This window comes from Microbacterium sp. SCPM-O-B-15248 (M128) (assembly GCF_058214835.1).
This window is the reverse complement of the sequence record NZ_JBYQLI010000009.1, coordinates 111783-168411: the sequence shown is the minus strand read 5'-3', so window position 1 is coordinate 168411 and position 56629 is coordinate 111783. Positions and strand designations below refer to the sequence as shown.

Below are 56629 nucleotides of genomic sequence, written 5' to 3'. Positions count from 1 at the left end.
CGGCGAGCGCGTCGTCCTCGTCGCGGACCGTGATCCACACCTCGGGGCGGTCGACCTCGCGCATCCGGGCGTAGGCGGCGCGGACCCGGTCGACGGCGCTCACGCGTCCACCGCCACGGCGGCGAGCAGCTGACCGGCGGCGACGGTCTCGCCCGGTCGCACGAACACCTCGGCGACGGTCCCCGTCACCGGCGACCCGATCGGGGTCTCCATCTTCATCGCCTCCAACACGATCATCTTCTGCTCCTTCTCGACGGGCGCGCCCTGCGCCGCGTCCACACGCCAGACCGCGGCGGCGAACGGCGCGGTCACACCCACTGTGCCCGGTGGCAGCTCTCGACCGGCGCTCGGCGCCGCTACGGGCGCGTCGTCCACGCGGTCGAATTCTCCGCTGATCCGCCACCGCTCGCGCTCCTCGTCGAAAGCGCGGCGCTGGCGGTTGCGGAACGCGTCGATGCCCGGGGCCTCGGCGGCGAGGAACCGCTCGTACTCCGCGAGGGCGAACTCGCCCTCGACGGTCTCGAAGTCCCCGCGCCCGGCATCCACGTCTGCGCGCAGATCGAGCAGCTCCTCAGGCGAGACGGGGTACCAGCGGATGCGGTCGAAGAATCGGAGCGCCCACGGGTTCTCGGTGAAGAGCCCGCCGCGGCGGAAACGGTTCCAGATCTGCACCGTGCGGCCGACGAACTGGTAGCCGCCGGGGCCCTCCATGCCGTAGATGCACAAGTAGGCGCCGCCGATGCCGACCGAGTTCTCGGCGGTCCACGTGCGGGCGGGGTTGTACTTGGTGGTGACGAGCCGGTGCCGCGGATCCAGCGGCGTCGCCACCGGTGCACCGAGGTAGACGTCCCCGAGGCCCATGACGAGGTACTGCGCGTCGAACACCGTGCGGTAGACGTCGTCGACGCTGTCGAGGCCGTTGATGCGGCGGATGAACTCGATGTTCCACGGCGTCCAGGGGGCGTCGTCGCGGACGCCCGCCATGTACCGCTCGATCGCCAGACGCGTCGCGGGGTCGTCCCACGACAGCGGCAGCCGCACCTCGCGCGACGGCACGACGAGCTCGGAGGTGGGCGGCAGGTCGTCGTCGAGCTCGCGCAGCAGGCCGACGAGTTGCGACGCGCGCAGCACCGACGCATCGGTGTGCACCTGGAGCGACCGGATGCCGGGAGTGACGTCGAGGATCCCTCTCGGGGCCTCCTCCGCGAGGCGCTCCTGCAGCGCGTGAACGCGCATCCGCAGGCCCAGGTCGAGCACCTGGTCGCCGAACTCGACGAGGACGTTGTCGTCGCCGTCGCGGCGGTACGTGGTCCGCGGGCGGAGGACGCGTTCCCCCTCGACCTCGGCCTCGCGCACGGCGATCACTCCGTCGTCGCCGTCGCCGGTGCCGACGAGAGCGGGGGCGGCGATCGCCGGGTCGAGCGTGGCCGCGTCGGCCTCGCGCACCGGCGCGAACCGCACGACGTCTCCCGGCCGCAGCTGGCCGAGCTTCCACAGATCCCCGGATGCCACGACCACCGGGCACACGAACCCGCCGAGGCTCGGCCCGTCGGGGCCGAGGAGCACGGGGGTGTCGCCGGTGAAGTCGAGCGCGCCGACGGCGTAGGGCGTGTCGTGGATGTTGGAGGGGTGGAGGCCCGCCTCGCCGCCGTCGGTGCGCGCCCACGTCGGCTTCGGGCCGGTGAGCCGCACGCCGGTGCGGGCGGAGTTGACCTGCACGCGGTACTCCGCGGAGTACAGCGCGTCGATGTCGGCGCGCGTGAAGAACTCGGGGGCGCCGTGCGGCCCCTCGGTCACGGCCAGGACCCACGTCGCGTCGAGGTGCGGGCGCCGTTCCGCGGGGGTCGGCGTCGGGTCGGCGATCGCGGCGGCGCCGGGGCGCAGCACGTCACCCGTCACGAGCGCGCGGCCGCCGTGCCCGCCGAAGCCGCCGAGCGTGAAGGTCGAGGCGCTCCCGAGGTACGACGGCACGTCGAGACCGCCGCGTACGGCGAGGAACACGCGCATGCCCGGCCCCTCGGCGGCGCCTACGTGCAGCACCCCGCCCGCCGGAACGGCGATCGGCTCCCACATCGGCGCCGGGGCGCCGTCGAGCTCGACCGGAGCCGCCGCCCCCGTGACGGCCACGACCGAGGCGACGCTGAAGCGCAGCGTCGGTCCGGTGAGGGTGATCTCCAGGCCCGGCGCACCCTCGGGGTTGCCGACGGCGAGGTTGGCTTCGCGGAAGGACACGGCATCCATCGGCCCGGACGGCGGAACGCCGACCTTCCAGTAACCGATCCGCCCCGGGAAGTCCTGCACGGTCGTGAGCATCCCCGCGTCGACGACGTCGATGCGCGGGTCGGGGTCGCGCGCTCCGTCGAGGGTCGCGGTGTCATGTCGGACGGCGCGGACGCGCGGGTCGTTCACGACCTCGCGGATCATGCCGGTGCCGGTGACGATGCCGTCGATACGCGTGTCGGCGAGCGCGGCGGAGAGCCGGTCGAGGGCGGCGTCACGGTCGGCGCCGTGAGCGATGACCTTCCCCAGCAGCGGGTCGTAGAACGGCGACACCTCGCTGCCCGCCTCGACCCACGAGTCGACCCGGATGCCCTCGCCCTCGGGCCACCGCACGGCGGTGACGAGTCCGGTCGACGGCGTGTTGCCGCGGTCGGGGTCCTCCGCGTAGATGCGGGCCTCGACCGCGTGTCCGCGGGGTTCGCGAGGGCCGGCGAACAGGTCGTCGGGGAGCGCGGCCGGGCCGCCCGCGGCGAGGTCGAGCATGAGGCCGACGAGGTCGACGCCGAACACGGCTTCGGTGACCGGGTGCTCGACCTGCAGGCGCGCGTTGACCTCGAGGAAGTACGCTCGCTCGGCGACGGGGTCGTAGACGAACTCGGCCGTCCCGGCGGAGCGGTACCGGATGCCGGATGCCAGGGCCGCTGCGGTGCGGTGGAGTTCCGCGCGCACCTCGGGCGGCAGACCCGGAGCCGGGGCCTCCTCGACGACCTTCTGGTTTCGGCGCTGCAGGGAGCAGTCGCGGTCGCCGAGCACCGCGACGCGCCCGGCGCCGTCGCCGAAGAGCTGGACTTCGACGTGGCGGGCGGGCCGCACGAACTTCTCCAGGAACACCCCCGGAGTCCCGAAGCTCGCCTCGGCCTGACGGACCACCGCGTCGTACGCGGCGCGCAGCTCGTCGGCATCCGCGCACACCCGCATGCCGATACCGCCTCCGCCGCCGGTGGCCTTGAGCATCACGGGGTATCCGATGACGGATGCCGCGGCCTCGGCCTCGTCGAGGGAGGCGAGCACCCCGGTGCCCGGGAGGAGCGGGACCCCCGCGGCCTCGGCGAGCGCGCGGGCGCGGTGCTTGAGCCCGAAGGCCTCGAGCTGCTCGGGCGTCGGCCCGACCCACACCAGCCCCGCCGCCTCGACGGCGCGCGCGGCGTCGGCGTTCTCGGCGAGGAAGCCGTAGCCGGGGTGGATCGCACCGGCACCCGTGGCACGGGCCGCGGCCAGGATGGCATCCACCCGCAAGTAGGACTCGGCCGCGGGCGCGGGGCCGAGGCGGACCGCCTCGTCGGCCTCGCGCACGTGGGGCGCGGCCCGGTCGGCGTCGGAGAACACCGCGACGGTGCGCAGGCCCCGCTCGCGCGCGGACCGGATGATGCGGCGCGCGATCTCGCCGCGGTTGGCGACGAGCAGGGTGGCGAAGGAGGTCACGGGCGCGTCACCACCATGCGCAGCGGCGTGCAGCTGAAGTCGTTGCAGGGGTTGTTCATCTGCGGGCAGTTCGACACGATCACGAGCACGTCGCGCTCCGCCCGCAGGGCCACGCGCTTGCCGGGGGCCGACATCCCGTCGACGATGCCGAGCGAGCCGTCCGCCTCGACGGGGACGTTCATGAACCAATTGAGGTTGGAGACGAGGTCGCGGGCGCCGAGCCCGTACCGGGCCGCCTCGGCGAGGAAGTTCTCGCGGCAGCCGTGCTGGTAGAGGGTGTGGTGCCCGTAGCGGAGGGTGTTCGACTCCTTCGAGCAGGCGCCGCCGATCGTGTCCTGCCGGTCGACCTCGTTGCCGACGACCGTCATGAGCGGGCGGCCCAGGTTGCTGCGCAGCACCGTGCCGGTGCGGACGTAGACGTTGCGCTGCCACGCGATCGTGTCGGCGGCGCTGTACCGCTCGTCGGTGTCGTCGGCCGCGTAGACGAGGAAGTCGGCGGACTGGTTGCCGCCCACGTCGACGATCGTCAGGACGTCGCCGGCGCGGACGATGCCCGACCACGGTCCGCGCGGGGCGACGCGCTCATCGAGCACGACCTCGCCGGGGACGAGCGGCTCGGACCAGTCGAGGGGGACGCCGTCGGCGTGGACGGGACGATCGGGGACGGTGGTGCTCATGGAACGGCTCCTCACGATCCGGCCAGGGCGGCGTAGGCGATGGTGTTGCGGTAGGCGCGTTCGCGCTCGGGGGTGAGGGAGAAGACGGGATCGCCCTCCGCGGTGGGGCGCGACGCCCAGGCGGTGACCTGCAGCGGGCCCACGACGTAGTCCTCGCGCGGGTCGAGCGGATGCGGGACATTGGCGACGAGCACGATCAACGGCAGTTCCGCGACGAGTTCGATAGAGGCGCCCGGCCCGGCGGATCCGGTCCACTCGAGGTCGCCGGCGGCGTTCGCGCGCACCCCCTGGAAGAACGACACCGACGGCGGCAGGTCGCGAGAGGTCAGGCCGTGCTTGCTCGCGGCGAGCCGCAGCAGGCCGTGGCCCGACGGCGAAGGCCCCTCGGGCGCGGCGTCGCCGTAGCGCTCGATCGCGAACGCGTCGCTCGTCGTGCCGCAGAAGGCGTCGTGGTGGCCGGAGGTGTCGGCGGCGATGGTCGCGAGGACGCGCCCGTCGCCCGAGAGCAGCGGGTGCCCCTCGCCGAGATACGCCTGCCACGGGATCTTCTGCGTGTCGGCGACGTTGAGGCGCTCCCCCGGGTTCGCCGAGTTGAACAGGACGACCGTGGCGCACGCGTCTCCGGTGGGATCGGCGAGCCGGAGGCGCGTTCCGCGGGCCACCCGGAGGTGCGTGTACCCGCCGGGGGCGACGGTCTCGGCCCAGCGCAGGTCGCCGTCGGCGACGCCCTCCGGCCGGAACGGGGCCGTCGAGGGCGGGAGATACGGCATCCACGGTGAGCGCGCATCCCGGGCTCGGGCGTCCTGCCGCGCCCGTCCCACGTCTCCGAGTGCATCCACACGACCGTCCATGGGATCCCTTTCTATCGGTTGACAGGTATTAGAGCACCCGTGCGTTTCGGTGGCGTTACGAAGCGCCCGAGTACGGTGGGGGCATGGCGCCGACGAGAACCGGACGACCCCGGGCATCCGGCTCCTCCCCCACCGGACTCGGCACGCGCGCCGATGTGCTCGCCGCTGCGGCCGCCCTGTTCGGCACGCGCGGGTACGGCTCGGCCAGCACGCACGCGATCGCCGAGGCCGCCGGCATCCGTCAGGCCACGCTCTACCACCACTTCGCGCGCAAGCAGGACATCCTGCTCGCGCTGCTCCTGGACACCGTGCAGCCCTCGCTCGACGTCGCCGCGCAACTGCTCGCGCGCGACGAGGAGCCCGCCGCGCGCCTGTGGGCGCTGTGCGTGTCGGACGTCACGCTCCTCGCCGAAGCGCCGCACAACACCGGGGCGCTGTACCTGCTGCCCGAGGTGTCGGACGCGGCGTTCCACCCGTTCCGCGAGCGTCGCGGCGAGCTCGAGACGACCTACCGCACGTTCGTGGCCGCATGCGGCGTGGATGCCGCCGGCGCGGCGGCGGGCGCGGCGCTCGTGCTGGCGCTGGTGGAGAGCGTGATCCTGCAGCGCAAGGGCGGACAGACGGCGCCCCTGGATGCCACGACGATCGCGGCCGCCGCATTGCGCGTGCTCGACCTCGACGCCGCGACGCGCGAGCGGGCCGCGGCGGCGGGCCCTGGCGTGCTCGCGGCGCTGGGCTGAAGCCGGCGGGTTCCGCCGGCTTGCGGCCGGCTCGTGGCGGGTGTGGCCGCGAGACTGCACCCAGCTGACAAACCCACTGCAGACTGCAACCGAGATGTCAGCAGCGTGCAGTCTCGCGGGTCGAGGGGCCCCCGCACGCAACCCTCACCCGGATGCCGGACCCCACCCCGGATGCCAGTGCCCGGCGCCGCGGGCGATTTCACGCGCCTTTTACACGGCCGAAACCACGCGCGACCCCGGCGAGCGGATTGTTTCTGTCAAGCAACAGAAACCCGATTCGCCCCTCATCGCCGGGAGCCCGCCATGATCATCTTCGGAGTCGCGCTGAGCGTCGTCCTCATCCTCGTCGTCGGCATCGTCGTCGCACGCAAGGTCGACGGCGACAGCGCGAATTACCTCGTCGCCGGACGCCGTCTCGGCGTGCCGCTCGTCGCCGTCAGCCTCACCGCCGCCGCCGTCGACGCCAACGCGACCGTGGGGAACACCGACCTCACGTCGCAGTTCGGCTTCTGGTCGGGGGCGTCGCTCGCGATCGGCCTGGCCGTCTGCCTGCTGCTGACCGGCCTGTTCCTCGCCAAGCGCATGAACGCCATGAAGCTCTTCACGCTGGGCGACTTCTTCCGCCTGCGCTACGGACGCCCCGTGGAGCTGCTGGCATCCGTGCTCATGATCGTGTCGTTCACGTTCCTGCTCGCGGGCAACCTCGTCGCGTGCGGCTTCCTGCTCGAGCGCTTCGCGAACATCCCCTACGCGTGGGGCGTGGTGCTCGCCGTCGTCCTCGTGCTCGCGTACACCGTCGCGGGCGGCCTGTTCTCGGATGCCTACACCGCGGCGATCCAGACCACGATCACCGTCGTGGCGGCGATCGTCCTGCTCGCGTGGGTCGCGTTCTCGTACGGCATCGTGATCCCCGAGGGCATGGGGCCGTTCGACCTCCAGCAGCTCACCGACCCGGCAGCCGGTGCCCCGATCAACTGGGCGACGCTCATCTCGCTGGCCATCGGCGACATCGTCGCGATCGACTTCATGCAGCGCATCTTCGGGGCGAAGAGCCCGTCCGTCGCGCAGCGCTCGTGCTTCATCGCCGCGGGGCTCACCGCCGCGATCGGTTCGGTCTTCGCGATCGTCGCCTTGAGCGTCTCGTCGACGCTCGGGCTTTCGGTCGAGAACGGTCCGGTGCTGTACCAGCTGCTCGGCGACTACGCGCCGCCGATCATCGCGATCCTCGTGCTCTCGGGCATCGTCGCCGCCTCGTTCTCGACGGCCTCCGGGGCGATGCTCGCCACCTCGGCGATCGCCGTCCGCAACGTCTTCACGGTCCGCCGCCACACCGGCAGCGGCCCCGACCCGCTGCTGCGCTGGACGCGTCTGGCCATGATCCCGTTCGTGATCGCCGGCGCCTTCCTCGCCATCCGCGTGAGCCAGACCGGCATCCTGCTCACGCTCGCCTTCGACCTGATGCTCGCGTGCCTCGCGGCACCGTTCGTCATCGGGGTGTTCTGGAAGCGTCCGGGCGCCGTCGCCGCCCTCGGCGCGATGGTCGTCGGCTTCGTCGTGCGCATGACGCTGCTTGCCCTGACCCCGACGCTCTACGGCGTGCCCAACGACATCCTGCACGTCCCGAACGACCTCGTCGGTCCGGAGTTCGACGGCTGGGCGACGCTCGTGTCGGCGGTCATCGGGTTCGGCACCTACGTCGCCCTGGCCTTCGCGCTCCCCCGCCGCGCGCCGGAGCTCGACCGCGAAGCCGCCGTGCTGGCCGACCTCGCGGCCGAGCGCGAGGCCTCGGAGCGCGAGGGCGTGGAGGTGCCGGCGTGACCCGACCTCGCGGGGCGAGGGAGACGGATGCCGTCCGATGCCGGTGCGATCGATCCCGTCACACGGCGCGGTGAATCCCGTATTGCGGATCCATTCTTGCCGCTTTAGGATCCAATCGTGACTTTCGTGATGCGCCCCGCCGAGGTGGATTCCTCCGAGCTCGAGGCCAAGCCCCTCGCCCCGCCGAACGCCGAGCCGCTGGCCGGCGAGATCATCGTCCGCGGCAAGGTCCAGTTCGTGAACGACGACCGCACGATCATCTCCGGAATCTGGGAGAGCGACCCGGGCACGTCGCGGTGGGAGTTCCTCACCCGCGGCGAGATCGTCCACATCCTCGCCGGACGCATGACCGTCCAGCGCGACGGCGAGGAGCCGGTCGAGCTCACCGCCGGCAGCGCCGCGTACTTCCCGATCGGATGGACGGGAGTGTGGAACGTCATCGACCCCGTCCGCAAGCTCTACGTCGTCTACAAGCCCGCCGCTTGAGCGATCTCGCGCCCACCCTCCTGCCCTCTCCCCTCTGAAAGACCGCGATCCATGCCACGCATCATCGATCTGAGCATCCCCGTCCACCCCGAGATGCTGCACTGGGGTCGCCGCCCGACGTACGAGATGGTGGAGGAGATCTCCGACACCAGCCCCAGCGAGGTCTCGCGGTGGCTCATCGGCGCCCACACCGGCACGCACGTCGATGCGCCGAGCCACTTCGTCAAGGGCGGCACGACCGTCGACTCGCTCCCGATCGACCACACCATCGGCGAGGCGCGCGTCCTCGACCTCCGTCACGTCGAGAAGGAGATCACCGCCGACGATCTCATCGCGGCCGGCGCGGAGGGCGCGAAGCGCGTGCTCTTCAAGACCCGCAACTCCACCGACGCCCTCACCCGCACCGAGAAGAGCGAGACGTGGGTCGGTCTCGGCCCGTCGGGCGCGCAGTGGCTCGTCGACAACGGCGTGGTGTTCGCGGCGAACGACTACATGACCATGGAGGCGCCCGACCACACCGTCGAGTGGCCGACGCACGTCATCCTGTGCAACGCCGGCGTCGTCATCCTCGAGAACGCGAACCTCGCCGCGGCCGAGCCGGGCGACTACTACCTGGTCTGCCAGCCCATCCCCTTCGAGGGGCGCGAAGCGGCACCGGCGCCGACGGTGCTCCTGACGCTCCCCGGCGCATGACGGCCTCCTTCTCGATGTCGGCGGAGCAGCGCGCGGCCGAGCTGGGCCTGCGGATCCCGGACTACACGAACCCCCCGTACGGCGGGCGCTACGGCGCGGGACTCAAGGCGTTCCACCGCACCGGCGACTTCGTCGAGCTCAGCGGGATCACCCCCGAGACGCGCGACGGCGCGCAGGTACATCCGGGCGTCGTCGGCACCGAGGTGTCGCTCGCCGACGCTCAGGATGCCGCCCGCCAGACCGCGATCAACAGCCTCGGCCTGATCCGGCTCGCCGTGGGATCGCTCGACGCCGTCGCCGGGCTCTCGCGCGCGCTGTGCTTCGTCCTGTGCGCCCCGGACTTCGACCGACTCAATGAGGTCTCCAACGGCGCCACCGATCTCTTCCTCGACGTCTTCGGCCCCGAGATCGGTGCCGTGGGCCGAGCGAGCATCGGCGCGACGAGCCTCACGCGCCGCAACAGCTTCGAGCTCTGGCTGAGCTTCGAAGCCCGCCCCCTCACCTGAATCTCCGGAGTCCTCATGCATGTCGTTCTCGTTCACGGCTCGGGCGGCAGCGCCCAGTCCTGGTCCTCGGTCGTCCCGCTGCTCGAGGCGGCCGGCATCCCGGTCACCGTGTCGGACACCCCCTCGCAGTCCCTCCACGACGATGTCGCGACCATCACGCGGATCATCGACGACATCGACGGGCCGGTGCTGCTCGTCGGACACTCGTACGGGGGCTCCATCATCACCGGCGCGGGCACGCACCCGCGCGTGCGCGGCCTCGTCTACATCGCGGCGTGGGTTCCCGACGAGGGCGAGAACATCCAGGAACTGGTCGGGCAGTACCCCGAAGCCGAGGTCGGCACCTGGTTCTCGCGCGGCGAAGACGGCAGCTGGATCCCGGACGATTCGCCCGCCGCACGGCAGGCGCTGGCCTGGGACGTTCCCCTGGACGTGTGGGAGCGGCGCCTCCACGATCGACGGACCTCGGCCGACGCCATCTTCACCGAGCGCAGCGGCCCCGCCGCCTGGCGCACGCGCCCGTCCTGGTACCTGATCGCGGAGGACGACAAGCACATCCACCTCGAGGGCCAGAAGCACATGGCCGCTCGCGCGGGCGCGCACATCCGGACGGTCGCGACCAGCCACGCCATCCCGTACGCCGCCCCCGAAGCCGTCGTCGCGATCATCGACGCGGCGCGGTCGTCCCTCGCCGAGTGACGAGGTCTCGACGCCTCAGCGAGACAGGGCGTCGAGATCCTTCACGAACCGTCCGCTCTGGACCACGGCGCGCACGCGCTGCGGATCCGCCAGCGCCGCGATGTCGCGGAGCGGGTCGACGTCGGCGATCACGAGGTCGGCGAGCTTGCCCGCCTCCACGGATCCCAGGTCGCCGTCGAGGCGGAGGAGACGGGCGCCCGCGAGAGTGCCGGCGTGCACGGCGGCCAGGGGAGACAGACCGACACGCACCAGGTGCGCGAGCTCGGTGAGGTTGCGGCCCTGCTCGTGGATCCCGGCATCCGTTCCCAGGGCGATCGGGACGCCCGCGGCGACCGCCGCGGAGATCGACGCGAGGCCGCGCTCTTGGCGGGCCTGACGCACCGGGTCCGCCGGGCCGGGCGGGACGCGCAGGAGAGTGCTGAGCGTCGGCACCAGCACGACACTGCGATCGCGCATCAGCGCGATCGTCTCGTCGCTGAGGTCGTAGCCGTGCTCGATGCTGGCCACCCCGCCCTCGACCGCCGCGCGCACGGCCGCATCGGTCTGGGCGTGGGCGGTCACGGGTTGACCGGCGCGACCGGCCATCTCGGTCACGATCGCGGCGACGTGCTCGCGCGGGAGCCCCGTGTCGCTCGGGGAATCGTGCGGGGAATGGACCCCGCCGGACGTGCAGACCTTGATCACGTCGGCACCCGTGCGCACGAGAGCGCGGACAGTGCGGACGACCTCGTCGAGGGTGTCGACGACCGCGCACCCCGACGCCAGCCCGCGCTCGGCCCACGCGGGCAGCGAGCCGTTCGCGTTCACGGGGTCCGCGTGCCCTCCGGTCGGCGAGAGCATCGAAATCGCGAGGTGCAGACGCGGACCGACGAGGGCTCCGGAGGCGATCGCCGAACGGTATCCGGGCGTCAGTCCGCTCAGGTCGCGCGCAGTCGTGACCCCCGCCTCGAGCGTCGACCGCAGGTTGCCGATCGCCGCGACGACGGCTTCCTCGGGGAACCACAGCCGCTGCGTCTCGGCATCCACGTTCGTACTCATCACGAGGTGCACGTGCGCGTCGACGAAGCCGGGCAGCACCCATCGGCCCCGCAGGTCGATCTCGCGACCCGGGACGTCACCGCCGCGGCGCGGACCGACGTAGACGAGGCGATCCCCGCGGATGCCGATCTCGACGTCGTCGAGCGGCTCCGCGCCGGTGCCGTCGATGACCGTGGCGCCCGTCAGGCGCACGTCGCCCGACGCCGCCGGAACCTCGGGCAGTCGTGCACTCATACGTCGAGCCGGAATCCGGGCGAACCGGGGTCGGCCTCCAGCAGGCGGCGGGTGTACCAGTGTTGAGGGTCGGCGTAGACCTGCTCCACCGGCCCGCTCTCGACGATGCGTCCGCGGTGCATGACGGCGACGACGTCGCTGACCCGCTGCACGACGGCGAGGTTGTGCGAGATGAACATCATCGACAGGTCCTGCTCGGCCTTGATCTCGGCGAGCAGGTCGAGGATCTGCGCCTGGACGGACACGTCCAGGGCCGAGGTGATCTCGTCCGCGATCACGAAGGCGGGATCGATGATGAGGCTGCGGGCGATCGCGACGCGCTGCCGCTGACCGCCGGAGAACTCGTGGGGATAGCGGTGCATCATGTCGCCGGAGAGCCCGACGCGCGTGAGCTCGTGGGCGATCCGATCCTCGAAACGCGCGACACGGCCCCGCCGCGGGTCGAGCGCCTCGGCCAGGGTCTGCCCGATCGTGCGCCGCGGCGAGAGCGAGGAGTACGGATCCTGCGGGATCATCTGCACGCGCCGCCGGTGGGCGTACGTCGCCCGTCGACCGTGCACGCGCGAGAGGTCGGTGCCGTCGACGTCGACGCGTCCGTGGCTCGGGGACGCGACGCCGACGAGGACCTTCGCCAGCGTGGACTTGCCCGACCCGGACTCACCGACGACGCCCACGGTGCGTCCGCGGGGCACCTCGAGCGACACTCCGTCCAGGACCGTGACCGCGCCGTATCGGACCCGGAGGTCCTCCACGACGACCATCGCTGCGTTCATCGCCCGTCCTCCTGACCGACGGATCCGACGCCGACCTCCACCACGGGAGACGCGGCCAGCAGTCGCTTCGTATAGGGGTGGGTGACGGAATCCTCCGTCATCCCGCGCACCTCGTCGATCCGCTCGACGATGCGGCCGTCCTTCATCACCAGCACCCGGTCGCACAGGGCCCGCACGACGCTGAGGTCGTGCGAGATGAACAGCATGGAGGTACCGGACTCGGCGTTCATCCGCTTGATCAGGGTGAGGACCTCTCGCTGGACGGTGACGTCGAGCGCCGTGGTCGGCTCGTCGGCGATCAGCAGCGCCGGTTCGGTGCTCATCGCGGAGGCGATCATCGCGCGCTGCTTCATGCCGCCGGACAGCTGATGGGGGTATTGCCGCAAACGGCCCTCCGGATCCGTGAGCATCACCGACCGGAACCGCTGCACGAGCAGATGCATGGCGGCGCGGCGGGTGTGCCGCAGCCGCACGCGCAGGACGTCGGTGAGCTGGATGCCGAGGATCAACGCCGGATTGAGCGCGGTGCCGGGATCCTGGTAGACGAATCCGATGCGCTCGGCCAGGAACCGGTCGGACACCCGGCCCGTCAGGTCGGTGCCGTCGAGCGTCAGCGTGCGGGCGCGGGCGTGGAGCCCTTCCCCGAGGAGACGTCCGACGACCGAGGCGGTGACGGACTTGCCGGAGCCGCTCTCTCCGACGATGCCGAGGATCTCGCCGCGGCGGATCGTGAAGGACACGTCCGAGACGAGAGCCCGCCCACTCCCGGCGTGCTGCACGTCGAGCCCGTCCACGACCACCAGGTCGCGTGGATCGCGGGCGATCGACGGCGCTCCCGGGGCCTTCAGCAGACGTGCACGGTCGGTGTTCGACCGCGGGTTGGCCGCGGCCGCGAGACCGTCACCGACCAGCAGCGCCGCGAGCGAGGTGATCGTGAGCGCGACGGCCGGACCGACGATCACGATCGGGTTGACCACGATCTTGCTGAGCCCCTCGCTGAGCAGACGCCCCCAGTCGAAAGCCGGCGACTGCGGCCCCAGCCCGATGAAGGACAGACCCGAGATCTCGACCAGCGACCCGGAGAAGGCCCCGGCGATGAGGATGAGGGTCGGTTCGGCCATGTTGGGGAGGATGTGGCGGAGGGCGAGCCTATGCGCCGGCACACCGAGCAGGCGCGCCGTCTGGACGTACTCGCTCGAGGCGATCTTGGCGGCGAGGTTCGCGGTCAGGCGCGCGAACCCGGCCATGTTGGCGATCGCGATCGCGATCACCAACTGCACGACGCCCTGCCCGAGGACGGCGGCGATGATGATCGCCACGAGCATCGTGGGGTAGCTGATCGCGAACTCGATGCCCCGCAGGCTCAGCTCGCGCAGACGACGCGGGGCGAGCCACGTCGCCACCCCGAGGGCGATGCCGACGATCGCCGACAGCGCCGTCGCGGACACGGCCATGAACACCGTCGGCTGGGTCGCGACGAGGGTGCGGGCGAGCATGTCGCGGCCGAGGGTGTCGGTTCCCAGCGGATGGTCGGGCGTGGAGGGGAGGTTCGGTGAGCCGCCCAGCTGCGTCGCCGCCGTGCCGAACAGCAACGGCGCGAAGATCGCGACCAGGGCGACGAGCCCGAGCAGCCCGACGCCGACGACCAGCGGCACGTTCCATCGGAAGGCGCGCGGCTTGGCGGGGATATCGGCCAGGAGGGCCGGGGGAAGGGTGTCAGCCACGCTGCTCTCCCAGGGTTCGCGGGTCGATGACGCCCAGCACGATGTCGATGATCAGCGTCGTCACGAGCGAGATCACCCCGATGACGAAGACGGCGGCACGGATGACGGGATAGTCCTTGTCGACCGCGATCGCCTGCACGATCACGCTGCCGAGCCCCGGCCAGGCGAACACCGCCTCGGTGATGAGCGCGGACCCGAGCAGGGCGGTGAGGATGATGCCCGACAGGGTCAGGGCCGTCGTGAGGAGGTTGGGCAGCATGTGCCGCGCGTAGATCGTCAGGGCGGGGAGGCGCCACCCGCGCGCGGAGCGCATGTAGTCCTGCTCGAGGATGACCGCGGTCTCTCGCCGCACGATTCGCGCGACCGAGCACAGTCCGCCCAGCGTCAGCGAGGCGATCGGGAGGATCGCGGCGGTGCCGAGGCTGTACGCGGGCGAGTAGGCCGGGGGAAGCACACGCAGGATGACGGCGAAGATGACGACGAAGGCCGTCGCCTGGACGTAGGTGGGGATGGAGGAGATGAGGGCGGTCACGCCGTTGAACCCGAGGTCGAGCGCGCGGCGGCGCCCGTTACGGGTGAGGACGCCGATGGTCATGCCGAGGGCGAGACCGAGGACCAGCAGCAGGATCACGGCGGGGATCGTCAGCGCCAGGGTGTTCGGTGCCGCCGCCATCACGACGTCCATCGCCGGAATGCGGTACTTGAACGAGTCGCCGAAGTCCCCCTGGGCGACGGCGACGACGTAGTTCCACAACTGGACCGGCAGCGGCTCGTTCAGGCCGAGCTGCTGACGCACCAGTTCGACCTGGGCGAGCGTGGCGTTCTCGCCGGCGATCGCGGTCGCGGGGTCACCGGGGATCAGCTGGACGATGAGGAAGGTCACCACGACCAGGAGGGCGAGGTTGATCACCAGCCCGATGCCGCGTCGGATCAGGAAGGCGCGCCAGGCGCCACCGAGACCGGCCGCGCGGGGCGACTCCTCGGTGGCGCCGTCGCCCGGACCGGAGGTCGCAGGAGTATCGGCGATCTGCGATGACATCGCGTCCTCTTCTCTCGTGATCCGGTCCGGGCGACGGGTGGGGGTCAGCCCGTGATGCGCATGGCCGTCGGGTCCCAGTACCCGGACAGCACGTGGGTGGCGAAGCCGTCGCGAGCGACGTAGCGGTGGGTGTCGGTGATGAGGGGCATCATGTCGACCCGCTCGAGGATGGTGCGCTGCGCCTCTTCGAAGCCCGCGCACTGTGCGGCCTGGTCCGTCGCGGCCATGCCCGCCTCGTAGGCGGCCACGCCCTCGGGGTTGTCGGTGTATGCGACGTTGGTGCCGCCGTTGGCGTAGGTCGGTCCGAGGTAGCGCGCGATGGAGAGGTGGATGAGTCCGGCCTCGGCGTTCTCAGCGGCGACAGCGAGGTCCCACGTCTCGGGCTGCGTACGCATCTGCTTCGACCAGTCGGCCGGGTCGGGCGCGCTCACCTGGACCGTCGCGCCCGCGGCGCGCAGCGACTCGGCGAGGTAGTCCGCGGCCGGGTTCCAGTTGGACATGATCAGCAGGCGGATCGTCTTGCCCGCGAGCACGGGTGCGGCCGCGGCCGGGTCGTACGACGACAGCAGCGAGGGCTCGTTGAGAGCGCACGAGTAGCTGGCGCTGTTGACCGTGAACTGCGGCTCGCCCAGCCCGTCGAGGCTGGCCTGGTTGAAGGCGTTGGGGTCGATCGCCTGGGTCACCGCGGTCCGCAGCGCCTTGTCACCGGCGAAGATCGAGCCGGAGTTCGGGTCCTCGTTGAACACGAGGTTGTAGGCCGAGCTCGAGAACGTGACCGCGCTGTAGCCGGGCTTGTCCTCGAAACGGGTGAAGTTCGAGTCGTAGAAGCGGGCGACGTCCACACCGCCGGACTCGAGCAGGTTGGCGCTGGTGTTGAGGTCGGCCTGGACCGTCAGGTTGAGCGTCTTCGCGGGCGTGCCCTGCACGGTCGTCCACGCCGGCCACGCGTCGTAGTCGTCGCGGAGGGTGTACTTCGCGCTCTTTCCCGCGACGGTTTCGGTGAGGGTGTACGGGCCGGAGAAGGCGTCGGCGACCGTTCCAGCCGCGAGGCCCTCGGGGTCGGCGAGACCCGCGGGGCAGATGATCCCGGTGCCGGGGCGGGTCAGACCGCTGAGCATCTGAGAGTAGGGCGCGGTGAGCGAGATCTCCACGGTTCCCGCGGCGTCGTCCGCGGCGAAGGTGGGGGTTCCGGGCCCGAAGGCCTGCGCCTTCCACGTCTTCGCGCCGCTGTCGTCGAGGCCGACGAGGTACTCGAAGGATGCCGCCACGACGCTGGGCGTGATCGCCGTGCCGTCCGCGCACGTCGCTCCCTTGCGGATGGTGAAGGTGTAATCCGACGCGGAGTTGGCCGTCCACTCCGTGGCGAGTCCACCGACGAGCGGCTCGGAGTCACCCTGTCGCAGCAGCGTGTCGAATCCGAGACGCGCGGTGTACAGGTCCGACGTCGCCGTCGCCTTTGCCGGGTCGAAGGTCGCCGGGGCGTACCAGAGCTCGGTGTTGATGGTGTCGGCGACGGCTCCACCACCCGCATCGGGGGCGGTGGAGGCGGCGCAACCGGTGACGGTCAGAGCCGCAGCGGCCGCCAAGGCGATACCGGCGAGCGTCCGTGTTCTCGTCATGATGGGTTCTCCCAGGTGTTCGGGTACAGCATTCGGGGCGCGTCGCCACGGTGGCGGGCAGTTCCATTTTGGATCCAAAATGTTTATTTACGCATCCAATATTGTTTCAGATATGTTACGGATCGTCACGAGCGCGAGAACAGCCCGTCCGCGACATCGGCCGCGGTGATGAGGGAGTCCCGCTGGAGGTAGGCGATCGCCTCCAGCGCGGCGTCGTGCGCGCGCCTGCTGGACCCGGCGACGCAGTCCGTCAGCACCCGCACGCGGTAGTCGTGCTGATGGGCGTCGACGGCGGTGTAGTGGATGCAGACGTCGGTGAGCCCTCCCACCAGCAGAACCGTGTCCGCCCGATAGGACTTCAGGACGAGCTCGAGCTCCGTGGCGAAGAACGCCGAGTACCGACGCTTGCGGATGACGAACTCCTCCGGGCGCGGCTCCAGCCACGCGGCGAGCTCGGTCCCGGGGTCGCCCTCGATGCAGTGGACTCCCTCGGCGCCGTCGAGCTCGCGCCCGATGTCCACCAGGCTCGGCTTGTGGACCTCCTGGATGAAGACCACCGGCACACCGTTCTCACGGCACGCGGCGATGAGATCCCGGACGCGCGGAGCCCGCTCCGCCCTTCCGTCCATGACGGGGATTCCCGCGGTCGGCTCGGTCCCGGCGCCGCCCTGGATGTCGACGACCACGAGCACGGGACGCTCCACGCCCTCCCACACCGCGGTCATGCCGCCCCTCCGAACCGCCCGGAACGGACGTGGGCGAAGGGCAGCAGCTCCCCCACCTCGACCGCGACGTGCTCCCCGTGCGAGGAGACCCACACCCGCGCGTCCGGGGCGTGCTCCGTCAGCAGCTCGGCGCACACGCCGCACGGCTCGATGAGGTGCTCCGTCCCCGCGGGGCGGCGCAGCACCGACACGATGGAGCGCACCGCCTCTCCGGAGGCGGCCGCGGCGCTCACCGCGGCGGACTCCGCGCAGATCGACGCCCGCCCGGCGCTGGACTCCACGTGCAGGCCCGTCACGACCGACCCGTCCGCGAGGCGGAAGGCGCTGGCGACCTCGTGGCGCCCCACGACGTACCGGCGACGCAACAGGTCGAGAGCCCGCCCGAGCAGAGCGGCATCCGGCTCATCCATCCCGTCGGGGATGCCGTCGAGGAGCGGGCGAGCGGAGGCGGCGGTCATCCGGCATCCAGTCCGAGGAGTCGGGCGAAGTTGCCGCCCTCCACGAGCGCCCGGTCGGCGGGGTCGGTCACGACCTTGGCGATCTTCAGGCGCTCGAGGTCGAAGTCGGAGCCGGGCCACTCGGTGCCCATGAGGATCTTCGCGGCGCCGAGGCGGGCGTAGGCGCGCTTGACGTCCGCCATGAGCGTCGCGGAGGTCTCGAGGTACACGTTCTCGCGACGCTCGGCGACGATGATCGCCTCGGGGACGTTCCATACGGCACCCATGTGCGCGATGATCGTCGGCACGTCCGGGTGATCCTTGACGATCTCCTCGATCGCGAACGGCGCGCAGAACGCGTCATCCAGCGCGTTGATGATCACCGTCATCCCGTGCCGGGCGCACTCCCGGAAGACCGGGTCGAGGAGCCCGTGGTCGGCCACGTGGTACCCGTGCATGCTCGGGTGAAGCTTCAGTCCGCGGATGCCGGCTTCGGCGAGCCGGGTGATCTCGTCGATCGCGTCGTCGGCCTGCGGCATGACCTGTCCGAACCCGATGAATCGGTCGGGGTGCGCATCCTGCAGCCCGATGATGAAGTCGTTCTCGATCCGCTGCGCCAGCGAGCACACCATCGCCATGTCGACGCCCGCGGCATCCATGCGGTCGATGATGCGGCGCGGGTCGAACGGAACGTGTGCGGGCGGCTCCTCGCCGGGGCGCGCTCCCGAGAGGTAGTCCGAACGTCCGCGGACGTTCTGCGTGGTGTTGTACGCGTCGATGATCTGCATCGATCGCCCTCCTCGGCTCGGGACTCGTTGATAGGATCCATTTGACACTAGATCGGATCCAAAATGAAACCCCGGGGGCCATTGTCATGATCCAGACCGTTCTCGGGCCGATCGAGCCGTCCCAGCTGGGGCGGACCTCCACCAACGAGCACGTGCTCGCCGACTCCCGGCATCTGCGTCGCCCCACCCGTGAGGGCACATGGTGGGACGGGGAGGTTCGCGCGGAGACGCTGGGCGACCTGCGGTGGAACTGGCTGGCGCTGCCCGACAACCTCTACCTGGATTCCGCCGACGTCGCCGTCGAGGAACTCGCCCTCGCCCACGGCGACGGGCTGCAGGCGGTCGTCGAGGCGACGTCGGTGGGGATGGGACCCGATCCGTCGCGCCTGCCGGAGATCTCCCGACGCGCCGGCGTCCACATCGTCGCCGCCTACGGCAGCTACATCGACAAGACGCTCCCCGCGGAGTGGAAGGCGCAGACCGACGACGCGATGCGCGCGGCGTTCGAGGAAGCGCTCTCCCGGGCGGTCCCCGGCGCCGACTTCCCGGCCGGTCTGCTCGGGCTCATGGGCACCAGTGCCGAGATCACCCTCCCCGAGGAGCGAGCGCTGCGCGCGGCCGCTTCCGCCGCCGTCGAGGCGCGTTGCGCCGTCTCGATCCGCCTGGATGCCGCCGCCCGGCGCGGGCCGGAGGTCGCGGCACTGTTGGCCGACGAAGGCATGGACCCCCGCCGCATCCTGTTCTGCAACATCGACAAGGTCCTGGATGCCGCGTACGTGCGCGACATCGTCGACACCGGCGCCGTCGTGGAGTTCGCGTTCGGAAGCGAGAACTACTTCGCGGACGGCGCGCGGGATGCCACCGACGGCGAGCGCCTCGCCTTCCTGCTCGACCTGTGCGAAGACCGCCCCGATGCCCGCATCACGATGTCGGCCTCGGTGTGGACGAAGGGCCAGCTCGCCCGCCACGGCGGCATGGGGTACGGCCACGTCGTCCGCCGCATCGTGCCCGTCCTGGAGCGGGCGGGAGTGCCTGCTGCGCGCATCGACCGGATGCTGATCACGGAGCCGGCCACCCTGCTCGATCGGGGCTGACCCCCACCGCCCGCACCGCGACCCGGCTTCCGTGGATCGACGGCGGTGGAGCGGTGGCACCCCGTCATCGTCGCGCGCGCGTGTTGCCGGGCTGTTTCGATCAGCGATCGCGGCGGCGTCGTCCCCCGAGAGAACGCCCGGAAGTCGTCAGAGCGGGAGGGCGGCGGGCGCCGCGCCGACGTGACCGAGAACGTCTTCGAGGGCCGCGCCGACGGCGAGGAGGGCCAGGTCGCCGCGCGACGCGCCGACGATCTGCATCCCCACCGGCAGGCCCGCGTCGGTGAAGCCCGCGGGCGTCGCGAGCACGGGGTGGCCCGTGACGGTGAGACGGCACGCCGCCCGCTGCCAGAGGAAGTAGCGCTCGAACGTCGTCCCGTCGACCTCGGCCACCCATTCCACCTCCGCCGGCGGCGCCGCCACCGGAGTCGCGGGGTAGATGATGCCGTCCAGTCCCTGCAACGCCGCGGCCGTGCGCCGGAACAGCACCGTCCGATGCGCCAGCGCCGCCGCGTACGCGTCGGCGGTGAGCGCGCGACCCTCGGCGACGTTGCGCAGGTAGTCGTCGCGAAAGCCCGACCTGCCCTCGTCGAAACGGGCCTTGCCGTCGGCGCCGAAATTGAACATCTCGATGGCCTGCCAGGACTCGTCGGCGCCGTCGAGGTCGGGTTCGACATCGATGATCTCGACCCCGGCCGCCTCGAGCACCTGCCGCGCCGCACGCAGGACGGCGCGCACCTCGGGATCGATCGGCAGACCGCCGACGTCCTCGCTCCAGCCCAGCCGGATCGAGCGGGGATCCCGGACAGGCAGAGTCAGGAACGCCTCCGCGTCCTCGACCCACGACAGCGGCGCCAGATCGTCACGCCCCGTGATCCCGGACAGCAGCCGCGCGGCGTCCCGCGAGTCGCGGGCCATCGGCCCCAGGACCCCGTGAGGGTCCCAGCCGTTCCCGGTGCGCGCGCTCGGCACGGTGCCGGGGGTCGGCCGAAGGCCCACGATGTTGCAGAGGGAGGCGGGGTAGCGGATGCTCCCGCCGCTGTCGGATCCGTCGGCGATCGGCAGCATGCCCGCGGCGAGCGCGGCACCCGCGCCCCCGCTCGATCCGCCGGCGTGACGGCTCAGGTCCCAGGGGTTGCGACACACCCCGCGCACGGGGTTGAAGGTCAAGGTCCCCAGGCCCGCCTCGGGGGTGTTGGTCTTCCCGATGATGAGGGCACCCGCGCGACGGAGATTGGTCGCCAGCAGGCTGTCGTGCGTCGCGGGACCGGCGTCGCGATACGCGGCGGAACCGTGCGAGGTGGGCAGACCCGCGACGTCGATGAGGTCTTTCACCCCGGTCGGGAGTCCGTGCAGGGGCCCGAGACGGTCGCCGCGTGCGACGGCTCGATCGGCCTCGAGTGCCATGTCCATCGCTTCTCGCTCGGAGACGAGCGACACGAAGGCGGCCACATCGGACTCCACCTCGGCGATGCGGTCGAGGTGCACGCGCATGACCTCGGCCGCCGAGATCTCGCCGCCGGCGATTCCCTCCGCGAGGGCGGTGGCGCTCCAGCGGTACAGAGGAGTCTCGGTCATGCGCGGGGGTCCTTTCGGTAGACGGTGCACCCGGCGACGGTGGTGCGGAGCACGGAGAGGCTGCGCAGCTCGTCGATGGGGACGGCCGTGGGGTCAGTGGGCCAGAGCACCCAGTCGGCGCACGCGCCCGGGGCGATCACGCCGCGGTCATCCTCGGCGTAGGCCGCCCGGGCCGCGCCGGTGGTGTAGGCGGCGAAAGCCTCGTCGAGGGTGAGGGCCTCGGCCGGGTCGAGCGGGCGATCGTCGCCCGCGATGTGCCGCGTGACGGCCTGCCACATGAGGTGCCGGGGGTCGAAGGCGAAGAAGGGGCCGTCGGAGCCGAATGCGACGGTGGCCCCGCTGTCCAGCCAGCTGCGAAGGGGGTTGGCGCGCTCCGCCCGCTCCCCCAGGGCCGCCCGCAGGCCCGCCCCGTTGTGCCAGATGATCGAGGGCTGCACCGAGGCGATCACCCCGACGCGCGCGGCCTGCGCCATCGCCTCCGCGGGGGTCTCGAGGTAGCCGTGGATGACCTGGAACCGCAGATCCGGAACCGCGTCGCCCGCCGCACTCGCGGCATCCACCGCCAGCGCCACCGCCGCAGATCCGACCGCGTGCGTGCCGACGCCCCAGCCGTGCGTGCCGCACCAGGCGACGAGGCGCCGGTACTGGTCTTCGGGGATGCGCTGGAGCCCGGTGTAGCCCGAACCGTCCCAGGGGCGCTCCAGCCACGCCTGACCCTTCAGCGCCTCACCGTCGAGGTAGACCTTGATGCCGCCGAGCGACAAGACGTCGTCGCCGAACCCGGTCGCCGCGCCGATCCCGGCGAGTCGGGCGATCAGGGCGTCGATCTCGTCGGCCTCCCCGGTCGTGAGCTCGAGGAACGGCATCGCGACGGTACGCATCGAGAGGAGTCCGCGCTGCCGCGCCACCTGGTACCCGCGCATCTCGTCGGGAGTGACCGCGGGATCGACGACGGTGGTGATGCCGAGCGCGTGCAGGAGCGGCTGGACGCGCTCCAGGGCCCGGATCCGGTCGTCGAACGGCGGATGCTCGGGCCCGTCGTCGTCGAAGCTGTCGCGCATGGCCGCGATGAAGCGGTCGACGTCGTCGTCCGGCTGCAGGTAGTCCAGGGCCTTCAGACCCGCACGCTGCATGTGCATGTGGGCGTCGATGAGCCCCGGGGTGACGACACCGTGCAGCCCCTCCTCGCGCACTCGCCCTGCCCAGCGCTCCCGCACGTCGCCGACCCGTCCGACGTCGCGGACGCGACCGCCGGCCACCACGAACGCGTCGGCGTCGGGGTGGTCGGAGGTCATCGTCACCACGCGGTCCGCGCGGTACAGGACGGCATCCATGCTCAGGCCTCGGGGATCGCGATCACGACGCTCTTGCTCTCGAGGAAGCCGCGCAGGCCCTCCTCGCCGAGGTCGCGGCCGAGGCCCGAGTCCCCCGTGCCGCCGAACGAGAGCGCGGGGTCGAAGAGGTTGTACGTGTTGATCCACACGGTCCCGGCATCCAGCGCCGCCGCCATCCGGTGGGCACGACCGAGATCGCGGGTCCAGACGCCCGCGGCCAGACCGTACGCGCTGTCGTTGGCGATGCGGACGGCATCCGCCTCGTCGTCGAAGGGGATGATGCCGACCACGGGGCCGAAGATCTCCTCGCGGGCGATGCGCATGTCGTTGCGGACGTCGGTGAACAGGGTGGGCTCGACGTAGAACCCGGGCTCGCGCACACCGCCGCCGGCGAGCAGCGTGGCGCCCTCGTCGACGCCGGTGCGGATGTAGCCGAGCACACGCTCGCGCTGTTCTTCCGACACGAGGGGTCCGACGGTGATGCCGCCGTCGAGACCGTCTCCGACGGGCACGCGGGCTACGGCGGCGGCCATCCGCTCGGTCATCTCCGCCAGGATCGAGCGCTGCACCAGCAGCCGGCTCCCCGCGGTGCACATCTGCCCGGAGTGGCCGAACGAGGCGCGCATCGCGGTGAGGACGGCGGCATCCAGGTCGGCATCCTCGAAGACGATGTTCGGGCTCTTGCCGCCCAGCTCCAGCGTGACGCGCGTGAAGTCGTCGGCGGCGGCGTGCGCGACCAGGCGTCCGACCTCGGTGGAGCCGGTGAAGGTGATCTTCGCGATGCCCGGGTGCGCGGTCAGTGCCGCTCCGACCGAGCCGTCGCCGGTGAGGATGCTGACCGTGCCGGCCGGCACCCCCGCCTCGGCGAGGATGCCGCCGAGCCGCAGCAGCGTCAGCGGGGTGTCCTCGGCGGGCTTGGCGACCACGGGGCACCCGGCGGCGAGCGCGGGGGCGAGCTTGAACGCCGCCGTCATGATCGGGAAGTTCCACGGCAGGATGATCGCGACAGGTCCGACCGGTTCCTGCAGCGTGTAGACGTGGTGCGCACCGCCGTCGACCGGGACGACCGTGCCGCCGAGACGCGAGGGCGCCCCGGCGTAGTGACGGAACGTGCGTGCGGCCATCGCGGTGTCGGCGCGCGAGCGTTCGATGGGCTTGCCGTTGTCACGCGTCTCGAGGATCGCGAGCTCTTCGAGCTGCTCCTCGATGAGGTCGGCGACCCGGTTCAGGATGCGCGCCCGCTCGAGCGGCGCGAGCCCGCGCCAGCGGCGGTCGGCGTGCGCCTGGACGGCGACCGCGACGGCGACGTCGACGTCCTCGGCCGTGGCGTCGGCCACGGTGGTCAGCACCTCGCCGGTGGCGGGGTCGATGACCGCGCGCGCGGCGCGCTCGCCGCGCGGCATCCACTCTCCCCCGAGAAGGAACGGTTCGTACTCGGGCAGGGCCGTGACGGTGGTGCGAAGGCTCATGCTCGTCCTCAGAAGATCTCGAAGTACTCGCGCTGCTCCCAGTCGGAGACATGACGAAGGTAGCGGGCGAACTCCGCCCTCTTGATGGTCGCGTACCAATCGACGACGACATCACCGAGGGCCGCACGGAAGACCGTGTCGGCCTCGAGCGCGTCGACGGCCTCGCCGAGGGATGCCGGCAGCGACGGCGCCTCGGTGCGGTAGGGGTCGGTGGTCGGCGCCGGCGGGATGAGACCGCGGTCGATGCCGTCGACGCCGCTGATGACCTGCGACGCGATGTAGAGATACGGGTTGGCCGCGGGCTCGCCCGACCGGTTCTCCAGGCGCGTCGCGGGGTCGCCGACGCCACCGACGGCGCGCACCATGGCGCCCTTGTTGTCGATCCCCCACGCGATGCGGTCCGGTGCCAGCGAGTTCGGCTGATACCGCTTGTACCCGTTCACGGTGGGCGTGGTGAAGGCGGCGGCCGCCGCGGCGTGCGCGAGCACTCCCCCGAGGTACGCGGAGCCCAGCAGCGACAGCGTCGTGCCGGGTGCGTCGGGCACGAACGCGCCGCGTCCGGTCTCCCGTTCGGTGAGGGACTGGTGCAGGTGCCAGCCGGTCGAGGCGCCCTCGGCCCCCTGCGGGCGCGCCATGAAGGTCGCGTGATACCCCAGGCCCGCGGCGATCCGGCGGACGGCGGTGCGGCACAACACGATGGCATCCGCGATCTCGGCGGCGGAACCTGCCTCCATCGTGATCTCGAACTGGCTGGGGCCGAACTCCAGCTCGATCGAGCGCAGCGGGAGGTCGAGCAGCGTGAGCCCGCGGTACAGCGCGTCCACGAGCGGCTGCATGCGGTCGAGCCCCTCCTCGAGCAGCAGCTGCGATCCGCGGGTGGTGGGCGCCGTCATCGACGCGGCACCCGGACGGCCGGGAGCCCCCAGGTGCTCCGCGGCGAGAGCGGCATCCTCGGTCCGGAAGACGTGGAACTCCAGCTCCGCGCCCACGGTCATGTCGTAGCCGCGCGAGGCGAGCGTCGTCAGCTCGTTGCGGAGGATCGTGCGCGTGCAGAAGGGCACGGGCGATCCGTCGGGGAAGCGCAGGTCGCACAGGATCCACGCCGTCCCGGGCGCCCACGGCAGCACCCGGAAGGTCGTCGGGTCGGGCACGAGCACGATGTCGCCGGCGCCGCTGAACCCCGCGACACCCACGCCCGTCTCGGCGCTGAACACCGAGAACACGGACTGACCCGAGGTGTCCTTGAGCAGCAGCGAGCTCGGCGCCGTGACGCCGGAGCGCATCGCCGCGGTGATCCCGCCGCGCGCGATCGTCTTGCCGCGGAGGATGCCGTGCTGATCGACGAACGAGAAGCGCACCATGTCGATGCCGAGCTCGTCGATCACGCGACGCATCTGACCGGCGGCGGCGTACTGTGCCTCGCTCCACAGGCCGTGCCGGTGCACGAATCCCTCGCGGTCGGCCGCCAGCATCGGTCGCGCCGAGATTCCGCCGCCGCTCTCGGACACAGGGCGCTCGTCGACGTTGCGCTCACGCATCGACGGTCTCCTCGGCGGTCGCCTTGGGGGCCGCCCACGGCGAGGCCGAGCGGCGCTCCTGCTCGCGCTGGATCCACCGCTCCTGCCACGCGTCGTTGGCCGAGATCGTGTCCATCGCGAGGGGGCCGGTGAGCTTCGCGGCCTCCTCTGCGCTCACGGGGTGCGAGGGCGTCTGCCCGCCCGCGGCGAAGGAGTCGATCGCGCGGAGGAGCAGGCGACGGTTGGCGGTGACGGCGCGATCCGAGACGCCGAGGCGCTCGACCGTGCGGTCCTGGATCGGGCCCATGCTCTCGACGGCCCACTGGTCGTGGACGTTGATGTCCAGGCCCATGCCCGTGTAGGTGAGGTCCTTCTGCTCCTGCGGGTCGAAGCCCCAGTTGTTGTCGCGGTTGCGGACGGGGCGGTAGTCCGGCAGTGTGACGCCCTCGAGGCGCTGCTGCAGCAGCGTGTCCTTGTCGGTGACCTCGGCGAAGTCGTACCAGATCATGTACCAGTAGTGGTGCTCGTCGTCGATCGGCACGTGCCACTGCGTGAACACCTTGGTGTTGCCGAACGGGACGACGAACGCGTTCGGGAACATGAGGTTCGTCACGCGGACGTGCTTGATGTCTTCGGTGAGCTGCCGCAGCGCGAAGACGCGGAGGCCGTGGTCGGCGCTCTCGACCTCGATATCGGGGCGGTAGCTCTCACCCACGAGCATCGAGAGCTTCTTTCCCGTGCCCTCGACCTCCTCGGCGAACTGCTGCCCGTACATCTCGCGCGGGTCCTCCTGGATGAAGCGGTGCAGGAACGACACGTGGCTCGGGTCGATGCCGCCCTCCAAGCCCTGCAGCCAGTTGCAGTCCCACAGGCCCTTGAAGGCGAAGGTGTACTCCTCGGGCGCGACGAAGCAGTCGTAGTCCGGGAACGGCGGCGGGTCGCCCGCGCCCATGTAGGTGAAGATGATGCCGTTCTTCTCCACGCACGGGTAGTTGGCGATGCGGATCTTGCCGAGGAACTGGCTGTGCTCGGGCTCGGCCGGCTGCTCGACGCACTTGCCCTCGCCGTTGTAGAGCCACCCGTGGTAGAGGCACCGGATGCCGTCCTCCTCGAGGCGGCCGTAGGACAGGTCGACGCCGCGGTGGGCGCAGTAGCGGCTGATGAGCCCCCAGCCCTCGCGCTTCTTGAACAGCACGAGGTCTTCGCTCATGATGCGGACGGCCTTCACAGGCCGTTCCCCCGGCATCTCGGACACGAGCGCGGCCGGCTGCCAGTACGAGCGCAGGAGGTTGCCGAGCGGCGTACCCGGCCCGGAGCGGGTGATCTTCTCGTTGTCTTCCTGCTTCAGCATCGCCGTCGCCCTTCGTGGTCGGTATCGGATGTGTGGGACAGGCCCTCAGGCCTGGAGGACGAGGAGGGGGCACGCCGACCGCGAGACGCACACCATCATGCAGTCGTTCGCGGCGCGCTCCTGAGTGGTGAGGACGAAGTCGCGGTGCTCGACCTCGCCCTCGAGGACGCCCGTCTCGCAGCTGCCGCAGATGCCCTCCTCGCAGTCGGAGAGCACGTCGACGCCGGCGCTGCGCATCACCTCGAGCACCGACTGCTCGGGCTCGACGGTGAGTTCGACGCCGGTGAGGGCGAGGCGCACCGAGAACGGGCCGCCGGGGGCGTAGTCCACGACGGGGGCGGTGAAGTACTCCCGGTGCAGACGACCGGATGCCTCGGGCACCAGCTGCGTGATCTCTTCGAGCATGCGCGCCGGACCGCAGGCGTACACGGCGGCGTTCGGGTGCGCGGCCAACTCGGCCGCGAGGTCGGCGCGGACGCCCTCGTCGCGCGCGACGACGTCGATCGTGCCGCCGGGGATCGTGGCGAGGTCGTCGAGGAACGCCATGCGGGTGCGCGAAGCGCCGAGGTACAGCACCCGCCAGGGCACCTCCGCCGCTGCGGCGGCGCGCACCATGGGCAGCACCGGGGTGATCCCGATCCCGCCCGCGACGAACAGGTACTCGTCCGCGGGCTCGAGGCCGAAGTGGGTGCGGGGTCCGCGCAGCGACACGACGTCGCCCGGGCGCAGCCGCTCGTGCACGGCCCGCGAGCCTCCCCGGCTCTGCTCTTCGTGCAGCACCGCGATCCGGTAGCGACCGGAGCCGGGATCGCCGCACAGGGAGTACTGGCGGACAGGGGCTCCGGGGATCTCGAGGTCGACATGGGCGCCCGGGGTCCACGCGGGCAGCGGCCCGTCAACGCCCTCGAGCTCCACCGCCATCACGTCGGGAGTCTCGAGCGTCAAGGAGCGCACGCGGGCCCGGAGCTCGGCGGCATCCTCTCGCGTCGTCATATTTGGATCCTAACAGATACATATTGGATCCAGAACCTTTCACCTGGGAGCCAGAGTCGCGTGGATTGCGTGGGATCGGCCGCCCCGTCTGCTAGGTTCGCAAGTCGCGGGAGCGCGACCACGACCGACGAAGAGGGGCACCATGGCCGCACGGGGGGACACCGACATCTCGTCGACGGGAGGGCACGCCCTCGTCGACGAGATCGCCGCCAAGATCCGAGATCGGATCATGTCGGGAGACATCCCCATCGGCGCGCAACTCCGTCAGGCCGAGCTCGCGAACGACTTCGGCGTGAGCCGCACCCCGGTGCGCGAGGCGCTGCGCCAGTTGCAGACCGGCGGACTGATCGAGGTCCTCCCCAATCGCGGTGCCGTCGTCCGTGTTCCGGCACCGTGGGAGGTGCGCGAGGCCTACGAGGTCCGCGCCGAACTCGAGGCGCTCGCCGCCGCACGCGCCGTCGAGCGCATCTCGCGAGGCGACGTGGCCCGGCTGCGCGAGGCGAACCAGGACATGTACGACCGCTCACTCGCACGTGAGCGCGGCGAGGCGGACTCCGCGCTCGCCAGCCGGCGCGAGAACGACGTGTTCCACAACACCATCGCGGAGGTGTCGGCGAACGCCCGCCTCGCGCGCGCGATCGAGGAGATCAACGAGACCTTCCCGCGCAACGTGTCGGCACAGCTGCTGGTGGGCGACGACCGCCACCGCGAGGAGAACTTCCAGGAGCACGTGCGCATCATCGAGGCGATCGAGCGCGGGGATGCCGAGGCTGCGCGCCGCGAGATGCGCGAGCACGTGCTGAAGGCCGGCGAACAGCTGGCGCGGTGGTACGAGCGGCGCTCGTCGACGGTGTTCACCGGCTAGGTCTTCCTGAGACCAGCGTGACAGCTGGTGTCACGCCAGTCTCAGTAAATCACCGGCGTGGCACCTCCCGTCACGTCGGTTTCCGTGAGGGCCTGGGCCCGCCCCCGGGCACCCAGCCGCTCCGCCAGATGTTTCTTCGTCGACACCCCGAGCTTCCCGTAGGCGCTGCGCAAGTGCGACTTGACGGTGTTGGGACTCAGGTGAAGACGCGCCGCGATCTCGAGATTCTTCAATCCGTCCACCGCGAGTTCGACGACGTCCATCTCACGTCCGCTCAGTTCATCGGGGGCGCGCGTGAGCCTGCGGGTCGGGAGAGCGCGGATGCGAGCGGCCACGGCATCCTCCCCACGCTCGGTGAGGACATCCACCACGCGCCGTCGGACGTCCGGGGACGTGTTCCGGAACGGCGAGAAGTGCGCGTGCGAGAGGGCGAGGGAGACCGCTTGCCGAATCTGCACTTCAGAGGTCGGGCCCTCGTCGATTTCGGCCGCCAGAAGCAGCGCGGGAATGAGGACGCGGGGCCGAGAGCCGTCGACGCTCACGAGCGGGCGCACGACGCTACGAGCCTGATCCGACCGCCTTCCGTCGATGAGGTGCTGGGCCCGGACGATGGCCTCGAGCTGCGAGAGGATCCACGTCCGCTCCGAGGACGCACCGGGGCCGGGCCCGCTGGCGGCCCGTGAGGGCCGCCGAAGCTGGACGACCAGGAGCTGGCGCACCGCGGCGACCATCTCGGCGTGGGCGGGCGACCCGACGCCGCGCGTCGCGAGGGACTCGACGAAGCCGTCGAAGTCGGCCAGGAGCGACTCCCGCCCGTCCCGTCTCGCCGCCGCCAACGAGATGCGGGCGACGAAATACGGCGCCCAGTATGCGGGGGCGTCCGCGATGCATACACCCGACAGGAGAACGGCGGCTGCCTCGTGGTCGAGACGATCCAGGTGGATCCAGGCCTGTGCGATGAGGCCCGGCACGGCGGCTTCCGGGGACGGGGAGACCTCGGCGAGGATCGCGAACGCATCGCTGTGACGGCCGTCGAGCGCGTGCATGAGCGCCGCGCCACCGGCCGAGGCGACGGCCGATGCGCGGTCTTCCAGCCCGCGCGGGCGCTGATGCACCTCGGCGAACTGAGCGAGGGCGTCGGAGAAGCGTCCGACCTGCACGAAGGTCGTCGCCCATTCGTATCTCATGGCCGGAAGCGACGATGCGAGATCCAGGACGACGTCGGCGGGAAGCTCGGTCAGGAACCGGCACGCGGCGTCGACGCGCCGGGCGGCGATGGCCGTTCGTCCGAGCGTGCGCGCGGCGACGGCGTGTCTCGTGAGGGAGAGAAGCCGGTCCAGCGGTGTCCCGCGCGGGACGGTGCCGACGGCGGCCGGATCGAGGTGGTCTTCGAGATACCGCCGATAGTGACGCAACTGAGGGTTCCCGCGGTAGACCTCCTCCGACATGGCATCCAGGGTCAGGAGGAGCTCCCGCGGGTGATCGCTCCGCAACTCGTCCCAATGGTCCGCCAGGACACGCAGTACCGCGTGGCCCCCGCCGGCGTTGCGCGCGGCCAGCAGGCGATCGAGGGAACCGACGTCGGCGGAGGTGGACATGGGCTAGCGGCTCGCCACGACGGCGGCACCGTGGGGAACCACGTCGAACGCCGCGACGTTCTCTCGGACGACCCGCCAGCGACGGGACGTGGAACGGCGGGCGTACAGTCGCCCGTCGGCTCCGAGGGCGTAGACGGCGGTGAGCCCATTGGGAAGCGTCGCGGTGCGCAGGAGGGCGGGGCGGGCGCGACGAGGAACCGACTCAGCCAGGATGTCGAGACCGGTGTCGCTCCCGTCGGCACCGGCGCCCCGATACCCGCGGATGCCGCGAGCCACCTCGTCCCACTCCTCCTTCCCCGGCAGCAGGCGGCGCAGGAGGCCCGTCGCGTCGAGAGCGAAGAGGACGCGAACCCCTGACGAGTCGACGAGCGAGCGCACCTCCGTCACGGAGGTTCCCGGCGGCAGCGACGGGAGGTGCTGAGGCGGCATTCCGAAGGCGTCCACCACGGTGCTCCGGACTCGCGGGCGACCGATCACGGGCCGCAGCCGGGTCGCGGGCACCAGCCCGGTCGTCTGCGCGGACGACGGCAGCACCGGTGTACGGACCACGGCTCGGCGCCGAAGCGACGTGCCGTCCGTCATGAGCCCGCCCCGGCACGGGCCCGAGCCGGTAGCCGTCGTCCCGCCTCCGGGATAACTTCGCGCATCTGCATCCCCCGCATCAGGTCTCAGTCCTCCGGCAGAAGCGCGAGCAGCGCCCCGGAACCGATGAGCCATTCCGTGTCGCCGCCCGAGGTGGTGCGGGCGGCTGCGGGCAGCGCGCCCGGGTTGCTCTGCAGATATGGGCCGGCGAAGCCGACAGTCGCGTGTTCGGCCAGGTGCGGGTAGAAACGGCTGATCTTCTCAGTCGCACCGTCGACATAGACGCGTGCGCCGAGGTCGGCGTCCGGGTGGGAGGTCAGAAGCTGCTCCACCCGGCTGAGGACGACCTCGCATCCTCCACACCCGACGCGGAGGTACAGAGAGATCTGGGGGCCGTGTGTGTCCATCGATGAGTCCTCGGGGGTCCGGATCGCGCGCGCGAGATGGCTCTCCCGGAACGCGGCTGTGAATCGTGGCCACCAGCGTGTAGGGGGTGCCGATGCCGTCACAAGACCCGCCCGCGAATCGGTGATAGATGGGTCCTGCTTTGTCGCCGCCGATTTGTCGCAGGAACCGTCGCATCTGTCACACGTCGCGCCGATCACCCCTCGCATCACCGGCCCCCTCCCCACCATGTGAAACAGGTATTCGAAACGACCCCAGGGGAAAAAATGACCGAGAACACCACCGGCACGGACTCGACCTCGAGCGGCCGCCCGAGCGGCCTCTCCCGCCGCACCATCGTGAAGGGCGCGGCGTGGTCGGTGCCCGTCGTCGCGCTCGCCGTGGCTGCTCCGGCGGCGTCGGCCTCGACGCTCGGAACACTGGAGTTCACGCAGCCGAACTACTCAGGTACCGGGTGCGGGACGATCACCAACGTCCAGGTCCGACTCACCACGGACGGCACGACCCCCGACCCCGCGAAGGCCATCACGGTGTCGCTACCCACCGGGTACACGTTCGCCGACGGGTCGACGTCCTACACCGGGACGACCGGAAGTGACGGCACGATCACGCTGCCCGCCATCACCGTGCCGAGCGCCGGCGGGTCGAGCACGTTCACCGCTGTGTCCGGCAGTCTGACTGCAGCGGCGCCCGTCTCGGCCACCGCCAGCACCGGCACGGCTCAGAACTTCAGCGGCGGCGCCCCGGGCGCTACGTACCCCGCTGTGCCTTCCAACGCCACCGCCATCAGCGCCGGCTACTTCCTGACGCCGGACGGTCAGCTCTGGTACGGAAACTCGCTCATGGCCACCGGCGTCACCTCGGCGCAGGGATACGCTGCCGCCCTCGCCGACGCCGCGGGCAACTACGTGACCTGGATTGACGGAAGCGGTGGCCACGTCAGCAATCAGGGCACTGTCGGGAGCAACACCTTGTCGTTCATCCCGGCGGGATCGACCGCGCTGGCCGCCGGCTACTTCCTTGCCCCGAACGGCGACCTCTGGTACGCCCTTCAATCGAGTGGTCCGATCGCGACCAATGTCACATCGGCGTTCGGATACAGCGGGCCCGGTGCCACCGGTGCACCCACGAACTACGTCAGCTTCGTCACTGCGACGGGCGCAACGTACACCGTGCACGAGGCCTCGGTCGGCGGCTCGTCCGGCACCCTTCCTACCGGAACGAAGGCCGTCGGCCCCGCCTACTTCGTGGCTCCGAACGGCGACCTCTACTACAACGGCGGCACCACCCCGATCGCGACGGGCGTCACCTCCGCACGCGGGTACAACGTCGGCGGAACCAACTACCTGACCTACGTGAATGGCAGCGGCGGCGCAACGATCGGGAACGGGAACGTCAACGGGAACTACAACGCGAACGTGCCAGCAGGCTCGACGGCCCTGAGCGCCGGCTACTTCCTCAGCCCCAGCGGCGGTCTCTACTACACCAACGGCGCGACCCCGATCGCGACAGGCATCACCTCGGCGCAGGGCTGGCACAGCCCGAACGGGGGGAACAACTTCGCACACGTGATGAAGCCCGCCTGCTGACACGAAGGGGGCGACAGAGGCCGCGCGTCCAGGACGCGCGGCCTCTGTCATCCTCCGGCGCCGTGGTCGGTCGAGGTCGTCGGGTCACGAACCGCTCATAGCGGCGATCTCGGGGAATCACCGGAGAGTGCCGATGTCGCTCTCTTCCGAGAAGGCATGCATCGCTCGAGTCATGGCTCCGACGGTCCGGAATCCGGACCGTCGCGCGATCTCCAACAAAGCGGCGCCGCGTAACGAAGTACTGTCAGCGAACAACTCGCGCGCTATCCGCGTTCTTTCGCGCCGGATCTCTCCCAGGGGCGTCGAATTCGCGGCGGCGAAGACACGATGCAGGTGCCCCCGAGAGATGTTAGCGATATCGGACAACTTTCCCACGGTGAAATCCAGCGACTTCGCTTCGGCTCGTATGATCGCCCGCGCCGTGCGGAGGTGTCGGAGCGTGTCGACGTCCCGTGCGTGAGCATCGAAAGCGGTCGACTCTTGGAGCGCCGCGAGAAGGAGATTGTCCACGGCCGCGCCGAGGGTGCGAGCGCCGAGATCATCGGGGTCGATGGATGAACCGAGGATCTGATTGAGCACGCTCGTGAGGGCGAGCCAGTAATCGCTCACGCCGGGGTGCGGTCCGGACGTATCTGCGATCGCGTGTTCGCGGAGGCCGATACGGGTGGACTGCGTGACGACGCTGTACAGGGCGATGTTCGTCTCGGAGCGGAGCACCGCGCGTGACCGGCTGCTGACGAGCAAGAGACTGCCCGGGGGGAAGGCGGCGAGGCAGCCGTCGAGTTCGACGTCGACGGTGCCCTCGACCAGCAGGATGACGGTGACTTCGCCCGCACGCGGGGCTTCGTTCGGACGAAGCACGTACTGCCCCGGGGAGAGCCATATCCGCGACGAACGCACAGCGCCCGCAGCGAACGTATCCGCGATGACCTGGGTCGCTCCGGCCGCGGCAATCCACCCGCGCGCGCGCAGCCACTTCACGGCATCCGTCCCCGACAGAGTGACGCCCCGTTCCGCGCCGGAGACGAACTCCGCGCCTATGAGGCCTGCTCTGGTGAGCATGGATCGGTAGAGAGAGGGACAGCTCGAAGGCGATACGCGGTTCGGGGTCGGTGCACAGGCGAGAGGGAGGGCATTCCGGCTGCCGCATCGACCATCGATCTCGTCACCACGACCCCCGCATCTCTTCTTCCATCCTTTCCACGAGGTCCGCCCCGGCTGCGCTGGCGGAAAGGATGCGAGGGAAATTGGTCTCCCCACGGCCGAGAACTCGCGCGCGAACACCGGAGGTAGTGGCACAGCTCGGGACCCGAAGCCACGACCGGAGTACGACCGCCCGGGCATATACCGGCAGGACGCAACGTTGAGAAACTCGCAGATTTGTGCACTTTCCTCTCATGGCGCGATACCGGGAAGGCATCCCGCGAAACGAGCTGGGAGCATTCCCGACAAAGCAGTGCGGGGGCCTGACTACAAATCTCGATACGGGGGACGACGTGACGACGATCGGGGCCGACGCGGCAGCGAACTGTGATGATTTCGGATGGCAGCCGCGGGGGGAGATCGACCCGAACCTCGTCGCCGAGACCGTGCAGAACTCTCAGTACGGCTACGGGCGCGCGTGGTCGCAGAAGTCGGGCTATTCGCTCCGCCCCGATACCCGGTTGCTCTATCTCGTCCACACGGTCGAGGGGGGATTCGATTTCACCGTCGACGGCACGGCCGTGCGCAGCGAAGCTGGCGAGGTCGTCGTGTTCGATTCCGCTGCGCCCGCCACTGCGCAGACGCTCACGGATACGGCGCGGTACGTGTGGTTCGTCCCGGCAGTGCGCCTCTCGGCCGCACAGGGGGTTCTCCCCCCGCACGAACCCCTCGCGCTTGCGACCGGTCCGCTCCAGGGCTTGATCTCGCTGACGAATGCTCTCCTCAACAGCGGAGCGTCGACGTCACGGGCCGCACACGATCACATCGGTCTGGCCATGGAGAACATGCTCGTGGCGGCGCTGCACGAGGACATCACGTTCACCGACGAGGACGCGATGAACCGGGATGGCCTCTTCACCGCTGCGGTGGCGGTCATCCGTACGCGATTCCGCGATCCCGGGTTCGGGGTCCCCGAGCTCGCCCGTGAACTCTCCGCCAGCGTCAGTCACGTACACCGCGTCTTCACCACGATGGGGACGACCCCTCGGCGTGAGCTGGAGCGTCACCGCCTGGAGGAGGTGGCGATGCGCCAGGCCCTGGCCCCCTCCCCACGGGAGATCATCGAGGCGTCGGGTTTCAGCTCGGTGCGACAGTATCGGCGGGCCCTGGCCCGCAGCCAGGGGATGGTGGTCGCCCGCGCGCGCCAGAACGCGACCCTCTGACGGGGCGGCCGCGCTCTCGCCTTCACACCGCGGACGTCACCGCCGTCCGCGGCATCCCTCCGGGCCCACCGTCTAGATGGAACCCCCGACGCGTGGACTCAGAACCGCAGAGCGCCGAGACGCCGCATAGGGGTCCGTCACCACGCGGCTCTCCGTGTCGAACACCATGCCGACGGGCGATCGCGACGTGACGGGCGGCCAGCCGGGGTCGCCCCTGCGGATGAACGAGACCCAGGCGTCGTGCATGGCCGACGCGAGCCAGCGCGGAGGATCGTCGCCGAGCACCTCGTCCGCCCGCGGAGCGTCGAGCAGGTTCCACACGAAGGGCAGCTCGAGACAGTGCATGGCCATTCCCAGGCCGGGGCTGCGCCAGCGGAAGTCGTAGAGCCAGGACTCTCCGTCCCGGGCTCGAACGAAGGCATCCACGGGTCGCCGGAAGGTGCGGTCCGTGACGAGTTGACCCACCAGCGCCGCGGAGGAAGACACGCGCATCTCCTCCATCACCGCGGCGGTGACGTCGCCGGGGACACCGCGCCGCCCGAGGAGCTCTTCGGGCGTGGAGGCGTCGAGCTCCGCCGCGACGCCGAACACCGTCATGTTGAACTCGTGCGCGGTGGTTCCGATCAGGATCGGCACCTCGCCCGAGGGGACGGCAGAATCCCGCGGGAGCAGGAGCCCGTCCACCACGGGCGCAAAGTACAGATCCACGCGCCCGTCGTCCTCGAGGGCACGGTCGAGCGTCTTGTCGGCGCCCTCCGCGGCGAAGGGAACGAGACGCAGTTGCGCGTCGAGCACATCGTCGATATCGATGTCGGCGAGATCGGCCAGGGTGGTGGGGCGCCCGAGCTCGGCGGCCATCTCTTCCGAGCGGCGCTGGGCGGTGTCCCTGTCGAGAGCCCCGATGGCGGGAGACTCGAGGATCGCCTGGTGGAACAGCCCCGCCGCCGCCGGCGAAGCCAGCAGGGCGGCGACCGCCCCGCCCCCCGCACTCTGCCCGGCGATGGTGACGCGATCCGGGTCGCCGCCGAACCCGGCGATCTCGGCTCGCACCCACTCGAGGGCGGCGATCCAGTCGAGGAGAGCACGGTTGTCGTCTCCGCCGGCGACGAGTCCGAAGCCCTCGAACCCCAGCCGGTAGGACACCGAGACGACCACGACACCGTTCTCGGCGAAGCTCGACCCGTCGTACCACGGGCTCGACGGGATTCCCCCCACGAAACCGCCGCCGTGGATCCAGACCATCACCGGCAGCGCGGCGTCGCGATCGGGCTCGGGGGTCCAGACGCTGATATGAAGGGTGTCGTCACCCGGCACGCTCTCCTCCGGGATCGTGGAGAACGGCATCATCGGACGACGTTGCGGCGTGGCGCCCGGCTCGACGGCCGCGCGCACCCCCGACCACGGGCGCCGGCGCTGGGGAGCGAGCCACCGGCGGGTGCCGACGGGAGCCTCCGCGTACGGGATTCCGAGGAACACCGCGGTGGAGCCGACCCATCGCCCCTCGACGAGACCGCCGGTGGTGCGCACGCGCGGCCCCCCGGCCCCCCGCGTGGCCGGAGTCCCCCGCGTCGACGGCGCGGTCATCGGGACTTACGGATCGGCAGGATGAACAGGCTGGCCAGGAGGACCCAGACGATGGCCCAGACGAAGAGCGCCTGGTAGCCGAACGCCGCCGAGATCATCGCGGCCAAGACCGGGCCGATCGCCTGAGGCAGAACCGTCGCGATGTTCATCACCCCGAGATCCTTCGCGATGCGCGAGGGGTCGGGCAGGACGTCGATGATCAAGGCCATGTCGATCGCCATGTACGTGCCGAAGGCGATTCCGTTGATGGCGGCCCAGATGTAGAACGCCTCGATCGACGGCGACAGCAGAGGGGGCACCAAAGCGACGGCCATGCCGATGGACGCCCCGATGACGAGCGGCTTGCGCCGACCGATCCGGTCCGAGATCCGTCCGAACACGATCGACGACAGCAGAGCGCCGACCATGGTGATCATGCCGACGACCCCGATCTGCACGTTGACCTCGACGAACTCGAGGCCGACGTAGGCCAGCAGGAGGTTGAAGACGAATACCTGCACGGCCCAGTAGCCGAGCATCATCAGGAAGCGCGCCACGAACGCCCACGCGAAGTCGGGGTTCCGTCGGGGATTGACCCAGAAGCTCTCCGCGAACGAGCGGAGGGTGACGCGCTCGCGCGCCAGAGGTGTCGAGGAGCTGTCGGGATTGATGAGCACGAAGAGGAGGATCACCGCGAGGAACACGGCGCCGAAGATGATGTAGACGGGATCGCCCACCGCGTTGACGAGCTGACCCGCGGCGATCGCCCCGAGTGTGCCGCCGACGATCGAGGTGACACCGAAGAGCGAAGAACTGATGCCGCGCCTGCTGTAGGGAACGCGATCGGCGACGGTGGCCTGGAACGGTCCGATCACCACGTTGATGGCGATCTGGACGAGCACCCAGAACACCGTCACGGTTACCACCGAGTTCGCGGTCTGCAGTCCGTACGAGAAGACGAGACCGGCGACTCCGCCCGCGAGAAGGAACGGCGCGCGGCGCCCCATGCGGCTGCGGGTGCGGTCCGACAGCATCCCGACCAGCGGCTGAGTGAGCAGCGTGAAGATCGCCGAGACCGCCAGGATCTGTGCGAGCGTCGCATCGCGGGCGACTGCATCCGTCGGGAAGAGACCGTACGTCTTGCCCGGGAGGAGCACCCCCGCCAGTCCCGACGGCAGAGCCATGAGGACGGTCCCCGTGATGAACAGGGATGCCATGTAGGTACTGAGCTGACGCCCGATCGGATAACGACGCGAGGCGCCGGCCTCAGTCTCCGCGCCGGGCGCCACCGTCGGCGTGAAGGCGGATGAATCAGTGTTCGACATTGGTGTCTCCCCATCGAGAATCTTGGACTAACACGAGTTAGTCTACGTTAGCACGCCGGCTTCGCCGGCACTCGGACAAGTTGAGGAGATCTCGCGATGCGTACTGCGACCTGGCGTCAGGCATCCGATGGATCGCTCTATCGCGACCTGAACGGGAACGGGGTGATGGACCCCTACGAGGATCAGCGGCTCTCGGTCGACGCTCGGACCGAAGACCTCCTCGCCCGTCTCTCGCTGGTCGAGAAGGTCGGTCTGATGTTCATCACCGTCGCCAATCCGGATCCCGCCGCGGACGACCTGGTCGACGACACGGGTCGCCCGGGGCGCCGCGACACGCGCGCTCTGCTGTCCGCGCACGTGAACCATCTCAACGTGCACCATCTCGGTTCGGCCATCGATGCCGCGCGCTGGACGAACGAGCTGCAGTACCTGGCAGAGACCACGACGCCGCACGGAATCCCCGTGACCGTGTCCACCGACCCGCGCCACGCCTTTCAGGAGAACGACGGCGTCTCCCTGCGCACACCCTTCTTCTCGACCTGGCCGGAGCCGTTGGGATTGGCCGCGCTCGGCGACCTCGACGTCATCCGCGACTTCGGCGCGATCGCGCGATCCGAATACCGCGCGATCGGCCTGACCGCGGCGCTCCACCCCAGCCTCGATCTGGCGACGGAACCGCGGTGGGCTCGGCAGTACGGCACGTTCGGCTCGGACGCTGAGTTCGTCGCCCGCGCGTGCGGGGCCTACCTCGACGGCTTCGAGGGCGAGACGCTAGGCCCCGACAGTGTGAGTTGCACGATCAAGCACTTCCCCGGTGGCGGCCCTCAGAAGGACGGGGAGGATCCGCATTTCCCGTACGGGCGCGAGCAGGTCTACCCCGGCGGGGACTTCGAGACGCACCTGGCCCCGTTCCGCGCGCTGGTCGAGCGGGGCGTCTCCGGGATCATGGCCTACTACGGAATGCCCGTCGGTCTTTCCCGGCGCGGTCGACCGGTGGAGGAGGTGGGCTTCGGTTTCCACCAGGAGATGATCACCGGGATCCTGCGCGGCGAGCTCGGCTACGACGGCGTGGTCCTCACCGACTGGGGCCTCGTGACCGACTCGGAAGTCGCCGGTAAGCGTCTACCCGCCCGCGCGTGGGGGCTCGAGACCGCGAGCAGGCGCGAAAGGGTGCGACGCATCCTCGAGGCGGGATGCGATCAGCTCGGCGGGGAGGAATGCGTCGACCTCATCGTCGAGCTCGTCGAACGGGGCGAGGTGCCCGAATCCCGGATCGACGAGTCGGCCAGACGGATCCTGCGAGTGAAGTTCGCGCTCGGCCTCTTCGACGATCCGTACGTCGACGAGGCCGGGGTGGACGAACGTGTCGGAACCTCAGCCGCGCGTGCGGCCGGACAGCGCGCCCAGGCCCGCTCGCTCACGATGCTCACTGCTCCGCATCCCCTCCCCCCGCTTCGGCCGGGCACCCGGGTGTTCGCTCCCACCCTGCAGGCTTCCGTCCTCACGGACAGAGGGCTGGTTCCTTCCGACGACCCCACCGGGAGCGACCTCGCGATCATCAGGCTGGACGCCCCCTACGAGCCGCGCGACGAGTTCTTCCTGGAGAGCAGCTTCCACGCCGGCAGCCTGGACTTCGCACCGGAAACACTCCGCGAGGTGGCGGACATCGCGAGCGCGACCGCGACCGCCGTCGTCGTCCACCTCGACCGGCCCGCGATCCTCACTCCTCTCGTCGAGTCACAGGTCACCCTCCTCGGGGCGTTCGGCGCCTCGGACGAGGCTGTCGTCCAGGTGTTGGCGGGAGAAGAGGAAGCCGTGGGGCGCCTCCCCTTCGACATCCCCCGATCGATGGATGCCGTGCGGGCGTCGCCGTCGGATCGTCCCGGAGTGGACGATCAGCTCTTCCCCCGCGGCAGCGGCCGCATCGCACGGCGATCAGGACACGCGGGTGGTTGACTGAGAGGACGAGCAGAGGAGGAGCGAGATGCAGCAGTCCCGTCCGGTGACCAGCAGCGACGTCGCCCTCGCCGCCGGCGTCTCCCGTTCCACCGTCTCCTTCGTGCTGAACGGCAACGACACCATCGCCCTGGCCGACGAGACCCGCGAGCGGGTGCGCCGCGTGGCGCGCGAACTCGGTTACGTCCCGCATTCCGGAGCCCGAGCCCTGCGGAAGGGGTACTCGTCCCTCGTCCTCATGCCCTCGCCCTCCGGTCCGGTGGGGCATCTCCTGAGCTCCTGGACCGATCAACTCGAGGAGGCGTTGAGTGCGCACGGCCTCACGTTCGTCACCTATGGCAGTCGTCATCTCGCCCCCGCTGACGCGGCGCGCGCGTGGTCGGAGCTCCGCCCCGTCGCGGTGCTCACCATCGGCGGGCTCAATCTCCCCGACGACGCCGTCGCCCTGCTCCGTCGCACGGGCACGCGCGTCCTCATCACGACGGGAGAGACGCCCCAACCCGGCATCCTGACCCTGATCACGCAGCAGGCGGAGGCGGGGAGGATCGCCGTCGAACACCTCATCGCCACGGGGCGACGGAGCCTCGCCGTGCTGATCCCCCGAGATCGTCAGCTGCAGCACATCGCCCGCAGCCGCGCCTCCACGGCCCGATCAGCCGCCCAGGCCCGCGGAGTGCGGCTGACGGAGCTGTCCATCGATTACACGCGCGAGTCCGCCGAGGAGGTGGCCGCGGCCCTCAGCTCAGCAGGCATCGACGGCGTCTACGCCTACGACGACGACTACGCGCTGCTCCTGCTGGGAACACTGCGCAGTCAGGGAGTCGACGTCCCCGGCTCGGTCGCCGTCGTCGGCTCCGACGACCTCGTCGCCGGCTCGGTGGCACAGCCGCCCCTCACGACCGTCCGGATCGCTTTCCCCCACGCGACCGTGGTCGCGGACGACATCCATCGACTCATCACCGATCCCACGAGCGAGCCCGGATGCGAATGGGCCGAGGCGCCCCGGTTGGTGGTCCGCGAGACCACCGCACCGATCTGAGACGGTCTCGCGACGGACGTCACCCCAGCGCCAGCGGCACCGCCATCAGCACCGCCGACGCGCCCATCGCCAGCGGCGGAAGCCGCACGATGAGCGGACGCTCGCGGTGCGTCGTGACGAACAGCACGACCCCGCCCACGGCATACGCCGCCACCCCGACGAGGGTGAGCAGCACGAGCGGCAACGCGCCCGCCCCGTGATGGGACGAACCGGGGGATGCCGGGACGTGCGCGGCGAGCAGCAACGCCGCCATCAGCACCGCACCGAGGGCGTCGAATGCCCGCATCCGCCGGTCAGCCGTCCGCCGCACCGGCCCCGGCACCACCGCGACCAGCGCCGCGACGAGCAGCGCTGCGGCCCAGAACACGGCCGGCACCCGCCCGCCGCCGACCACCATGTCGCCCATCGCGAGGAGCATGAGCGCGGCGATCAGGAGCTCGCGCACGCGCGCGGCGGGGCGGTCGGCGGCGACGCAGCACGCGCCCGCCGCCGTCGCCACCAACGCCCCGGCGTGCAGCACCTCCCCCATCAGTGCCCGTGGTGCCCGTGGTGGTCGTGCCCGTGTGCGGAGTGGTCGTGACCGCCTGCGTCGTGCCCGTGGAACGCGTGGCCCTCGGCCACGGCCCCACCGGAGCCCGCAACAGGCGCATGGCAGTGGTCGCCGCCCGAGGACGGCGGCAGGTCGAGCGAGGGGTTGCGGGTGAAGAAGCCGTCGGGCTCGAACCGCAGACCGATGCGGTGCACCGGCATGATCGGCCATTCCTCGGGCTTGGGGTAGTGGTGCACGCCGACGATCGGCCAGAGCACGAGCTCCGCCCCGTCGAGCGGGCGGTCCGCCTGCTGCCACGCGGTGATGCCCTCGGCCTCGAGCGGCGCCTGGTTCGGGTAGTCGCCCGTGATGAAGCGCTCCGCCGGGTCGTACGCCGTGGCCCACAGGTGCTTCGAGACGAACGGCGCCTTGCGGGCGACGACGCTGCCGGGCCGGGCGAACAGGCGCGTGGTGTGCATCGCCGAGAGGCGGTAGGCGGTGTTCTCACCGAAGCGGTTGGTGCGCTCGGTGTTCTCGACGCGCCAGTGCACCGCACGAGACGCGTCGGCCATGCGCCCGGCATCCTTCTCGGACGCGATGACCTCCGACACCATCTTGACGGCATTGCCCCAGGGGTTGAGCTCCTCGTCCTCCTCGACCTCGGCGTGCACCTCGACCAGGCGGTTCTTCGGTCCGTCGATCGCGGTGTCCATGCGCACGGCGAAGTAGTGCTGGTGCGTGGGCGCCTGGACGTTGGGGCTCACCATGCGGCCGAACGGCGGCATCTTGCCGTCGTCGATTCCCGAGACCGACAGGATGCCGGTGAGCTTGATCTCCAACTCGATCGAGCCGTCCTGGTACAGCGACCAGTAGAAGCCGTAGTCGTAGTTGGCGACGGTGGCGAAGAACGAGATCACGAGGCGCCGCGAACGGCGGACGTCCGCCTCGCCGGTGCGCGTGTTGACGTGCTTCCACAGGATCGAGGAGTCCTCCTCGTGCAGGCACACGCCGTTCGTGATCGTCTGGGCCTCGCCGAGGCCGTCGAGCACGTGCGCGTCGAAGTAGTGGATCTCGCCGAGGCAGTCGCATCCGAGTTCGAGGGATGCCGTGAGCGGACCGGCTCCGTACTCGCCCCAGTCGAAGAAGTTCTTGCGGTAGGCCGTGGGATCGGAGTCGAGGTACGGGACGTACATCTCGTTGACCGCCGCGCGACGGAGGACCGGACGCCTGACGTCGCCGTCGCGGTAGGCGATGTCGTGCAGCACGAGACCCTCGCGATGCGTGAAGCCGATGCGGAACGACCAGTTCTGCCACGTGACCTTGTGGCCCTCGACGGTGAAGCCGGGACCCTCGGGCTGGGTGATCTCCAGCGGGGCGACGGTGCGGTCGGGTCCCCAGGTGCCCGAACGGTAGTTGCCGCCCTCGCTCGCCATCGGGATGACGCCGTGGTCCTCGATGCGGATGATGTCGAGCGTCTCGAGGTCGAGGATCGGCACGAGGCCGGCGACCGGACGCGCGTAGCCGTTGTCGTCCGCGCTCTCGCGGTACCAGACCGTGCCCCACGACAGACGGCGGTCCATGAGGTCCTCCGGCTCGAAGCCGGTGATCGACTCGGGGTCCACCCACACGTGCGTCGTGTCGGTGATGCCGCGCTTGGCGAGCGCCTCCTTCAGCAGCGGGTGCTCGCGGGCCGCGCGGGCGATCGCGCGCGCCTCGTCGCTCGAGACACCGGGGCGCTTGGCATCCACGGGCGACCACGAGCCGAGCGAGGCCGGCCGGTCCGTGCCAGAGGTCCAGGCCGTGACCTCCCACGCGGCGTGGGCCGCGGGGTTCATGACCACCAGGCGCACCGGGCGCCCCTGCCCCGGGGCGAGGCTGCGGGCCAGGCCCTCCTCGACGGCGATGCCCCAGAAGCGCGGCTCCGACCCGATGCGCTCGTCCGCGCGCACGAGCGCGGTGACCTCGACGATCTCGGTGGGGGTGAGGGGGTCGCTCCAGTGCCGTTCGGCGGTCATCGGGTCTCCTTGGTGCGGTGGGGCTTGGTGCGGTGGGGCGGGTCAGGGGGTGGGGACGAGGACGGCGACACCGTCGGCCCGGGGGTCGCTCGCGGCGTCGCGCACACCGGCGGAGCCGACGCGTCGGACGAGCTGGACGTGGCCGGCCTCGTCCGCGGGCCCGGCGAACGCGGCGATCCCGAGCCCCAGCGCGGCGGCGCGGACGTTCGCCTCCTCGGCGGTGCCGGGCTCGGCGACGAAGGTCAGTCGGTCGTGCCCGAGGTCGCGGTCGCCGATCACCCAGCGTGGGCGGGCGAGGAGCTCGTCCAGGTCGGTGGCGGGGTCGATCGCGTCGGGCAGCAGTTGCGCGAGGATCCACGGCTGCGCCCGTCCGCCCTGGCATCCGGCCACCACGGTCACGTCGCCGCGATCGACGATGGCCGGGGCGAGGGTGTGGGGCGGGCGTGCGCCGGGCCGGACGGCCGCGGGCGAGGACGGGTCGAGCGAGAACGCGCTCCCCCGGTTGTGGAGCAGGATGCCGGTCTCGGGGTCGAGCAGCCCCGAGCCGAAGGTCTGGTAGACGCTCTGCACGATGGTCACGGCGTAGCCCTCGTCGTCCATCGCGACCACCGCGGCGGTGTCGCCCTGCGGGCGCGGCTCCCCGGGCCCGCCGGGCGCCGGGCCCTGCAGCGCCAGGAGCGCGGCGAGATCGACCGGCCCGGCGAGGGGATCGCCCAAGTGGGCGCCCCGCGCGTGCGCTCCCCGCACGCTGGCCTCCAACAGGGCAGCGGCACCCGGGTCGCCCTCGGCGGCGGCGGCGACGCCCAGGAGCACGGCCCCCACGGAGGGCGGCGGAGCCACGCTCCATACGGCGCCGCCGATCCGCTCGCTGAGCGCGTCGACGACCTCGGGGCGGTAGCCGGCGAAGTCCTCCGCGGTGTGCGTGCCGCCCCCGGCGCGCAGCGTGCGCACGAGAGAGTGGGCGATGTCCCCGCGGTAGAAGGCGTCGGGGTCGTCGGCGAGGTGCCGGAGCGACCGCGCCAGCGCGGGCTGGACGAGGGCGTCCCCCTCGACCAGCAGCGCATCGTCGCGGGTGAACACCGCGCGCAGGCCCGGGTCAGAGCGGATCGCGTCGGCGCGCGAGACGAGAGCACGGTCGAGACCGGCGCTGACCGGGATCCCGTTCTCGGCGACGTCGGCGGCGGCCTGCAGAGCGCGCCCCAGCGGCAGGGTGGCGCCGAGCTCGGCGATCGCGCGCCACCCGGCGAGCACGCCCGGGACGGTGACCGAAGCGGCTCCCGCGCGGGGGATCTCGCGCCAGGAGGCGGACGCCTCGGCGATGGCCGCCGGTGCGGTCCCGGCCGCGACGACCGCGGTCGTGGAGCCGTCGGGGCGACGGACGAGCGCGATGACGTCACCGCCGAGGGCGCACTGGTGCGGATAGACGACGGTGAGCATCGCTGCCGCGGCGAGCGCGGCATCCAGGGCGTTGCCCCCGACGGCGATGGCGGAACGTCCCGCGTCGACGGCGGCGGCGTGAGGGGCGGCCAGGGCGGTGGTCATGTCAGATCCCCCGTCGAGCGGTCGAGAGGAAGTCGAGGTCGGCCCGGGGGATGCCCTCGCACAGATCGGCGACGGCGTCGCCGAGAGCGGGTCCGAACTTGAACCCGTGGCCCGAGCACGCGGACACGGCGATGACCTCGGGGGTGTCGGCGAGCGCGCCGATCACGAAGCGCTTGTCCGCGGTCATCGTGTACAGGCACGCGGCCGCTTCGACGGGGGCGGTGTCGAGGGCGGGCACGTACGTGTGCAGCAGCGCGCGCAGTTCCTGCACCTCGGCCGGGGTCGGCGGGGCCACGGGGGTCTCGGGATCCCAGATCTCTCCGGCATCCACTCCGAGCTTGACGCCGTTGCCGTCGGCATCCGGGATGCCGAAGACGAGCCCCTCGGGACGATCGACCGAGAACGCGCCGAGCGCCGGCGGGATCCCCGCGGATTGCCCGGGCCGGACGGTGACGGTCAGGATGCGCCAGACCTCGAGCAGGTCGGACAGCTGCGGCAGGAGCCTCCCCGCCCACGGTCCCGCGGCCACGACGAGACGCGCGGCGCGGACGACACCGCGGTCGGTGCGGACCTCGACGCCGGTCGGGCCCGCGTCCCAGCCCAGGATCCGCTCATCGGAGCGGAGATCGGCACCGGCCGTCGTGGCCACGTGCCGCAGCGCGACGAGGGCGCGTTCGGCCTCGATCACCCCCGCCGACGGGTCGTACACGGAGCGGTAGCCGTCGGGGACGGCGAACGACGGCATGAGGGAAGCCATCTCGGCGGGGTCCTCGACGAGGACGCAATCCGGACCCTGCAGCTGCGCTGCACCATCGTGGGCGTACAGTCCGCCGGTGCGATGCAGCAGGACGGTGCCGGTCTCGCGCTCGAGGGACTCCCACGCGTCGAACGCCTTCTCGACGAGCGGATTCCACACCGGGTTCGGGTAGGCGCGCCGGATCATTCGCGTGCGGCCGTGCGAGGATCCGCGGGCGTGCGCCGGCGCGAATCGGTCGATGCCGACGACGCGCAGGCCGCGTCGGGCCAGACTCGCGGCCGTGGCCATCCCGTGGATGCCGAGCCCGAGCACGACGACGTCGGCCGAGACCGCGGCGGTCATCGAGTGACCCCCGCGCTGATCTCGGCGACACCGTCGACGAGAGCGGCCACATCGGTCTCGTCGTTGTAGACGTGCGGTGAAGCGCGGACGACACTCGGCACGCCACGGTCGCCCAGATCCCACTGCCCGTGCGTGGCGGGAACCGAGACGACGCGCACGCCCCGGCGCGCGAGCTCGACGACCGCGTCGGCGGGGGCCACGCCGTCGATGACGAACGTCACGATGGCCGAGCGGGTGCCCGGCGGGTCGGCGACCGCGACGCCGTCGAGACCGGCGAGTCCGGCGCGAAGACGCTCACCCGCGGCGACGAGCCACTGCGCGGTCGATGGGATGCCGCGCGCGATCGCCTCGTCGAGGGCCACGCCGAGTCCGAGGCGCGCGGCGACCGCCCCCTCCCAGGTCTCGTAACGCCGCGCCGAGGCGTCGAGCTCCCACGAGGCGCTCGAGGTCCAGCGTGCTCCACGCACGTCCGGGGCCGTCGGGAGCAGCCGGTCCTGGAGGGTGTCGCGCACATAGGCGAAGCCGGTGCCGCGCGGCGCCCGCAGGAACTTGCGCCCGGTCGTGACGAGGATGTCGCAGCCGATCTCTTCCACGTCGACGGACAGATGACCGACCGACTGGGTCGCGTCGAGGATGTACGTCCCGCCGTAACGCCGCACGACCTCCCCGATCTGGGCGGCCGGCTCGACGAGACCGGACGAAGTGGGCACGTGGGCGACCGTCACGATCGACGGTACCCCGTCCGAGAGGAGCGCATCGAGAGCGGCGACGTCGACGCGGCGCCGCTCGTCGTAGGGGGCGATGACGAGATCGATGCCCTGTTCGCGCGCGAGGCTCATGAGGTGCAGGGCGTGGCTGACATACGTGCTGCTGGAGGCGACGATGCGCTGCCCGCGCTGCGGGCGGAGGGCGTCCAGCATCACCCGCAGCCCGGTCGAGGCACTGTCGAACAGTGCGATCTCGGCCGGCTCCGCCCCGACCAGCGTGGCGGCGGACGCGTACACGTCGTCGAGTCGGCCGCGGCGCTCGGCGGCGGCCTCGTACCCACCCTTGGTCTCTTCGAGGCGGAGGTGCTCGACGACGGCGGCGACCACGCCATGGGTGGGCAGTGCCGCGCCCGCGGCGTTGAAGTGGCTGGCCAGCGTGGATCCGGTCGTGCGGCGCCGTTCGGCGGCCACGTCGATAGGGGGTCCGTCCACGGGGGGCGCGGGTACCGCGGCCAGCGCGGCGTCTGCGGTGGGGAGCGAGTTCATGGGGGACGGGATACCTCCGAGTAGGATCCAAACATACTACATGTGGATCCAATCTTGCTTCTCGATCTGGAGGTGCCATGTCCCGCATGCTCGCCTACGTCGGCACCGCGCCGGCGAACGCCGCCACCGCGCTCGGGCCGGAGGTCCTGGCATCCTTCTCCGCGCTGTCGCGAGTGCACGCCGACGGATGGGGGTCGGCGTGGCGGGGCCACGACGGCGTCTCGACCCACGTCGTCGCGGATCGACGCGCCAGGCTCGACGACCTGGCGCGCGCGGTGCCGACCCCCACATCCGCCGCACTCCTCTACCTGCGCTTCGGCAGTTCGGGGACCGGCGCGACCGAAGCCGAGGCGCAGCCCTTCGTCCGCGGCCACGTGGCGTTCCAGCACAACGGCGCGCTGGCGCCGCCCGAAAGGCTGCGCGCAGCGCTCACCGCCGAGGAACGCGCGAACCTGCGCGGCTCCAACGACAGCGAGCTGTACTTCGCGCGCGTGTGCCGCGCCCTCACCTTCGCGGAGCATGTCGACCCACGGGCCGTCGCCGACGCGGTCGCCGCGGTGCGCGCGCTGTACCCCGACGCGTGCCTGAACGCCCTGCTGCTCACCCCCACCGCGCTCGTCGCGGTGCACTCCTCCGCCGGGAGGCCGGCGCCGCTCGCCGCCTTCGCCGCACGCGGGCTCGACGTCGTCGACCTCCCTCCCGGACACGGCGACGGCTACAACCGCCTGTTCACGCGGCGCACCGCGGCCGGCACGCGCCTCGTCGCGACCACCGGCATCCCGCTCGAGGGCTGGACGCCGCTCCCCGAGGAGACGGTCTCGATCGTGACGCCGGAAGGGCTGGCATCCGTCCCGATCCCCCGTCCGACACCCGTGTGACGCGCGAGAACCGGAGCGGGCCTACCGTGGACACATGGCTCGCATGCGTGTGGAACCCGACGACGCCCCGACGGCGCGCCTCTCGGACGGATCGATCGCCCGCGTGACAGCCTCGACGTTCGTCTCGGGCTCCGAGCTCGTCGTCGACGGCACCCCGCAGTCGCACGTCGATCTCGACGACCCCACGCACTTGCACTTCGAGTACGTGGCGCGCATGGGCGCCGTCATCGACAGACTCCGGATGCCGGGGCAACCCCTCACCGCGGTCCACCTGGGCGCGGGCGCCCTGACGCTCCCCCGCTACGTCGAAGCCACGCGACCGGGCTCGCGACAGCAGGTCATCGAGCTGGAGCCGGCCCTGTGGGATCTGGTGCGCGAGAACATCCCGCTCCCCCGCGGCGCGGCGATCCGTGTGCGCATCGGCGACGCCCGCGCCGGCGTCGGACGGCTGCCCGCCGGTCTGCGCGGCGCCGTCGACCTCCTCGTCAGCGACGTCTATTCGGGCGCGCAGACCCCGGCCCATCTGACGACCGTGGAGTTCTACCGCGAGGCGGCGGCGCTGCTCGCACCCGACGGCGTGCTGCTGGTCAACGTGTCCGATGGACCCGGGCTCGCCTTCGCCCGCCGGCAGGTCGCGACGATCCGCGAGGTCCTGGGCGAGGTCATCGTGCTCGCGGAGGTGCAGGTGCTCAAGGGGCGCCGGTTCGGCAACCTCGTCGTCGCGGCGTCGGCCGCGCCGCTGCCGGTGGAGTGGCTGCCGCGCCTGATGGCGGCCGGACCCCACCCCGCGAAGGTCGCTCAGGGGGCCGAGATCGACGAGTTCGTTCGCGACGCGCGCCCCGCGACGGATGCCGATGCGACACCGTCGCCGAAGCCCTCGGCATCCATCTTCGAGCGCTGAGACGGACCCGCGGTCGACCGCTCGCTCAGGTTCGCCACCCGACGGTGTGGCGAGGCGGATCATCCGGCCCCCGCACCGCAGACTGGAGTCCTTCGGCCATTCGAGAGGAGCGACGGTGAGCTATATCCACGGGTACGACCCCGACACGTTGCGCGAGATCACCGACTCTCGTGAGTGCGCGGAGCGGCTCGAGGAGATCGGCTCGCAGCGCAGCCTCCCGGCCCTCCTCGAGCGCACGTGGCTGCTCAAGGTGCTCGACCGGTTCGACGAGGCCCTCACCGTCTCGGAGCAGTCCGTCCGCGTGGCCCGCATGGCCGGAACGCGCCGCGACCTGTTGCGCGCGCGCATCCTGCACGCCACGATCCAGCAGTGCCGCGGCGCCTTCGCCGCCGCCGAGCAGGAGCTGACGGCGTGCGCGGAAGAGGCCGAGGGTCAGGGCTGGGCCGGTATCGCCGCGTTCGCCCTGCAGCACCGGGGCAAGGTGCACTACGACGAGGGCGAGTACGAGTCCGCGCGCAAGGATTTCAAGCGGGCGCTGTTCCTGCGACAGAACGCGGGAGCCTCCGACGCCGAACTGGAGTCGACGCTGCTCGCGATCGACGCCGCCGACCGCCGACGGACTCGCGCGGTCGTGGCGAGCTGACGTCGGAGCCCCCCTCTACGATTCCCGTCATGTCCGATCTGCAGCGTGTGCGTGTGTGGGCGGAGGCCCTGATCGCCCTGCACCTCGACGAATCGTGGTCGTTCGCGTTCGACAACGCCAAGCGCCGCGCGGGTCTCTGCGACTACGGGCGGCGCCGCCTCAGCGTCTCGCGCTACCTCGCCGCCCGCTACGACGACGACACCAATCATCAGACGCTGCTGCACGAGGTCGCCCACGCCCTCGCGGGGGCCGAGGCCGGCCACGGCCCGGTGTGGAAGCGTGCGGCCCGCGAACTCGGCTACATCGGGGGCACCACGCACGCCGGAGAGACCGCGAACGAACTGGCGCCGTGGGTGGGCACGTGTCCCGCGGGGCACGTCGCCTACCGGCACCGTCGCGCGACACGCCCCACGTCGTGCGCGAAGTGCGCTCCGTCCTTCGATCCCCGCTTCGCCCTGACGTGGATCCGGCGCGAGATCACCCCCGCGACGCGACTCGCCGCGTCGACGCCCCGCTGACCCGGACGCCCCGCCACGGCTCACGCGGCGACGCCCACGCCCTCACGCGGCACCGCTCGCCGCGCCACCCGCTCACGCGGCGGTGAACACACCCCCGCGCAGGACCGGGACGACGGATGCCGCGTCGCGCTCGGCCGCGGCGAGCACGAGATCACGCGCACCCGCGTCGGCCAGAACGCGACCCGTGCCGCTGGCCGTGAGGAGATGCCGGACGGCGCCGCGCAGCGCCCGGAACCCTTCGCCGGCCACGGCCGCGTCGGGCGAGGCGTGGTCGATGCCGAGGTCGCCGAGCGCGGTGACGACGGCGCCGGCACCCAGGAGATCCTCGACGGCGAACCGCACGCCGGACTCCGGCGCGTCGTCCGCATCGCCCGCCGCGATGACGGCGATGCTCGTCCGCTCCCCGCGGTCACGTTGCACGTCGAGCACGTGCGCGGCGACAGCCGCGGCGTTGCGCACACCCGCGACGACGACGTGCGCTCCCGCCCGCTCCGCCGCGAGGGCGATCCGCTCGGCGTCGCTCGACGACGCCGCCAGCGTGCGGTCGTCCTCGGCCGCGGCGATCGCTCGCGCCGAGAGCCCCAACGTCTGCACCACCACGACGACGTGCGCGGGAGCCAGCCGGCGCAGACCCGCTTCGCCCCAGTCCAGTCGCACCTGGTAGTTCGCCTGCGCGAGGGGATCGGGGGTGTGCGGCATCCTTCGAGCCTACGACGAGCCGCGCACGGGCTCTCGCCGCGTCAACCCGTCCCGCAGCCGCCCGCGGAGTTGACACAATGCGAGCATGCGCATTCTGCTGAAGTTCGAGATCGCCTGCGATCCGGGTGCCGCATGGCGGGCACTGCATTCCCCGCGGGCGGTCGCCGAGCTGTACGGACCGCTCCTCGATGTCGAGCCGCTCGAGGACATGCCGACCTCGTTCGCCTCGGGTGACGACGTCCCTGTCCAGATGCGCGCGGCGGGGGTCTTCCCGGTCGGCCGCCAGCTCATCTCGGTCTCGGACCGCACGACGCGCGACGCGCACGGCCCGGTGCGGGTGTTCCGCGACTGGGGCGTGCCGCTCACCGGCCCGCTGGCGGCGCTGGACGTGTGGGATCACCAGATGGCGGTCTCGGCGGTCCCCGGCGACCCGAGCCGGACGCTGTGGCGGGAACGTCTCACGATCGGCGGCGCCGCCGCCCCCGCGCTCTGGCCGGGGCTGTGGGCGATGTGGCAATGGCGCGCCACCCGCATCCGCGCGCTCGCACCGACGTGGGCGCACGATCCGGAACTCGATCACGACGACGCCGAGCCGCCCGCCTCCTGAACGTCCCGGGGCGGGTCAGACCAGACCGTGCCGGTAGGCGAACACGACCAGCTGCACCCGATCGCGGAGCGCGAGCTTCGTGAGGATCCGGCTCACGTGCGTCTTGACCGTGGCCTCCGACAAGAACTCGCGCGCGGCGATCTCGGCGTTGCTGAGGCCGGTGGCGGCGAGCGCGAAGATCTCCCGTTCGCGGTCGGTGAGCGCGGTGTAGCTCGCCGGGACCGGCTCGGTCGTGCCGCCTTCGGCGATGTGGGCGAAGAGATCGCGGGTGGCTTCAGCGGTGATGACCGCGGAACCCGCGTGCACGGTGCGCACGGCCGACAGCAGGAACTCCGGGTCGGAGTCCTTCAGCAGGAATCCGCTTGCGCCGTGCTGGATGGCGTGTGCCGCCGCTTCGTCGAGATCGAACGTGGTGAGCACCACCACGCGCGGAGCGCGGGGTTCGCGCAAGATCTCCGCGGTCGCGGTGAGACCGTCCATGACGGGCATGCGCACGTCCATCAGGACGATGTCGGGACCTGTCGCTCGCACGACCTCGATCCCCTCCCGGCCGTCGGAGGCCTCCCCGACGACCTCCATATCGGGCTGGGAATCGAGCACCATCCGGATGCCGGCTCGGAAGAGGGCCTGATCGTCGACGAGCACGACACGGATCGGCGAGGTCATGACAGCGGTTCCTCTCGAGGGGCGGGGACGTTGCGGCATCCACTCTGCCGCGCACGGGGGACGCGGGCGAACCGCACTCTCACGAGGGAGCTCCGATCGGCAGGCTCGCCCGCACGACGAAGCCGTCTCCTTCGGGCTGCGCCGACAGCGTCCCTCCGACGAGCTGGGCGCGTTCCCGCATTCCGATGAGGCCGTGCCCGGCGGACGACGGAGGCGCGGCGCCGATGACCCGTCGATTGCCCACCGTGAGCTCGACCTGGTCGGGATGCCATGCGAACCGAACGACGGCCCGGCGGTCGGCCCCGTGCCGGAGGGCGTTGGTGAGCGCCTCCTGCAGGATCCGATAGAGCGCGAGCTGCACCGCGGCGGGGGGCTCGCCGTCCGGTGGAGGCTCGACCGACACCTGCAGGTCGACCCCGGCGGCCCGCACCTGCGCATACAGCGTCTCGACGTCCGCGAGGGTGGGTTGGGGGCCGTCGGCCTGACTGTGCCGCAATTGGGTCAGCAGGAGCCGCACGTCACCGAGGGCGGCGCGGGCGGTCGACGAGATCGTGGCGAGGGCCTGGGTCGCAGCGGCGGGATCCTGAGCGGCGGCGTAGCGCGCCCCGTCGGCCTGCGCGATGACGACGGCGAGCGAATGCGCCACGACGTCGTGCATGTCGCGCGCGATGCGCACACGCTCCTGTTCGGCGACGGTGGCCTCTTCGGCGGCGCGCTGCGCCGCGGCGTTGGCGGCGGCGCGGTGGGCCGTGCGGACGAGCGCCCCCGTCACCCAGGCGAGGAGGAACGCGAAGCCCGAGGCCAGCAGCACCGCGAGGACGGCGAAGAGACTGTCGGGATTGAACACCCCGTTCACCCCGCGCAGGACCACGTACGCCGAGGCCACCGCGGCTCCGACGAAAGCCGAGACGAACCCCGCCCAGAACACGCGGCGACTGCCGTACGCGGCCGAGACGTAGAGCACGACGAACACGACGACGTCGGTCGGCGACGGATCGCGCAGGAACCCCATCTGCACGCACGCCCCGGCCCAGGCCAGGAGGAGGGCGACCCCGGGCTGCAGCCGTCGGAAGGCGAACGCGGCCGTCATGAGGGCGACGAACAGGAACGCCCCGAGGTTGCTCACGACGTCTCCCGGCCCCAGCTCGATCACGATCGAGAACAGCCCGAACACCGCGGCCACGACGAGGTCGACGGTCCGCTGGTACCGGAGCAGGGGACGCAGGGCGATGCGCATCCCCCACACGCTACGCGGCACGGGAACGGCCGGCATCCGTCGGCAGATGTATCTGCTGGGGGCGAGGCGGGGAGGGAGGGCGCGGGGGGCGGGGGCGGGGCGGGAGGGCTGCCGGGACAGGGATGCCGCTGGGGCGAGGCCGGGACTGCGCGTTGCCGGGCGCCGCGGGCCGCCGCCGTCAGGCGGGGAAGTCGGCGGGCTCGATCGGGCGGGCCTCGAAGAAGGTCTGCAGCACGATCGTGGTGCGCGTGTTGACCTGGGCCGCCGTGCGGATGTCGCGGATCAGCGTCTCGAGATCGCGCGGAGTCGGCACGCGGACGAACAGCATGTACGCCGCGTCACCGGCGATCGAGTGGCACGCCTCGATCGCGCTGAGGTGCGCGAGCAGATCCGGAGCGTTGTCGGGCTGCGCCGGATCGAGGGGCGTGATCTCGACGAAAGCGGCGAGCGGGCGGCCGAGCGCCTCGGCATCCAGAACGGGCCGGTAGCCGCGGACGATGCCGCGCGCCTCGAGCCTCCGCAGCCGCGACTGCACCGCCGAGACCGACAGGCCGACCTTCTCGGACAGGTGGGCGAGCGTGGCGCGCGCATCGAGGGAGATCTCGCGCACGATGGCCGCGTCGACGGTGTCGTCGAGCCGCGCGCGGCGAACGGAACCGTCGGACATGCGCCCGACAGTACCAGGATGCGACGGAGCCTCCGTGGCGGCATCCGTAATTTTTCCGTTAGCATGCGGTATTGACAGGAATCTTTCCCGCCTACGCCGATCGGAGGCCTCCATGACCCTCGCGACACCCTCGCGCTCCGCGCACGACCTGCTCGACGGGCACGCGGTCGACACGGTCGAGCACACCCCCGCGTGGACTCAGCTCAAGGACGCCGCCGTCCAGCTGCAGTCGCTGCAGGCCGCGGACGGCGCGGTTCCGGAGGCATCCGATCACGCGCGCGCCGGTGCCCTCGTCGACGACATCGTCGACGCGATCCGGGCCCTCACCCCCCTGTTCCCCCACGACGATGCCTACCTCCGCGCGTCCGTCGTGGACTTCGAGCGATGGAAGGATGCCGGGTTCGGCGTGCCCGACTTCCTCGACTCGCTCGTGGCGTTCCAGCCGCAGCAGCACCGGGTCGACGGCATCCGTCATCTCGTCGTCTTCCCGATGTACACGCAGAACGGCTCACGCGACCGGCACGTCGAGGCGGTGCTCGTCGAGGTCATCTGGCCCGAGTTCATCGCGCGCCTCGAGACCGAGTACACCAACGGCCTGTTCGTCTCGCTGCGCCTGGTCGATTTCACGCCCGGGTACGACACCAACTCGGCGGTGCTCTTCCCCGAGACCGTCGCGATGCGCGAGGTGCCGGCCTTCACGTGGGGCGCGATCTTCCAGGACCGCGAGGCCGCCCGTTACCGTCGCGTGACCCGCGCCGCGGCCGAGATCACCAAGCTCGACCTGCCCGAGAACGCCGCGCGCCTGCTCGATGATCAGGACCTCGCCGAGCGCACGTTCGTGATGTGGGACATCATCCACGACCGCACGCACATGCGCGGCGATCTGCCGTTCGACCCGTTCATGATCAAGCAGCGGATGCCGTTCTTCCTCTACTCGCTCGAGGAGTTGCGGTGCGACCTGACCGCGTTCCGCGAGTGCGTGGAGATCCAGGCCCGGCTGTCCGCACGCGACGACCTGGATGCCGCGGAGCAGGCGATGCTCGAGCACGCCGAGCTCGTGCAGTACGCCGTGATCTTCGACCGCATCTTCCGCTTCGCCATCACCGGCTCGCGGGTCCGCAACTACGACGGGCTGGGCGGTCAGCTGCTCTTCGCGTGGCTGCACCAGCGTCGCGTGCTGCACTGGACCGACACGTCGCTGGCGTTCGACTGGGACGAGGTGCCGGCCGCGGTGGTCGCCCTCGCCGACGCCATCGACGAGCTGTACTGGCGCTCGATCGACCGACCCAAGACCGCCCACTGGCTGGCCTCCTACGACCTGGTGCGATCGGTGGTGACGCCGCATCCTGCGTCGGTCTGGGCCCGTGGGCTGTCCGACGAGGTGCTCGCCGGTCTCCCCAAGGGGTACACCGACGCCGTGCTCGACGACGAGTTCCCCCTGTCGATGTTCTTCGAGGCTCTGGAGAAGAAAATGCGCCCCGTGATCGCTTCGACCGAGGGCATCACCGGCCGCGACTGAGGCCCGGGATCCCGGCCCGTCCTCCCCGCCACGGCACGCCGTCCCGCGGAGTTCGGCCGAGACACGCCGCTACAGCCCCGGCTCGCACAGCGGGTCGACGGCAGACTCCGCACGACGGCGCGGACCGATGCCGCCGTACGACGAAGGCGACCCGGAGGGAAGAGACCATGAGCCACGACACAGGGGTACGCGACCGACTGGTTGTGCTGGCGGGGGGAACGAGCGCGGCGGGCCGCACCGCGGCGCGGGCCCTCGTCGATGCCGGGGCTCGCGTCGTCGTCGTGGGGTCGGACGACGCGCGCCTCCGCGAAGTACGGGCCGAGATCCCCGACGTCGCGACCGAGCGCTGCGACCTGACCGACGCGGATGCCGTGGACGCCCTGCGCGAGCGCGTGCACGCCGCGCGTGGGCGGGTCGACGGCATCCTGCACCTCGTCGGGGGCTGGCGCGGCGGCGGGGGCCTCGCGGGGCAGAGCGATGAGGACTTCGCGTTCCTGCTGCGTTCGTTGACGGCTTTGCGCGTGGTCTCGCGGGCCTTCGACGCCGATCTGCGCACCTCGGATGCCGGGCGCCTGGCGATCGTGTCATCCACCGCCGTGGATCGGCCGCTGGCGGGCGGTGCGAACTATGCCGCCATCAAGGCGGCGAGCGAGGCGTGGGTGCGGGCCGTCGCCCAGGGCTTCGCC

52 protein-coding genes (2 of these 52 only partly in view) are annotated in these 56629 nt (G+C 71.2%); 19 read left to right on the top strand and 33 right to left on the bottom strand.

The window, feature by feature from the left end; all coding sequences use genetic code 11:
• The 4 genes in view from AC3E6M_RS14980 to AC3E6M_RS14965 are tightly spaced (at most 11 nt apart) and all read right to left on the bottom strand, a layout consistent with a single transcriptional unit that may run on beyond the window.
• Window positions 1-103, bottom strand: partial view of an allophanate hydrolase gene (locus tag AC3E6M_RS14980; protein WP_138174503.1) — the 5' end (the start) only. It extends 1568 nt beyond the left edge of the window; 103 of the gene's 1671 nt are visible here — the first part of the coding sequence; the start codon lies at window positions 101-103; its stop codon lies beyond the left edge, outside the window.
• Entirely contained in the window at window positions 100-3702 is a 3603-nt protein-coding gene (uca, locus tag AC3E6M_RS14975; protein WP_490530399.1) for an urea carboxylase, read from the bottom strand. The genes AC3E6M_RS14980 and uca overlap by 4 nt, the downstream gene beginning before the upstream one ends.
• A complete protein-coding gene (locus AC3E6M_RS14970; RefSeq protein WP_138174507.1) occupies window positions 3699-4379 on the bottom strand; it encodes an urea amidolyase associated protein UAAP2 in 681 nt (226 codons plus the stop codon). The genes uca and AC3E6M_RS14970 overlap by 4 nt, the downstream gene beginning before the upstream one ends.
• Window positions 4380-4390: 11 nt before the next feature.
• Window positions 4391-5218, bottom strand: a complete 828-nt coding sequence (locus AC3E6M_RS14965; protein WP_490530398.1) for an urea amidolyase associated protein UAAP1 — start codon at window positions 5216-5218, stop codon at window positions 4391-4393.
• Between the two features lie 95 nt (window positions 5219-5313).
• On the opposite strand from AC3E6M_RS14965, the gene AC3E6M_RS14960 reads away from it, so the two are divergent.
• The 6 genes from AC3E6M_RS14960 to AC3E6M_RS14935 all read left to right on the top strand — a co-directional run bounded on the left by AC3E6M_RS14960 (window position 5314) and on the right by AC3E6M_RS14935 (window position 10172).
• Window positions 5314-5970, top strand: a complete 657-nt coding sequence (locus AC3E6M_RS14960) for a TetR/AcrR family transcriptional regulator (protein ID WP_138174511.1) — start codon at window positions 5314-5316, stop codon at window positions 5968-5970.
• A gap of 303 nt (window positions 5971-6273) precedes the next feature.
• Window positions 6274-7788 (top strand): high affinity choline transporter 1, encoded by a 1515-nt coding sequence (locus AC3E6M_RS14955; protein WP_171024254.1) that lies wholly within the window; start codon window positions 6274-6276, stop codon window positions 7786-7788.
• Between the two features lie 117 nt (window positions 7789-7905).
• Window positions 7906-8274: a cupin domain-containing protein gene (locus AC3E6M_RS14950; protein ID WP_483820801.1), complete on the top strand. Its 369-nt coding sequence runs from the start codon at window positions 7906-7908 to the stop codon at window positions 8272-8274.
• Window positions 8275-8325: 51 nt separating this feature from the next.
• Window positions 8326-8967, top strand: coding sequence for a cyclase family protein (locus AC3E6M_RS14945; RefSeq protein ID WP_138174515.1), 642 nt, complete (start codon window positions 8326-8328; stop codon window positions 8965-8967).
• Window positions 8964-9473, top strand: a complete 510-nt coding sequence (locus tag AC3E6M_RS14940) for a RidA family protein (RefSeq protein WP_138174517.1) — start codon at window positions 8964-8966, stop codon at window positions 9471-9473. The genes AC3E6M_RS14945 and AC3E6M_RS14940 overlap by 4 nt, the downstream gene beginning before the upstream one ends.
• A 15-nt stretch (window positions 9474-9488) precedes the next feature.
• Complete coding sequence (locus tag AC3E6M_RS14935) at window positions 9489-10172, top strand: alpha/beta fold hydrolase (protein ID WP_138174519.1); 684 nt, start codon at window positions 9489-9491, stop codon at window positions 10170-10172.
• 15 nt (window positions 10173-10187) lie between these two features.
• Here AC3E6M_RS14935 and AC3E6M_RS14930 read toward each other — a convergent pair whose 3' ends face one another.
• From AC3E6M_RS14930 to AC3E6M_RS14895, 8 genes are all read right to left on the bottom strand, one after another.
• Entirely contained in the window at window positions 10188-11444 is a 1257-nt protein-coding gene (locus tag AC3E6M_RS14930) for a metal-dependent hydrolase family protein (protein WP_138174520.1), read from the bottom strand.
• On the bottom strand, window positions 11441-12217 hold the full coding sequence (locus AC3E6M_RS14925; protein WP_138174522.1) for an ABC transporter ATP-binding protein: 777 nt from the start codon (window positions 12215-12217) through the stop codon (window positions 11441-11443). Before AC3E6M_RS14925 ends, AC3E6M_RS14930 begins: the two co-directional genes overlap by 4 nt.
• Window positions 12214-13941, bottom strand: a complete 1728-nt coding sequence (locus tag AC3E6M_RS14920) for a dipeptide/oligopeptide/nickel ABC transporter permease/ATP-binding protein (protein ID WP_138174524.1) — start codon at window positions 13939-13941, stop codon at window positions 12214-12216. Before AC3E6M_RS14920 ends, AC3E6M_RS14925 begins: the two co-directional genes overlap by 4 nt.
• Window positions 13934-14980: an ABC transporter permease gene (locus AC3E6M_RS14915; RefSeq protein ID WP_292900573.1), complete on the bottom strand. Its 1047-nt coding sequence runs from the start codon at window positions 14978-14980 to the stop codon at window positions 13934-13936. Before AC3E6M_RS14915 ends, AC3E6M_RS14920 begins: the two co-directional genes overlap by 8 nt.
• A 44-nt stretch (window positions 14981-15024) precedes the next feature.
• Window positions 15025-16599, bottom strand: coding sequence for an ABC transporter substrate-binding protein (locus AC3E6M_RS14910; protein ID WP_490530394.1), 1575 nt, complete (start codon window positions 16597-16599; stop codon window positions 15025-15027).
• A gap of 125 nt (window positions 16600-16724) precedes the next feature.
• Window positions 16725-17324: a cysteine hydrolase family protein gene (locus AC3E6M_RS14905; protein WP_490530393.1), complete on the bottom strand. Its 600-nt coding sequence runs from the start codon at window positions 17322-17324 to the stop codon at window positions 16725-16727.
• A complete protein-coding gene (locus AC3E6M_RS14900) occupies window positions 17321-17782 on the bottom strand; it encodes a cytidine/deoxycytidylate deaminase family protein (RefSeq protein ID WP_138174532.1) in 462 nt (153 codons plus the stop codon). Before AC3E6M_RS14900 ends, AC3E6M_RS14905 begins: the two co-directional genes overlap by 4 nt.
• Window positions 17779-18549 (bottom strand): amidohydrolase family protein, encoded by a 771-nt coding sequence (locus AC3E6M_RS14895; RefSeq protein WP_138174534.1) that lies wholly within the window; start codon window positions 18547-18549, stop codon window positions 17779-17781. Before AC3E6M_RS14895 ends, AC3E6M_RS14900 begins: the two co-directional genes overlap by 4 nt.
• Before the next feature lie 86 nt (window positions 18550-18635).
• Here AC3E6M_RS14895 and AC3E6M_RS14890 point away from each other — a divergent pair, with 86 nt between their 5' ends.
• Window positions 18636-19643 carry a phosphotriesterase family protein gene (locus AC3E6M_RS14890; RefSeq protein ID WP_490530392.1) on the top strand — a complete coding sequence of 336 codons (1008 nt, stop codon included), beginning with the start codon at window positions 18636-18638 and terminating at the stop codon, window positions 19641-19643.
• Window positions 19644-19790: 147 nt separating this feature from the next.
• Here AC3E6M_RS14890 and AC3E6M_RS14885 read toward each other — a convergent pair whose 3' ends face one another.
• The 6 genes from AC3E6M_RS14885 to AC3E6M_RS14860 are packed head-to-tail and all read right to left on the bottom strand — an operon-like array spanning window position 19791 to window position 27882.
• Window positions 19791-21218, bottom strand: a complete 1428-nt coding sequence (locus tag AC3E6M_RS14885) for an amidase (protein ID WP_138174538.1) — start codon at window positions 21216-21218, stop codon at window positions 19791-19793.
• Complete coding sequence (locus AC3E6M_RS14880; RefSeq protein ID WP_490530391.1) at window positions 21215-22552, bottom strand: amidohydrolase; 1338 nt, start codon at window positions 22550-22552, stop codon at window positions 21215-21217. Before AC3E6M_RS14880 ends, AC3E6M_RS14885 begins: the two co-directional genes overlap by 4 nt.
• Window positions 22553-22554: 2 nt before the next feature.
• A complete protein-coding gene (locus tag AC3E6M_RS14875; protein WP_138174542.1) occupies window positions 22555-24021 on the bottom strand; it encodes an aldehyde dehydrogenase family protein in 1467 nt (488 codons plus the stop codon).
• Between the two features lie 8 nt (window positions 24022-24029).
• Window positions 24030-25559 (bottom strand): glutamine synthetase family protein, encoded by a 1530-nt coding sequence (locus AC3E6M_RS14870; protein ID WP_138174544.1) that lies wholly within the window; start codon window positions 25557-25559, stop codon window positions 24030-24032.
• Window positions 25552-26889 carry a Rieske 2Fe-2S domain-containing protein gene (locus AC3E6M_RS14865; RefSeq protein ID WP_138174546.1) on the bottom strand — a complete coding sequence of 446 codons (1338 nt, stop codon included), beginning with the start codon at window positions 26887-26889 and terminating at the stop codon, window positions 25552-25554. Before AC3E6M_RS14865 ends, AC3E6M_RS14870 begins: the two co-directional genes overlap by 8 nt.
• Window positions 26890-26934: 45 nt before the next feature.
• The gene (locus AC3E6M_RS14860; protein WP_490530390.1) at window positions 26935-27882 is read right to left on the bottom strand and encodes a PDR/VanB family oxidoreductase; all 948 of its coding nucleotides are present in this window, start codon (window positions 27880-27882) and stop codon (window positions 26935-26937) included.
• A gap of 142 nt (window positions 27883-28024) precedes the next feature.
• Here AC3E6M_RS14860 and AC3E6M_RS14855 point away from each other — a divergent pair, with 142 nt between their 5' ends.
• Window positions 28025-28747 carry a GntR family transcriptional regulator gene (locus AC3E6M_RS14855; protein ID WP_138174550.1) on the top strand — a complete coding sequence of 241 codons (723 nt, stop codon included), beginning with the start codon at window positions 28025-28027 and terminating at the stop codon, window positions 28745-28747.
• 41 nt (window positions 28748-28788) lie between these two features.
• Here the strand turns inward: AC3E6M_RS14855 and AC3E6M_RS14850 are convergent, their stop codons facing one another.
• From AC3E6M_RS14850 to AC3E6M_RS14840, 3 genes are all read right to left on the bottom strand, one after another.
• Window positions 28789-30345 (bottom strand): helix-turn-helix transcriptional regulator, encoded by a 1557-nt coding sequence (locus tag AC3E6M_RS14850; protein ID WP_490530389.1) that lies wholly within the window; start codon window positions 30343-30345, stop codon window positions 28789-28791.
• 3 nt (window positions 30346-30348) lie between these two features.
• Complete coding sequence (locus AC3E6M_RS14845) at window positions 30349-30732, bottom strand: hypothetical protein (RefSeq protein ID WP_490530388.1); 384 nt, start codon at window positions 30730-30732, stop codon at window positions 30349-30351.
• Window positions 30733-31013: 281 nt separating this feature from the next.
• Window positions 31014-31334, bottom strand: coding sequence for a hypothetical protein (locus AC3E6M_RS14840; RefSeq protein ID WP_490530386.1), 321 nt, complete (start codon window positions 31332-31334; stop codon window positions 31014-31016).
• A 264-nt stretch (window positions 31335-31598) separates the two neighbouring features.
• Here AC3E6M_RS14840 and AC3E6M_RS14835 point away from each other — a divergent pair, with 264 nt between their 5' ends.
• Window positions 31599-32921 carry a hypothetical protein gene (locus AC3E6M_RS14835; RefSeq protein WP_490530385.1) on the top strand — a complete coding sequence of 441 codons (1323 nt, stop codon included), beginning with the start codon at window positions 31599-31601 and terminating at the stop codon, window positions 32919-32921.
• Window positions 32922-33038: 117 nt separating this feature from the next.
• On the opposite strand, the gene AC3E6M_RS14830 is transcribed toward AC3E6M_RS14835, so the two are convergent.
• The gene (locus tag AC3E6M_RS14830; RefSeq protein ID WP_490530384.1) at window positions 33039-34205 is read right to left on the bottom strand and encodes a helix-turn-helix transcriptional regulator; all 1167 of its coding nucleotides are present in this window, start codon (window positions 34203-34205) and stop codon (window positions 33039-33041) included.
• A 212-nt stretch (window positions 34206-34417) separates the two neighbouring features.
• On the opposite strand from AC3E6M_RS14830, the gene AC3E6M_RS14825 reads away from it, so the two are divergent.
• On the top strand, window positions 34418-35287 hold the full coding sequence (locus AC3E6M_RS14825; RefSeq protein ID WP_490530383.1) for a helix-turn-helix domain-containing protein: 870 nt from the start codon (window positions 34418-34420) through the stop codon (window positions 35285-35287).
• A 72-nt stretch (window positions 35288-35359) separates the two neighbouring features.
• Here AC3E6M_RS14825 and AC3E6M_RS14820 read toward each other — a convergent pair whose 3' ends face one another.
• Together AC3E6M_RS14820 and AC3E6M_RS14815 are read right to left on the bottom strand one after the other, a co-directional pair.
• On the bottom strand, window positions 35360-36814 hold the full coding sequence (locus AC3E6M_RS14820) for a carboxylesterase/lipase family protein (RefSeq protein WP_490530382.1): 1455 nt from the start codon (window positions 36812-36814) through the stop codon (window positions 35360-35362).
• Window positions 36815-36867: 53 nt separating this feature from the next.
• On the bottom strand, window positions 36868-38175 hold the full coding sequence (locus AC3E6M_RS14815) for an MFS transporter (protein WP_490530380.1): 1308 nt from the start codon (window positions 38173-38175) through the stop codon (window positions 36868-36870).
• 96 nt (window positions 38176-38271) lie between these two features.
• Here AC3E6M_RS14815 and AC3E6M_RS14810 point away from each other — a divergent pair, with 96 nt between their 5' ends.
• Both AC3E6M_RS14810 and AC3E6M_RS14805 read left to right on the top strand, forming a co-directional pair.
• Window positions 38272-40131, top strand: coding sequence for a glycoside hydrolase family 3 protein (locus AC3E6M_RS14810; RefSeq protein ID WP_490530379.1), 1860 nt, complete (start codon window positions 38272-38274; stop codon window positions 40129-40131).
• A 28-nt stretch (window positions 40132-40159) separates the two neighbouring features.
• A complete protein-coding gene (locus tag AC3E6M_RS14805; protein WP_490530378.1) occupies window positions 40160-41170 on the top strand; it encodes a LacI family DNA-binding transcriptional regulator in 1011 nt (336 codons plus the stop codon).
• 19 nt (window positions 41171-41189) lie between these two features.
• Here the strand turns inward: AC3E6M_RS14805 and AC3E6M_RS14800 are convergent, their stop codons facing one another.
• Genes AC3E6M_RS14800 through AC3E6M_RS14780 form a run of 5 tightly spaced genes read right to left on the bottom strand, consistent with a single transcriptional unit; the run spans window position 41190 to window position 47608 of the window.
• Complete coding sequence (locus AC3E6M_RS14800; RefSeq protein ID WP_490530377.1) at window positions 41190-41699, bottom strand: hypothetical protein; 510 nt, start codon at window positions 41697-41699, stop codon at window positions 41190-41192.
• Window positions 41699-43714, bottom strand: coding sequence for a primary-amine oxidase (locus AC3E6M_RS14795; RefSeq protein ID WP_490530376.1), 2016 nt, complete (start codon window positions 43712-43714; stop codon window positions 41699-41701). The genes AC3E6M_RS14800 and AC3E6M_RS14795 overlap by 1 nt, the downstream gene beginning before the upstream one ends.
• 42 nt (window positions 43715-43756) lie before the next feature.
• Window positions 43757-45256 carry a gamma-glutamyltransferase gene (locus AC3E6M_RS14790; RefSeq protein ID WP_490530375.1) on the bottom strand — a complete coding sequence of 500 codons (1500 nt, stop codon included), beginning with the start codon at window positions 45254-45256 and terminating at the stop codon, window positions 43757-43759.
• 1 nt (window position 45257) lies between these two features.
• Entirely contained in the window at window positions 45258-46355 is a 1098-nt protein-coding gene (solA, locus tag AC3E6M_RS14785; protein WP_490530374.1) for an N-methyl-L-tryptophan oxidase, read from the bottom strand.
• Window positions 46352-47608 (bottom strand): aminotransferase class V-fold PLP-dependent enzyme, encoded by a 1257-nt coding sequence (locus AC3E6M_RS14780; RefSeq protein WP_490530373.1) that lies wholly within the window; start codon window positions 47606-47608, stop codon window positions 46352-46354. The genes solA and AC3E6M_RS14780 overlap by 4 nt, the downstream gene beginning before the upstream one ends.
• Window positions 47609-47685: 77 nt before the next feature.
• On the opposite strand from AC3E6M_RS14780, the gene AC3E6M_RS14775 reads away from it, so the two are divergent.
• The 4 genes from AC3E6M_RS14775 (at window position 47686) to AC3E6M_RS14760 (ending at window position 50548) form a co-directional block, all read left to right on the top strand.
• Entirely contained in the window at window positions 47686-48486 is an 801-nt protein-coding gene (locus AC3E6M_RS14775) for a class II glutamine amidotransferase (protein WP_490530372.1), read from the top strand.
• 34 nt (window positions 48487-48520) lie between these two features.
• Entirely contained in the window at window positions 48521-49387 is an 867-nt protein-coding gene (locus AC3E6M_RS14770) for a spermidine synthase (protein ID WP_138177804.1), read from the top strand.
• Window positions 49388-49502: 115 nt separating this feature from the next.
• Window positions 49503-50030 (top strand): tetratricopeptide repeat protein, encoded by a 528-nt coding sequence (locus tag AC3E6M_RS14765; protein ID WP_138177802.1) that lies wholly within the window; start codon window positions 49503-49505, stop codon window positions 50028-50030.
• Window positions 50031-50059: 29 nt separating this feature from the next.
• Entirely contained in the window at window positions 50060-50548 is a 489-nt protein-coding gene (locus AC3E6M_RS14760) for a SprT-like domain-containing protein (protein ID WP_138177800.1), read from the top strand.
• 72 nt (window positions 50549-50620) lie between these two features.
• On the opposite strand, the gene AC3E6M_RS14755 is transcribed toward AC3E6M_RS14760, so the two are convergent.
• The gene (locus AC3E6M_RS14755) at window positions 50621-51247 is read right to left on the bottom strand and encodes a 2-phosphosulfolactate phosphatase (protein ID WP_490530371.1); all 627 of its coding nucleotides are present in this window, start codon (window positions 51245-51247) and stop codon (window positions 50621-50623) included.
• Between the two features lie 85 nt (window positions 51248-51332).
• On the opposite strand from AC3E6M_RS14755, the gene AC3E6M_RS14750 reads away from it, so the two are divergent.
• Window positions 51333-51854 (top strand): hypothetical protein, encoded by a 522-nt coding sequence (locus AC3E6M_RS14750; protein WP_490530370.1) that lies wholly within the window; start codon window positions 51333-51335, stop codon window positions 51852-51854.
• Between the two features lie 15 nt (window positions 51855-51869).
• Here AC3E6M_RS14750 and AC3E6M_RS14745 read toward each other — a convergent pair whose 3' ends face one another.
• From AC3E6M_RS14745 to AC3E6M_RS14735, 3 genes are all read right to left on the bottom strand, one after another.
• Window positions 51870-52520 (bottom strand): response regulator, encoded by a 651-nt coding sequence (locus tag AC3E6M_RS14745; RefSeq protein WP_138177794.1) that lies wholly within the window; start codon window positions 52518-52520, stop codon window positions 51870-51872.
• Between the two features lie 79 nt (window positions 52521-52599).
• A complete protein-coding gene (locus AC3E6M_RS14740; protein ID WP_490530369.1) occupies window positions 52600-53757 on the bottom strand; it encodes a sensor histidine kinase in 1158 nt (385 codons plus the stop codon).
• A 178-nt stretch (window positions 53758-53935) separates the two neighbouring features.
• Window positions 53936-54424 (bottom strand): Lrp/AsnC family transcriptional regulator, encoded by a 489-nt coding sequence (locus AC3E6M_RS14735; protein ID WP_394529796.1) that lies wholly within the window; start codon window positions 54422-54424, stop codon window positions 53936-53938.
• Between the two features lie 112 nt (window positions 54425-54536).
• On the opposite strand from AC3E6M_RS14735, the gene AC3E6M_RS14730 reads away from it, so the two are divergent.
• Together AC3E6M_RS14730 and AC3E6M_RS14725 are read left to right on the top strand one after the other, a co-directional pair.
• Complete coding sequence (locus tag AC3E6M_RS14730; protein ID WP_138177881.1) at window positions 54537-55943, top strand: DUF6421 family protein; 1407 nt, start codon at window positions 54537-54539, stop codon at window positions 55941-55943.
• Window positions 55944-56110: 167 nt separating this feature from the next.
• Window positions 56111-56629 carry the 5' portion of an SDR family NAD(P)-dependent oxidoreductase gene (locus AC3E6M_RS14725; protein WP_490530368.1) on the top strand. Its footprint extends 171 nt past the window's final position, so 519 of the gene's 690 nt are visible here — the first part of the coding sequence; the start codon lies at window positions 56111-56113; its stop codon lies beyond the right edge, outside the window.

Coding starts and splice junctions, on each gene's coding strand:
- AC3E6M_RS14970 (WP_138174507.1), bottom strand. CDS start 4,379: ATGAGCACCACCGTCCCCGATCGTCCCGTCCACGCCGACGGCGTCCCC.
- AC3E6M_RS14780 (WP_490530373.1), bottom strand. CDS start 47,608: ATGAACTCGCTCCCCACCGCAGACGCCGCGCTGGCCGCGGTACCCGCG.
- AC3E6M_RS14770 (WP_138177804.1), top strand. CDS start 48,521: ATGGCTCGCATGCGTGTGGAACCCGACGACGCCCCGACGGCGCGCCTC.
- AC3E6M_RS14925 (WP_138174522.1), bottom strand. CDS start 12,217: ATGAACGCAGCGATGGTCGTCGTGGAGGACCTCCGGGTCCGATACGGC.
- AC3E6M_RS14850 (WP_490530389.1), bottom strand. CDS start 30,345: ATGTCCACCTCCGCCGACGTCGGTTCCCTCGATCGCCTGCTGGCCGCG.
- AC3E6M_RS14790 (WP_490530375.1), bottom strand. CDS start 45,256: ATGACCACCGCCCTGGCCGCCCCTCACGCCGCCGCCGTCGACGCGGGA.
- AC3E6M_RS14885 (WP_138174538.1), bottom strand. CDS start 21,218: ATGACCGAGACTCCTCTGTACCGCTGGAGCGCCACCGCCCTCGCGGAG.
- AC3E6M_RS14730 (WP_138177881.1), top strand. CDS start 54,537: ATGACCCTCGCGACACCCTCGCGCTCCGCGCACGACCTGCTCGACGGG.
- AC3E6M_RS14795 (WP_490530376.1), bottom strand. CDS start 43,714: ATGACCGCCGAACGGCACTGGAGCGACCCCCTCACCCCCACCGAGATC.
- AC3E6M_RS14855 (WP_138174550.1), top strand. CDS start 28,025: ATGGCCGCACGGGGGGACACCGACATCTCGTCGACGGGAGGGCACGCC.
- AC3E6M_RS14905 (WP_490530393.1), bottom strand. CDS start 17,324: ATGACCGCGGTGTGGGAGGGCGTGGAGCGTCCCGTGCTCGTGGTCGTC.
- AC3E6M_RS14735 (WP_394529796.1), bottom strand. CDS start 54,424: ATGTCCGACGGTTCCGTTCGCCGCGCGCGGCTCGACGACACCGTCGAC.
- AC3E6M_RS14755 (WP_490530371.1), bottom strand. CDS start 51,247: ATGCCGCACACCCCCGATCCCCTCGCGCAGGCGAACTACCAGGTGCGA.
- AC3E6M_RS14915 (WP_292900573.1), bottom strand. CDS start 14,980: ATGTCATCGCAGATCGCCGATACTCCTGCGACCTCCGGTCCGGGCGAC.
- AC3E6M_RS14945 (WP_138174515.1), top strand. CDS start 8,326: ATGCCACGCATCATCGATCTGAGCATCCCCGTCCACCCCGAGATGCTG.
- AC3E6M_RS14775 (WP_490530372.1), top strand. CDS start 47,686: ATGTCCCGCATGCTCGCCTACGTCGGCACCGCGCCGGCGAACGCCGCC.
- AC3E6M_RS14740 (WP_490530369.1), bottom strand. CDS start 53,757: ATGCGCATCGCCCTGCGTCCCCTGCTCCGGTACCAGCGGACCGTCGAC.
- AC3E6M_RS14910 (WP_490530394.1), bottom strand. CDS start 16,599: ATGACGAGAACACGGACGCTCGCCGGTATCGCCTTGGCGGCCGCTGCG.
- AC3E6M_RS14890 (WP_490530392.1), top strand. CDS start 18,636: ATGATCCAGACCGTTCTCGGGCCGATCGAGCCGTCCCAGCTGGGGCGG.
- AC3E6M_RS14745 (WP_138177794.1), bottom strand. CDS start 52,520: ATGACCTCGCCGATCCGTGTCGTGCTCGTCGACGATCAGGCCCTCTTC.
- solA (WP_490530374.1), bottom strand. CDS start 46,355: ATGACCGCCGCGGTCTCGGCCGACGTCGTCGTGCTCGGGCTCGGCATC.
- AC3E6M_RS14860 (WP_490530390.1), bottom strand. CDS start 27,882: ATGACGACGCGAGAGGATGCCGCCGAGCTCCGGGCCCGCGTGCGCTCC.
- AC3E6M_RS14835 (WP_490530385.1), top strand. CDS start 31,599: ATGACCGAGAACACCACCGGCACGGACTCGACCTCGAGCGGCCGCCCG.
- AC3E6M_RS14815 (WP_490530380.1), bottom strand. CDS start 38,175: ATGTCGAACACTGATTCATCCGCCTTCACGCCGACGGTGGCGCCCGGC.
- AC3E6M_RS14900 (WP_138174532.1), bottom strand. CDS start 17,782: ATGACCGCCGCCTCCGCTCGCCCGCTCCTCGACGGCATCCCCGACGGG.
- AC3E6M_RS14800 (WP_490530377.1), bottom strand. CDS start 41,699: ATGGGGGAGGTGCTGCACGCCGGGGCGTTGGTGGCGACGGCGGCGGGC.
- AC3E6M_RS14880 (WP_490530391.1), bottom strand. CDS start 22,552: ATGGATGCCGTCCTGTACCGCGCGGACCGCGTGGTGACGATGACCTCC.
- AC3E6M_RS14875 (WP_138174542.1), bottom strand. CDS start 24,021: ATGAGCCTTCGCACCACCGTCACGGCCCTGCCCGAGTACGAACCGTTC.
- AC3E6M_RS14760 (WP_138177800.1), top strand. CDS start 50,060: ATGTCCGATCTGCAGCGTGTGCGTGTGTGGGCGGAGGCCCTGATCGCC.
- AC3E6M_RS14935 (WP_138174519.1), top strand. CDS start 9,489: ATGCATGTCGTTCTCGTTCACGGCTCGGGCGGCAGCGCCCAGTCCTGG.
- AC3E6M_RS14750 (WP_490530370.1), top strand. CDS start 51,333: ATGCGCATTCTGCTGAAGTTCGAGATCGCCTGCGATCCGGGTGCCGCA.
- AC3E6M_RS14930 (WP_138174520.1), bottom strand. CDS start 11,444: ATGAGTGCACGACTGCCCGAGGTTCCGGCGGCGTCGGGCGACGTGCGC.
- AC3E6M_RS14805 (WP_490530378.1), top strand. CDS start 40,160: ATGCAGCAGTCCCGTCCGGTGACCAGCAGCGACGTCGCCCTCGCCGCC.
- AC3E6M_RS14840 (WP_490530386.1), bottom strand. CDS start 31,334: ATGGACACACACGGCCCCCAGATCTCTCTGTACCTCCGCGTCGGGTGT.
- AC3E6M_RS14865 (WP_138174546.1), bottom strand. CDS start 26,889: ATGCTGAAGCAGGAAGACAACGAGAAGATCACCCGCTCCGGGCCGGGT.
- AC3E6M_RS14870 (WP_138174544.1), bottom strand. CDS start 25,559: ATGCGTGAGCGCAACGTCGACGAGCGCCCTGTGTCCGAGAGCGGCGGC.
- AC3E6M_RS14960 (WP_138174511.1), top strand. CDS start 5,314: ATGGCGCCGACGAGAACCGGACGACCCCGGGCATCCGGCTCCTCCCCC.
- AC3E6M_RS14895 (WP_138174534.1), bottom strand. CDS start 18,549: ATGCAGATCATCGACGCGTACAACACCACGCAGAACGTCCGCGGACGT.
- AC3E6M_RS14955 (WP_171024254.1), top strand. CDS start 6,274: ATGATCATCTTCGGAGTCGCGCTGAGCGTCGTCCTCATCCTCGTCGTC.
- AC3E6M_RS14940 (WP_138174517.1), top strand. CDS start 8,964: ATGACGGCCTCCTTCTCGATGTCGGCGGAGCAGCGCGCGGCCGAGCTG.
- AC3E6M_RS14810 (WP_490530379.1), top strand. CDS start 38,272: ATGCGTACTGCGACCTGGCGTCAGGCATCCGATGGATCGCTCTATCGC.